General features: G+C 63.6%; 58 protein-coding genes, 1 tRNA gene and 1 other RNA gene (1 of these 60 cut by a window edge). 40 read left to right on the top strand and 20 right to left on the bottom strand.

Annotation, left to right across the window (positions count from 1 at the left end; translation table 11 throughout):
• Positions 1–956 carry the 3' end of an esterase-like activity of phytase family protein gene (locus tag K1X15_RS12125; RefSeq protein WP_220303866.1) on the top strand. The gene continues 1,225 nt to the left of window position 1, outside the view, so only the last 956 of its 2,181 coding nucleotides appear in the window; its start codon lies off the left edge, out of view; its stop codon occupies positions 954–956.
• Positions 957–1,265: 309 nt separating this feature from the next.
• Positions 1,266–4,892 carry an AsmA family protein gene (locus K1X15_RS12120; protein WP_220303865.1) on the top strand — a complete coding sequence of 1,209 codons (3,627 nt, stop codon included), beginning with the start codon at positions 1,266–1,268 and terminating at the stop codon, positions 4,890–4,892.
• 60 nt (positions 4,893–4,952) lie between these two features.
• On the opposite strand, the gene K1X15_RS12115 is transcribed toward K1X15_RS12120, so the two are convergent.
• From K1X15_RS12115 to ssrA, 3 genes are all read right to left on the bottom strand, one after another.
• A complete protein-coding gene (locus K1X15_RS12115; protein WP_220303864.1) occupies positions 4,953–5,165 on the bottom strand; it encodes a ribbon-helix-helix domain-containing protein in 213 nt (70 codons plus the stop codon).
• Positions 5,166–5,180: 15 nt separating this feature from the next.
• Complete coding sequence (locus tag K1X15_RS12110) at positions 5,181–5,669, bottom strand: SspB family protein (RefSeq protein WP_220303863.1); 489 nt, start codon at positions 5,667–5,669, stop codon at positions 5,181–5,183.
• A 114-nt stretch (positions 5,670–5,783) separates the two neighbouring features.
• Positions 5,784–6,138: a transfer-messenger RNA gene (gene ssrA / locus K1X15_RS12105) on the bottom strand.
• Positions 6,139–6,202: 64 nt separating this feature from the next.
• Between ssrA and K1X15_RS12100 the strand changes: the two genes are divergently transcribed.
• Complete coding sequence (locus K1X15_RS12100; RefSeq protein ID WP_240549476.1) at positions 6,203–6,751, top strand: thermonuclease family protein; 549 nt, start codon at positions 6,203–6,205, stop codon at positions 6,749–6,751.
• A gap of 3 nt (positions 6,752–6,754) precedes the next feature.
• Here the strand turns inward: K1X15_RS12100 and K1X15_RS12095 are convergent, their stop codons facing one another.
• Positions 6,755–8,017 carry an alpha/beta hydrolase family protein gene (locus K1X15_RS12095; RefSeq protein WP_220303862.1) on the bottom strand — a complete coding sequence of 421 codons (1,263 nt, stop codon included), beginning with the start codon at positions 8,015–8,017 and terminating at the stop codon, positions 6,755–6,757.
• A 142-nt stretch (positions 8,018–8,159) separates the two neighbouring features.
• Between K1X15_RS12095 and K1X15_RS12090 the strand changes: the two genes are divergently transcribed.
• On the top strand, positions 8,160–8,711 hold the full coding sequence (locus K1X15_RS12090; protein ID WP_220303861.1) for a YkgJ family cysteine cluster protein: 552 nt from the start codon (positions 8,160–8,162) through the stop codon (positions 8,709–8,711).
• A gap of 2 nt (positions 8,712–8,713) precedes the next feature.
• Here K1X15_RS12090 and K1X15_RS12085 read toward each other — a convergent pair whose 3' ends face one another.
• Entirely contained in the window at positions 8,714–8,914 is a 201-nt protein-coding gene (locus K1X15_RS12085) for a YdeI/OmpD-associated family protein (protein ID WP_220303859.1), read from the bottom strand.
• A gap of 35 nt (positions 8,915–8,949) precedes the next feature.
• On the bottom strand, positions 8,950–9,348 hold the full coding sequence (locus K1X15_RS12080; RefSeq protein WP_220303858.1) for a RidA family protein: 399 nt from the start codon (positions 9,346–9,348) through the stop codon (positions 8,950–8,952).
• Positions 9,349–9,503: 155 nt separating this feature from the next.
• On the opposite strand from K1X15_RS12080, the gene K1X15_RS12075 reads away from it, so the two are divergent.
• From K1X15_RS12075 to K1X15_RS12065, 3 genes are read left to right on the top strand one after another with little or no spacing between them, the layout of a single operon-like run.
• On the top strand, positions 9,504–10,088 hold the full coding sequence (locus K1X15_RS12075; protein WP_220303857.1) for a DUF1003 domain-containing protein: 585 nt from the start codon (positions 9,504–9,506) through the stop codon (positions 10,086–10,088).
• 9 nt (positions 10,089–10,097) lie between these two features.
• Entirely contained in the window at positions 10,098–10,892 is a 795-nt protein-coding gene (locus K1X15_RS12070) for a thymidylate synthase (RefSeq protein ID WP_220303856.1), read from the top strand.
• Positions 10,889–11,212 (top strand): nucleoside triphosphate pyrophosphohydrolase family protein, encoded by a 324-nt coding sequence (locus K1X15_RS12065; protein WP_220303855.1) that lies wholly within the window; start codon positions 10,889–10,891, stop codon positions 11,210–11,212. Before K1X15_RS12070 ends, K1X15_RS12065 begins: the two co-directional genes overlap by 4 nt.
• Positions 11,213–11,231: 19 nt before the next feature.
• Here the strand turns inward: K1X15_RS12065 and K1X15_RS12060 are convergent, their stop codons facing one another.
• The gene (locus tag K1X15_RS12060; RefSeq protein ID WP_220303854.1) at positions 11,232–11,663 is read right to left on the bottom strand and encodes an EamA family transporter; all 432 of its coding nucleotides are present in this window, start codon (positions 11,661–11,663) and stop codon (positions 11,232–11,234) included.
• 151 nt (positions 11,664–11,814) lie between these two features.
• Between K1X15_RS12060 and K1X15_RS12055 the strand changes: the two genes are divergently transcribed.
• The 8 genes from K1X15_RS12055 (at position 11,815) to hflC (ending at position 19,634) form a co-directional block, all read left to right on the top strand.
• Positions 11,815–12,822 (top strand): DUF4424 domain-containing protein, encoded by a 1,008-nt coding sequence (locus tag K1X15_RS12055; protein WP_220303852.1) that lies wholly within the window; start codon positions 11,815–11,817, stop codon positions 12,820–12,822.
• 214 nt (positions 12,823–13,036) lie between these two features.
• Positions 13,037–13,966, top strand: coding sequence for an IS110 family RNA-guided transposase (locus tag K1X15_RS12050; protein WP_220303849.1), 930 nt, complete (start codon positions 13,037–13,039; stop codon positions 13,964–13,966).
• A 148-nt stretch (positions 13,967–14,114) separates the two neighbouring features.
• Positions 14,115–14,612 carry a GNAT family N-acetyltransferase gene (locus K1X15_RS12045; RefSeq protein ID WP_220303850.1) on the top strand — a complete coding sequence of 166 codons (498 nt, stop codon included), beginning with the start codon at positions 14,115–14,117 and terminating at the stop codon, positions 14,610–14,612.
• 266 nt (positions 14,613–14,878) lie between these two features.
• A complete protein-coding gene (locus tag K1X15_RS12040; protein WP_220303849.1) occupies positions 14,879–15,808 on the top strand; it encodes an IS110 family RNA-guided transposase in 930 nt (309 codons plus the stop codon).
• Positions 15,809–15,998: 190 nt separating this feature from the next.
• Complete coding sequence (locus K1X15_RS12035) at positions 15,999–16,772, top strand: DUF4145 domain-containing protein (protein WP_220303848.1); 774 nt, start codon at positions 15,999–16,001, stop codon at positions 16,770–16,772.
• Positions 16,773–16,865: 93 nt separating this feature from the next.
• Entirely contained in the window at positions 16,866–17,387 is a 522-nt protein-coding gene (locus K1X15_RS12030) for a dihydrofolate reductase (RefSeq protein WP_220303847.1), read from the top strand.
• A gap of 63 nt (positions 17,388–17,450) precedes the next feature.
• Positions 17,451–18,545: an FtsH protease activity modulator HflK gene (gene hflK / locus K1X15_RS12025; protein ID WP_220303846.1), complete on the top strand. Its 1,095-nt coding sequence runs from the start codon at positions 17,451–17,453 to the stop codon at positions 18,543–18,545.
• 3 nt (positions 18,546–18,548) lie between these two features.
• Positions 18,549–19,634 carry a protease modulator HflC gene (hflC, locus tag K1X15_RS12020; RefSeq protein ID WP_220303845.1) on the top strand — a complete coding sequence of 362 codons (1,086 nt, stop codon included), beginning with the start codon at positions 18,549–18,551 and terminating at the stop codon, positions 19,632–19,634.
• Positions 19,635–19,716: 82 nt separating this feature from the next.
• On the opposite strand, the gene serB is transcribed toward hflC, so the two are convergent.
• Positions 19,717–20,589: a phosphoserine phosphatase SerB gene (serB, locus tag K1X15_RS12015; protein ID WP_220303844.1), complete on the bottom strand. Its 873-nt coding sequence runs from the start codon at positions 20,587–20,589 to the stop codon at positions 19,717–19,719.
• 24 nt (positions 20,590–20,613) lie between these two features.
• On the opposite strand from serB, the gene miaA reads away from it, so the two are divergent.
• Positions 20,614–21,510, top strand: a complete 897-nt coding sequence (gene miaA, locus K1X15_RS12010; protein WP_220303843.1) for a tRNA (adenosine(37)-N6)-dimethylallyltransferase MiaA — start codon at positions 20,614–20,616, stop codon at positions 21,508–21,510.
• On the opposite strand, the gene K1X15_RS12005 is transcribed toward miaA, so the two are convergent.
• On the bottom strand, positions 21,507–22,919 hold the full coding sequence (locus K1X15_RS12005; protein WP_220303842.1) for an MATE family efflux transporter: 1,413 nt from the start codon (positions 22,917–22,919) through the stop codon (positions 21,507–21,509). The two genes, miaA and K1X15_RS12005, sit on opposite strands and share 4 nt — an antisense overlap.
• Before the next feature lie 82 nt (positions 22,920–23,001).
• On the opposite strand from K1X15_RS12005, the gene K1X15_RS12000 reads away from it, so the two are divergent.
• The 4 genes from K1X15_RS12000 to K1X15_RS11985 all read left to right on the top strand — a co-directional run bounded on the left by K1X15_RS12000 (position 23,002) and on the right by K1X15_RS11985 (position 24,867).
• Positions 23,002–23,364 carry a DUF423 domain-containing protein gene (locus K1X15_RS12000; RefSeq protein ID WP_220303841.1) on the top strand — a complete coding sequence of 121 codons (363 nt, stop codon included), beginning with the start codon at positions 23,002–23,004 and terminating at the stop codon, positions 23,362–23,364.
• A gap of 75 nt (positions 23,365–23,439) precedes the next feature.
• The gene (locus tag K1X15_RS11995; protein WP_220303840.1) at positions 23,440–23,715 is read left to right on the top strand and encodes a hypothetical protein; all 276 of its coding nucleotides are present in this window, start codon (positions 23,440–23,442) and stop codon (positions 23,713–23,715) included.
• 368 nt (positions 23,716–24,083) lie between these two features.
• On the top strand, positions 24,084–24,299 hold the full coding sequence (locus K1X15_RS11990; RefSeq protein ID WP_035087182.1) for a cold-shock protein: 216 nt from the start codon (positions 24,084–24,086) through the stop codon (positions 24,297–24,299).
• Between the two features lie 106 nt (positions 24,300–24,405).
• The gene (locus K1X15_RS11985) at positions 24,406–24,867 is read left to right on the top strand and encodes an NUDIX hydrolase (protein ID WP_220303839.1); all 462 of its coding nucleotides are present in this window, start codon (positions 24,406–24,408) and stop codon (positions 24,865–24,867) included.
• Positions 24,868–24,882: 15 nt separating this feature from the next.
• Here K1X15_RS11985 and K1X15_RS11980 read toward each other — a convergent pair whose 3' ends face one another.
• Positions 24,883–26,382: an inorganic phosphate transporter gene (locus K1X15_RS11980; RefSeq protein ID WP_220303838.1), complete on the bottom strand. Its 1,500-nt coding sequence runs from the start codon at positions 26,380–26,382 to the stop codon at positions 24,883–24,885.
• A 383-nt stretch (positions 26,383–26,765) separates the two neighbouring features.
• On the opposite strand from K1X15_RS11980, the gene K1X15_RS11975 reads away from it, so the two are divergent.
• The 3 genes from K1X15_RS11975 (at position 26,766) to K1X15_RS11965 (ending at position 29,969) form a co-directional block, all read left to right on the top strand.
• Positions 26,766–28,535 carry an acetolactate synthase 3 large subunit gene (locus K1X15_RS11975; protein WP_220303837.1) on the top strand — a complete coding sequence of 590 codons (1,770 nt, stop codon included), beginning with the start codon at positions 26,766–26,768 and terminating at the stop codon, positions 28,533–28,535.
• Positions 28,536–28,557: 22 nt separating this feature from the next.
• A complete protein-coding gene (gene ilvN, locus K1X15_RS11970; protein ID WP_220303836.1) occupies positions 28,558–29,112 on the top strand; it encodes an acetolactate synthase small subunit in 555 nt (184 codons plus the stop codon).
• Positions 29,113–29,222: 110 nt separating this feature from the next.
• A complete protein-coding gene (locus K1X15_RS11965) occupies positions 29,223–29,969 on the top strand; it encodes a pyridoxine 5'-phosphate synthase (protein WP_220303834.1) in 747 nt (248 codons plus the stop codon).
• Positions 29,970–29,996: 27 nt separating this feature from the next.
• On the opposite strand, the gene K1X15_RS11960 is transcribed toward K1X15_RS11965, so the two are convergent.
• Positions 29,997–30,323, bottom strand: a complete 327-nt coding sequence (locus K1X15_RS11960; RefSeq protein ID WP_220303833.1) for a hypothetical protein — start codon at positions 30,321–30,323, stop codon at positions 29,997–29,999.
• A 361-nt stretch (positions 30,324–30,684) separates the two neighbouring features.
• Between K1X15_RS11960 and K1X15_RS11955 the strand changes: the two genes are divergently transcribed.
• Positions 30,685–31,302, top strand: coding sequence for an NADPH-dependent FMN reductase (locus tag K1X15_RS11955; protein WP_220303832.1), 618 nt, complete (start codon positions 30,685–30,687; stop codon positions 31,300–31,302).
• Between the two features lie 159 nt (positions 31,303–31,461).
• Positions 31,462–33,390 (top strand): potassium transporter Kup, encoded by a 1,929-nt coding sequence (locus tag K1X15_RS11950; protein ID WP_220303831.1) that lies wholly within the window; start codon positions 31,462–31,464, stop codon positions 33,388–33,390.
• A 36-nt stretch (positions 33,391–33,426) separates the two neighbouring features.
• On the opposite strand, the gene K1X15_RS11945 is transcribed toward K1X15_RS11950, so the two are convergent.
• A complete protein-coding gene (locus K1X15_RS11945; RefSeq protein WP_220303830.1) occupies positions 33,427–33,858 on the bottom strand; it encodes a hypothetical protein in 432 nt (143 codons plus the stop codon).
• 107 nt (positions 33,859–33,965) lie between these two features.
• The gene (locus K1X15_RS11940; protein WP_220303829.1) at positions 33,966–35,087 is read right to left on the bottom strand and encodes an NADH:flavin oxidoreductase/NADH oxidase; all 1,122 of its coding nucleotides are present in this window, start codon (positions 35,085–35,087) and stop codon (positions 33,966–33,968) included.
• A 154-nt stretch (positions 35,088–35,241) separates the two neighbouring features.
• Here K1X15_RS11940 and K1X15_RS11935 point away from each other — a divergent pair, with 154 nt between their 5' ends.
• Entirely contained in the window at positions 35,242–36,126 is an 885-nt protein-coding gene (locus K1X15_RS11935) for an alpha/beta hydrolase family protein (protein ID WP_220303828.1), read from the top strand.
• Here K1X15_RS11935 and K1X15_RS11930 read toward each other — a convergent pair.
• Positions 36,123–36,875, bottom strand: coding sequence for an IclR family transcriptional regulator domain-containing protein (locus tag K1X15_RS11930; RefSeq protein ID WP_240549474.1), 753 nt, complete (start codon positions 36,873–36,875; stop codon positions 36,123–36,125). The two genes, K1X15_RS11935 and K1X15_RS11930, sit on opposite strands and share 4 nt — an antisense overlap.
• A 125-nt stretch (positions 36,876–37,000) precedes the next feature.
• On the opposite strand from K1X15_RS11930, the gene K1X15_RS11925 reads away from it, so the two are divergent.
• From K1X15_RS11925 to pcaF, 3 genes are read left to right on the top strand one after another with little or no spacing between them, the layout of a single operon-like run.
• Entirely contained in the window at positions 37,001–37,723 is a 723-nt protein-coding gene (locus tag K1X15_RS11925) for a 3-oxoacid CoA-transferase subunit A (protein ID WP_220303827.1), read from the top strand.
• Positions 37,720–38,391, top strand: coding sequence for a 3-oxoacid CoA-transferase subunit B (locus K1X15_RS11920; protein ID WP_220303826.1), 672 nt, complete (start codon positions 37,720–37,722; stop codon positions 38,389–38,391). The genes K1X15_RS11925 and K1X15_RS11920 overlap by 4 nt, the downstream gene beginning before the upstream one ends.
• A 1-nt stretch (position 38,392) precedes the next feature.
• Complete coding sequence (pcaF, locus tag K1X15_RS11915; protein WP_220303824.1) at positions 38,393–39,595, top strand: 3-oxoadipyl-CoA thiolase; 1,203 nt, start codon at positions 38,393–38,395, stop codon at positions 39,593–39,595.
• A 16-nt stretch (positions 39,596–39,611) separates the two neighbouring features.
• Here pcaF and K1X15_RS11910 read toward each other — a convergent pair whose 3' ends face one another.
• Positions 39,612–39,800 (bottom strand): hypothetical protein, encoded by a 189-nt coding sequence (locus K1X15_RS11910; RefSeq protein WP_220303823.1) that lies wholly within the window; start codon positions 39,798–39,800, stop codon positions 39,612–39,614.
• A gap of 656 nt (positions 39,801–40,456) precedes the next feature.
• Here K1X15_RS11910 and K1X15_RS11905 point away from each other — a divergent pair.
• Positions 40,457–41,104 (top strand): TetR/AcrR family transcriptional regulator, encoded by a 648-nt coding sequence (locus tag K1X15_RS11905; protein ID WP_220303822.1) that lies wholly within the window; start codon positions 40,457–40,459, stop codon positions 41,102–41,104.
• 29 nt (positions 41,105–41,133) lie between these two features.
• Complete coding sequence (ilvC, locus tag K1X15_RS11900) at positions 41,134–42,156, top strand: ketol-acid reductoisomerase (RefSeq protein ID WP_220303821.1); 1,023 nt, start codon at positions 41,134–41,136, stop codon at positions 42,154–42,156.
• Between the two features lie 50 nt (positions 42,157–42,206).
• Here the strand turns inward: ilvC and K1X15_RS11895 are convergent, their stop codons facing one another.
• The gene (locus tag K1X15_RS11895; RefSeq protein ID WP_220303820.1) at positions 42,207–42,413 is read right to left on the bottom strand and encodes a DUF2061 domain-containing protein; all 207 of its coding nucleotides are present in this window, start codon (positions 42,411–42,413) and stop codon (positions 42,207–42,209) included.
• Positions 42,414–42,574: 161 nt separating this feature from the next.
• Between K1X15_RS11895 and K1X15_RS11890 the strand changes: the two genes are divergently transcribed.
• The 7 genes from K1X15_RS11890 (at position 42,575) to K1X15_RS11860 (ending at position 48,849) form a co-directional block, all read left to right on the top strand.
• Positions 42,575–43,423, top strand: coding sequence for a helix-turn-helix domain-containing protein (locus K1X15_RS11890; RefSeq protein WP_220303819.1), 849 nt, complete (start codon positions 42,575–42,577; stop codon positions 43,421–43,423).
• A gap of 75 nt (positions 43,424–43,498) precedes the next feature.
• Positions 43,499–43,963 (top strand): GFA family protein, encoded by a 465-nt coding sequence (locus tag K1X15_RS11885; RefSeq protein ID WP_220303817.1) that lies wholly within the window; start codon positions 43,499–43,501, stop codon positions 43,961–43,963.
• Between the two features lie 3 nt (positions 43,964–43,966).
• Positions 43,967–44,464 carry a heme-degrading domain-containing protein gene (locus K1X15_RS11880; protein ID WP_220303816.1) on the top strand — a complete coding sequence of 166 codons (498 nt, stop codon included), beginning with the start codon at positions 43,967–43,969 and terminating at the stop codon, positions 44,462–44,464.
• Positions 44,461–45,342, top strand: coding sequence for a PhzF family phenazine biosynthesis protein (locus K1X15_RS11875; protein ID WP_220303814.1), 882 nt, complete (start codon positions 44,461–44,463; stop codon positions 45,340–45,342). The genes K1X15_RS11880 and K1X15_RS11875 overlap by 4 nt, the downstream gene beginning before the upstream one ends.
• Before the next feature lie 62 nt (positions 45,343–45,404).
• Positions 45,405–45,833, top strand: a complete 429-nt coding sequence (locus tag K1X15_RS11870; RefSeq protein ID WP_220303813.1) for a CopD family protein — start codon at positions 45,405–45,407, stop codon at positions 45,831–45,833.
• Positions 45,834–46,198: 365 nt separating this feature from the next.
• Positions 46,199–47,752 carry a 2-isopropylmalate synthase gene (locus K1X15_RS11865; protein ID WP_220303811.1) on the top strand — a complete coding sequence of 518 codons (1,554 nt, stop codon included), beginning with the start codon at positions 46,199–46,201 and terminating at the stop codon, positions 47,750–47,752.
• Between the two features lie 143 nt (positions 47,753–47,895).
• Entirely contained in the window at positions 47,896–48,849 is a 954-nt protein-coding gene (locus K1X15_RS11860; protein WP_220303809.1) for an endonuclease/exonuclease/phosphatase family protein, read from the top strand.
• Here the strand turns inward: K1X15_RS11860 and K1X15_RS11855 are convergent.
• On the bottom strand, positions 48,834–49,943 hold the full coding sequence (locus K1X15_RS11855) for a pyridoxal phosphate-dependent aminotransferase (RefSeq protein WP_220303808.1): 1,110 nt from the start codon (positions 49,941–49,943) through the stop codon (positions 48,834–48,836). The genes K1X15_RS11860 and K1X15_RS11855 overlap by 16 nt on opposite strands.
• 641 nt (positions 49,944–50,584) lie before the next feature.
• On the opposite strand from K1X15_RS11855, the gene K1X15_RS11850 reads away from it, so the two are divergent.
• A tRNA-Lys gene (locus K1X15_RS11850) sits at positions 50,585–50,660 on the top strand.
• 91 nt (positions 50,661–50,751) lie between these two features.
• On the opposite strand, the gene K1X15_RS11845 is transcribed toward K1X15_RS11850, so the two are convergent.
• Positions 50,752–50,946 carry a hypothetical protein gene (locus K1X15_RS11845; protein WP_220303806.1) on the bottom strand — a complete coding sequence of 65 codons (195 nt, stop codon included), beginning with the start codon at positions 50,944–50,946 and terminating at the stop codon, positions 50,752–50,754.
• A 710-nt stretch (positions 50,947–51,656) separates the two neighbouring features.
• Here K1X15_RS11845 and K1X15_RS11840 point away from each other — a divergent pair.
• On the top strand, positions 51,657–52,361 hold the full coding sequence (locus K1X15_RS11840; RefSeq protein ID WP_220303805.1) for a hypothetical protein: 705 nt from the start codon (positions 51,657–51,659) through the stop codon (positions 52,359–52,361).
• Between the two features lie 63 nt (positions 52,362–52,424).
• Here K1X15_RS11840 and K1X15_RS11835 read toward each other — a convergent pair whose 3' ends face one another.
• Positions 52,425–53,123, bottom strand: coding sequence for a hypothetical protein (locus K1X15_RS11835; RefSeq protein WP_220303803.1), 699 nt, complete (start codon positions 53,121–53,123; stop codon positions 52,425–52,427).
• Positions 53,124–53,126: 3 nt separating this feature from the next.
• Positions 53,127–53,975 carry a hypothetical protein gene (locus K1X15_RS11830; protein ID WP_220303802.1) on the bottom strand — a complete coding sequence of 283 codons (849 nt, stop codon included), beginning with the start codon at positions 53,973–53,975 and terminating at the stop codon, positions 53,127–53,129.
• Positions 53,976–54,049: the final 74 nt, after the last annotated feature.

Here is a 54,049-nt window from a genome sequence, read left to right as displayed (position 1 = left end):
ATGGCCTTGCCCGCAGCCATGTCTCGATCTTCGAACTGGCCGAAGCCGACGCTCCCACCTATCCGCATATCATGTCCGATCTTGACGCCGATGGCCGGCCGCTGGGCTGGGTGGCGCTTTCGGGCCTGGTCGCCGATGCGGAAAAGCCGGGCATGCTCTATGGCGTGTCCGACAGTTTCCTGGGCGCGCAGCCCTCGATCTACACCATCGACGCCACAGGCCATCCCGCCCGCATCACCGCCAAGACCGTGGTGACGCGCAATGGCCATCCGGCGCAGAAGCTGGATCTGGAAGGCATCACGCTTGACGGAAAAGGTGGGTTCTGGCTGGCGTCCGAAGGCCGTACCGACCGGCTGATCCCGCATGCGCTCTACCATGTCGATGCCGATGGCGAGATCGTCAAGGAAGTGGCCTTCCCGGCCGAACTGCTGGCCGAGGAAATCCGCTTTGGTGCCGAAGGCGTGACCATGGTGGGCGAGGGCGACGACGCCACGCTCTGGATCGCCATCCAGCGCGAATGGAAGAACGACGCCAAGGGCACCGTGAAGCTCGTCTCCTACAATATCGCCAGTGGCGAATGGGGCGCGGTCAACTATCCGCTCGAAGCCCCGGCTGACGGTGCCTGGGTCGGTCTTTCCGAGATCACCGCCCATGGCGACCAGGTCTATATCGTCGAGCGCGACAACCAGATCGGCGAGAACGCCCAGCTCAAGGCGCTCTACAGCGTGCCGGTCAGCGAATTGGTGCCGGGCGCGCTGGGCGGCGAACTGCCGACCGTCACCAAGACCCTGGTGCGCGACCTCATCCCCGACCTGACCTCCACCGGTGGCTATGTGCTCGACAAGGTGGAAGGCTTTGCCGTGGACGCCAGCGGCGAGGGCTTCGTGGTCACCGACAATGACGGTGTCGACGACAGTTCGGGTGAAACCATGTTCTGGTCCATCGGTTCTCTTTAAGGTCACCTCCTTGACCTTGTAGACGGCCGGGCATCTGCCCGGCCGTTTTTCTTTGCTTTGCACGATTGCGCGGTCACCCCACCCTCATTCCCTCCCCATCAAGGGGAGGGAGGCGAAGGGCCGAGTTGCCCGTGTTCATCGTCTCCCTCCCCCTTGTGGGGAGGGACCAAGGGTGGGGGTAGGTGGCAAGCCAGAGGGTGCGATTGTTGCATGCCCCTTTGCTTTCCTCAAAAGGCGTCATGGCGGGCTTGCGCATGCCCCGCAACTGCCTACACTCACGGCAGTTTCAGCCGGGGCAGATCAGGCACAGTGCTCAATCGCATCTATATCGTGGTCGGCATCTTCGCCATTGTGGTGCTGGCCGGCGCCTTCATCGCGCCGCGCTTCATCCAGTGGGGCGATTATCGCGACCGCATGGAGGTGCTGGCCTCGGGCGTGCTCGGGGCCGAGGTCTCGATTCGCGGCGATATCTCCTTCTCGCTGCTGCCCAGCCCGCGCCTGGCCTTTTCCGATGTGATCGTGGGCGATCCGGAAGGCCCGGCGGCCACGGTCGGGGCGGTCGAGGCGGAATTTGCGCTGATGGATTTCCTGCGCGACATCTACAATGTCACCGCGCTCAGCCTCGAAGCGCCGGTGGTGCACCTCACGGTGGACGAGAACGGCCTGTTCGGCAGTGGCGTCGATCTGGGTGGCGCTGGGTCCGGAGTGGCGCTGGGTCATGCCCGCATCAGCAATGGCAGCATCCGGCTCGAGGATCTGCGCTCCGCCGAGACCTTCACCCTCGATCGCATTGATGGCGATCTCAGGCTTTCCAGCTTTGCCGGGCCGTTCCAGTTCCAGGGCAGTGCGGATTATGGCGATGTGCGCTATGACCTCAGGGTCAATTCGGGCACCGCCGATGCCGACGGCAAGGCGCGCATATCGAGCTTCGTGCATGAGGCGCTCGGCGGGTTCTCGCTTACCGTCGAGGGCGTGCTGACCGCCGGCGCGGCGCCGCGTTTCGAGGGCGACATGACCTATCGGCAGGCCCCGCCCGAGGCCGAGGCGGCCGACGACATTCGCGGGGACCTGGTGCTGGAAAGCGCGGTGACGGCCTCGTCCGATCGCGTGGTCCTGTCCGGCTATACGCTGCATCCCGATGAAAACCGGGCGGGCATGCGCCTGACCGGCGCGGCGAGCATCCAGCTTGGGCAGCGGCGCAGCTTTGATGCCGTGGTTTCGGGCGGGGTGTTCTCGCTGCCGCCGCGTGACGCCACCGAGGTGCCCGGCGAGTTGCCCTATGAATTCGTGCGGCTTCTGTCGGAAATACCGGCCCCGCCGCTGCCGCCCATGCCGGGGCGGCTGGGCATTGACCTGGCCGAAGTCGGCCTGCGCGGTTTCGCGCTGCGGGAGGTGCGGGTCGATGCGACGACGGATGGCGCGCGCTGGACGGTTGAGCAGGCGGTGGCCCAGCTCCCCGGCGAAACCGAAGTGCGGTTTGCCGGCGTGGTGACCAATGATGGCGGCACCGTTGGCTTCCGCGGCGATGCCAGCGTGGAGGCGGCCCGCCTCGAGGCGCTTTCGCAATTGTGGAAACGGCCCAGCGAGGACAATCCCCTGTTCAACATGCCCGGTTCGCTGCATGGACGGGTGATGCTGGCAGGCGATGCGCTGGGGCTGAGCAATGGCCGGCTGCTGCTGGACGGCGAGGAGGCCGGCTTCGAGATGCGCATCGGTTTCGGCGCCGAGCCGCGGCTCGATACCGTGCTGCAACTGGGGCAATTGGATAGCGGCGAAACCGAGGCCTTGTTGGCGCTGGTGCCCGATGTGACGGGCGACAGCAATTTCCTGATCAGCTTTCCCGATGGCAGCTTCTCGATCACGGCCGGGACGGTCGATGTGCTGGGCCTGCCGGCCCGGGACCTGGTGGCCGAGGCGCAGTGGTCGCCTGCGGCCATCCGGTTCTCGAGGCTGTCGGCGAGCGACTGGGGCGGCCTTTCTCTCAGTTCCACGATGCGCTTTTCCGGCACGCTCAGCGATCCGCGGGTGACCGGCTCGGGCCAATTGGCGGTGGCATCAGCTGACGCGCCGGGGCTTGCCGCCGTCTATGAAATGGCCGGCGTGCCCTTTGGCTGGCAGCAGGGGCTGGAGAGCGTCTGGCCGGCCGATCTGCAGTTCCTGCTCGCCGAGGCCGAACAGGGCAGCGGCCAGGTCCTGACGCTGGGTGGGTCCCTGGGCGCTTCCGCGCTTGACCTGCGCGCCGAGATGTCCGGGGGACTGGGTGAATTGTCGCGCGACGACCTGCGGCTCGTGGTGTCGCTGGAGGGCGAAGATGGCGAGGCGGCGCTGGCGCAGCTCGGGCTCGCCGATGTTCCTCTCTTTGCCGGCGAGGACAGTTTCGTGGCGAGCCTGTTTGTCGAAGGCAACAATGGCGACGGGTTCGACGGTAGGGTCGCGCTCAGCCAGGGCGGGCAGTCCATCAGCTATTTCGGCGGCTTGCGGCTATCGCAGAGCGGCGAGGTCAGCGGCGAGGGCACCATCGACGTGATGCTCGATGAAGCAAGCGGGATTGCGGCGCTGGCGGGGGCGCGCGGCGCCAGCCTGCCGGGCATTGAGGCGAGCGCCGGCGTCACCTTTGCGGGGCTGCGCACCCTGTCCCTGGGCACCATTGCCGGCGTGTCGGGAGATGTCGGCTTTGGCGGCTGGGTCTCGATGCAGCGCCTGGGGCAATTGCCCAGCTTTACCGGCCAGCTGTCGATCGACAGCGTTGAAGCGGGGGCGCTCGTCGCCTCGCTGCTGGGCAATGATGCGCTGATCGGCACCGGCGAGGGCGTCTGGCCCGAGGGGCCGCTGGCGGCCAATGCGGTCGAACGCCCGTCGCGGGGCGAGATCGACATTGCCACCCCGGCGCTGAGCGCCAATGGCAGTCAACTCCTTGGCCAGACTGAGTTCACCTATGCCTGGGCGCCGGAATCGGCGTCGATCAAGAACCTTGCCGGCGAAGTCGGCGGCGGTTCGCTGCGGCTGTCGCTCGACCAGTGCTGTGCCGGTTCGCTGGCCGAGCGGAGCCTGTCCGGGCAGGTCACGCTGGTGGGCGTCGATCTTGATGCCATTGCGCCGGCGGCGGTGGGGGCGGGCCTTTCCGGCCGCATCGATGGCGGGCTGCAATTCGAGGGCACGGGCGCGAGCCTGGCCGATGTCATGCGCAGCATGACGGGCGAGGGCAATTTCGCCGTTACCGATTTCCGCGTCGAAGGTTTGACCCCGGATGTCTTCCCGGCCATCGCCGGGATCGAGGACGTGCTCAATACCGAGGCCGATGCGCTCGAAACCCTGATCGGGCTGGCCTTGTCGCGGGGCCAGTTCGTGGCCGAAGAGGCGCGCGGCGCCTTTTCCATCGCGGGTGGCACGGTGCGCCTGGCCAATTTCATCGTCGAGGGGACCGGCGGGCGGCTGGCCGGCAGCCTCAATCTCATGCTGGAGCGACTGGGCCTCAATGGCCGCTTCGTCCTGACGCCGCGCGACTATGTCGATCCCACAGGCCTCGTGCAAACCGATACGGCGCGGATTATCGCCAGCGTCGCGGGCACGCTGCTGGCGCCCGAGGTCACGCTGGACCTCAGCGAAATGGTGGCGGCCATCCAGGTGCGGGCCAATGAACTCGAGGTCGAGCGGCTCGAAACCCTGCGGCTCGAAGATGAGGCCCGCCAGCGCGCGGCCGCCGAGGAACGCAACCGGCTGATCGAGGAGCAGCGGCGCAAGGCCGCCGAAGAGGCCGCAAGGCTGGCCGCCGAGGAAGAAGCGCGGCGCCTCGAAGAGCAGCAACTGCTCGAGGAACAGGCCCCACTGGACGGCACCGGCACCGATACGCCGCTCGACCTCGGCTTCCAGCCGGGCGTCAACCAGCCCATCGGCAATAGTGTCAACGAGCCGATCGATCTTCTGCCGGGGCAGTGACGCCGCTGCCGTTCAACTGCTGCTTGGCGAACGGTCTTGGAGCATGCTCTGCCTCAGCCTTCAGTGCTTGTGCCCGTCGCGATACCAGGCCAGCACGGCAAGCCGCACGGCTGAGGAGAGATTGGTGGTCTGGCGGGTTTCGTCGATCTCGCGAATGACGCCTGCCAGGCTCATGCCGCGCGTTTCCGCCATCGCCTCAAGACCGTTCCAGAAATCGGGTTCGAGCGCGATCGAGGTGCGGTGACCGGCAATGGAGAAGGAGCGCTTGTCCATGCCCTGGCGTCTGCGTCAGGGCTTCTTGCGGAAGGCGTCCAGGCTCACCACCTTCTCGCCGCTGCCTTCGGGGGCAGGTGTGTCGCCCGCGGCCTCTTCGGTTTCGACATCGGCCTCGACCTCCTCGGCGTCGCGATCGTCAGCGGCGGTGGCGGGGTCGAACTGCAGGCCGAACTGCACGCTGGGGTCGAAAAAGCCCTTGATGGCGGCAAAGGGGATGTGGAGCATTTCGGGCTGGCCGTTGAAGCTCAGGCCCACTTCGAAGGCACTCTCGGTGACCTTGAGGTCCCAATACTGGTTCTGCAGCACGATGGTCATTTCCTTGTCGTACTGCTTGAGCAGTTCTTCGCTGATGCGCACGCCGGGCGCGCGGGTGGCGAAGGAAATGAAGAAGTGGTGCTCGCCGGGCAGGCCGGTCCGGGACACTTCGGCCAGAACCTTGCGCACGACGCCGCGCAGGGCTTCCTGGGCGAGAATGTCGTATCGCATGTGGTCTTCGGCCATGATGCCCTTGTCTCCTAGTCACCTCGGGGAGAATCCCGAATGGCCCATATCAGCCCTACGTTCCAAGAGATTTCAAGGACAAAGGCATCTGGAACGGCAGGCAATGGGAGATTGAGTGCAGGCTTCTGTTGCCAGGTGCCTGCGAACCCCGCCTGTCGCCCGGCTAGGAGCGAAGGACTTTAATTCCCAGTGCTAGCACCGCTTACGCGGCGAGAGCGACCGGAGCCTTATGGTTGTCATTGGCAACTATAAGTTTTAGCCCGATAACGGCGGTACAATGCCGAGCGAAAGCACACTCTTTACGCCCTCGTCGATCCTGTTTCGTCCCCATTGGCTCCCCCGGAAGGGGAGATGGTGGAGACGCCGGGTACTGCCCCCGGGTCCGATGGGTTTATTACAATGACAGTTTATCGCCATAGCCCTTGCGGGCACTCTCTATATAGGGGAGCCCATGGGCAGATGCAAATCCGCACCGTTCAATTCAGCTCGGATTAACAGCTCAACTGCATGCTTTCACCCAATGGGAGGCATGCATGCGATCAACCAATCCGGCCTATTGGCGGCGCGGCCAACGGCGTCGGCAAATCCGGAAACTGCTCGGCCGGCTGTCCATCGTTCCCACGGCCATGCTGGCCATGATGCTGGGCGCGCTGGCGGTTCTTGGTTTGCAGGAACTTGATGTCGGTGCGTGGCTGAGGACGGCGCCCGCCGAGACGGCCGCGAGGGGTGAGGAGGCCATCACGCGCAATTTCGCTGCGTGCGGGTTCGTGCGCGTCACCTGCGTGGTCGATGGCGACACCTTCTGGCTGGACGGTACCAAGATCAGGATCGCCGACATCAACACGCCCGAAGTGAGTTCGCCGCAATGCGCGCAGGAGGCGGCGCTGGGGCGGCGGGCAACGGAGCGGCTCACGCAATTGCTCAATGCCGGGCCGTTCACGCTTGCCCGCATCGACCGCGACGAGGACCGCTATGGCCGCAAGCTCAGGATCGTCCGGCGCGATGGCCAGTCGGTCGGCATGGCCATGGTCGCCGAGGGGCTGGCTGAGGCGTGGCAGGGCTATCGCGGCAGCTGGTGCTGAAGCTCAGCGGCTGGCCGGCAAGTGCTCGACCACGAGGCCTCTTGTGGTGCGCGGGCCGAAACCGGGCCAGTCGCGGTCGCCGGCCGGCTCGGTCCACGGGCCCGAGGCGAGATCGAGATAACGCGCCATGCCTTCATCTCCCTTGAGTGTCAGCCCGAAAAAGGCCGTCAGCACATGCTGCGTGACATTGTTCATGCGCACATTGGACCAGACGAAATCGGCATAGTGCTCGTAGGGGCTGCCCGGCCCACCCTGTTCGAGCGCCTCGGTCGGTGGCGGCATGGGGGCGGCGGCGTTGTGCCCTGCGCCCTGGAAACTCAGCATATACCTGTCGGCATTGATCGCGCCTTCGAAGATGCGGCGGATGCCATTGGCATAGTCCGAGATCTCGTCCTGGGTACCGCCGATGACCAGCAGCGGCGCCTCGATGCCGGCAAGGCCCGCTTCGTCCCACATGCCCAGTTGCGCGCCCCAGGGGGCAATGGCGACGGCGGCCGTGAGACGCGGGTCGCCCGCCGCCTGGTAGGCCTCCGATCCGGCGGCGAGGGCGTCGAGCGCACCTGCCGGCGCCATGCCCGAGGTCAACGCAGCGTCCGAGAGGCCCGCACCGGCGCTGATCACCGCGCCATAGCCGCCCATGGAATAGCCGATGATGGCGCTGTGCTCGGCATCGACGAGGCCCGCCAGGAAACCGTCATCGGCCTCCGACAGCGCCGCCATCTGGTCGAGCACGAAGAGCTGGTCGGGCGACCGATTGGCCAGCGTGCTGGCAAAGCCGAGCTTGTTCTCATAGGTGCTTTCGAAATGATCGATGCTCGCCACCACATAGCCATGGCTGGCCAGATGCTCGCCAAAGGGGCTGAGCAGGTAGCGGTTGCCCGGATAGCCATGCGAGATGATGACCAGCGGATAGGGCCCTCCGGCCGGGTCGGGCGCGGCATTGCGGACCGCCTGGCCCCGCAGCGTCACAGTCGCCGTGCTGTTGGCCAACTGGACATCGGGATAGGTGCCACCGGGTGCGGTGTCGCCCAGCGCGGCCGGATACCAGACCTCCACCTTGAGCGGGCGGTCGTATCGGGAATCGGGGCCGGTCAGCACATCGGGGCGATCGGTGTAGAGCAAATCGAGGGTCCGCACCCCGATGGCATGCGGACCGGGCTGCGCCAGTTCCGGCGCGTCGGGCAGGCGATGGTCGATCCGGTTGTCTTCGGCCAAGGCCATGCTCCCTGTCATCACAAGCAGAAAAACGATCAGAAGCTGTCGCATGCCGGCCTCCTTTGGCGCTGCAGACTAGAGCGCCAAAACGAAAGATCAAGACGCTCGGATGTTTTCTTTTGGTTTCGTTTTGCCGTGCTGGACAAATCCTTGTCGGCGCGGTCATGCTTGCCGCTGCAAGGAGGCTCCGAGAATGGCGATGGTACCGATCAGCGGCAGGGACTGCGAAGGCTGCACGGCCTGCTGTTCCTTTCCGCCCATCCATGCGCCCGAGCTGCAAAAGCCGGCCAATACGCTTTGCGGGCATTGCGTCGCGGGGCAGGGATGTACGGTCTATGAGGCCCGGCCCACGGTCTGCCGTGGGTTCTTCTGTGGCTGGTTCTTTCTGCCCGAATTGGGGCCGGAATGGCATCCCCGGCAGAGCGGCGTCGTCATCCGCTCCGAATCCTTTGGCGACGACACCATCACCCTCCTGATCCTCGATCTGACGGCGTTTCTCGTGTCCGAGGACTTTGCCGGCATGATCGGTGCCTGGGTGGAGCAGGGCGTGGGTGTCGAGTTCGAGCGGCTCGGTCCGCCCGGTCACCTGCCCGCCAAGATGCGGATGAACGAACTGCTGGAAGAGGCGGTGGCAGCGCGCGACCTGCGCGCCATGCACAAGGTGTTCGCCTGGTCGCTCTCCCATATCGACAACAGCCATGCCTGGGAGCGCGACGAGACCGAACCCCGGAGTGCGCTGGGCTGAGGTCAGCCGTTCCATTTCATGCGCATATAGACCCCGCCGCCCGCGAGCTCATCGAGCATCTGGTCGAGGCGCTTGCGCTTGGTCTCCTCGCGCTGCGCCTTGTTGATCCACATCAGATAGTCGTTGCGCTGATAGGGCGGGCGGGCCTCGTACTGCGCGCGCAGCCCACGGGCCTCCAGGGCCTCGCTCACAAAGTCCGGCATGTCCTCTCGCGGCCGTAACGGCCGCAGGCGCGGGCTCATGGCAGCACGGCCATGGCTTCGATCTCGATCAGGAAATCGGGATTGGCCAGGCCTGCCACTTTCATGCCGGTCACGGTCGGCGGATTGGGCCGGTTGCCCCAGACCTTGGCCCAGGCGGGAAAGGCTGCGGCCAGGTCGGCGTCGGCCTGCAGCATGATCGTGGTCTTGACGAGGTTCTCAAGGCTGCCGCCAGCGGCCTCAAGCACCTTGAGCATGTTGTCGATGGCCTTTTCCGACTGCAGGGCGACATCGCCCTTGCCCACGATCTGGCCGTTCGCATCGACGGCGTTCTGCCCGCCGATGAGCAGGATGCGGGCATTGGCCGGCAGGATGATGCCCTGCGAAAAGACCGGGCTGACATACATGCCGGTCGGGTTGATGTGCTGGATGGTCATGGTCATTGGCTCCCTGGTGCAATTCATCGTCATTCTGGCGCGCCGCGCCGGCGGCTGCTGTCAGCATGCTGCGCGGTATTTGACTACCGCATGCATATCCGGCCGCATTTTGGGCTAATCTCGCGCCGCACTGGCCCCTTGCGAACGAGTCTGACATGCCAAACGACGTCAATTCCAGATTGCTCCACGCCGCCGATCGTTTTCTGGGCAAGGATGCCGCCGAACTCACGACCCAGGAGCGGGCCATCCTGCAGCAGGCGATCGACAAGCGCGCGGTCTCGCGCGACCCGGCCGCCGAATTCGACGAGCAACTGACCCTGGGCCAGCGTCTTGCCGATGGCGTTGCTGCCTTTGGCGGATCGTGGTGGTTCATCGCCGGGTTCGGCGTCTGCCTCCTGGCATGGACCGGTCTCAACCTGCTGCTGGCAGGCGCCGCCTTCGATCCCTATCCCTTCATCTTCCTCAATCTGATGCTCTCCATGCTGGCGGCCATCCAGGCGCCGGTGATCATGATGAGCCAGAACCGGCAGGCGGCCAAGGACCGCGAGGTCTCCGCCCATGACTATGAGGTCAATCTCAAGGCCGAGATCGAGATCATGGCGCTGCACGACAAGGTCGACCGGCTGCGCGACGAGGACATGCGCGGGCTGATCCTGAGCCAGCAGGAGCAGATCGCGCGGCTGACCGGGCTGGTGGAGAAGCATCTCGGGACCGGGGCGGCGGAGGGCGAATCGCGCTAGCTTGGCGCCATGCAGCCCTATCTCCAGCTTCTCTCCGACATTCTCGAACGCGGCACCGACAAGTCGGACCGCACCGGCACCGGCACGCGCTCGCTATTCGGCTACCAGATGCGCTTCGACCTTTCGAAGGGCTTTCCGCTGCTCACCACCAAGAAGCTGCACATCAAGTCCATCGTCTATGAACTGCTCTGGTTCATTCGCGGCGAGACCAATGTGCGCTGGCTGCAGGAGCGGGGCGTCAAGATCTGGGACGAGTGGGCCGACGAGAATGGCGATCTGGGGCCTGTCTATGGCTCGCAATGGCGCAGCTGGCCGGCACCCGATGGCCGTCATATCGACCAGCTCGCCAATGTGGTCGAGAGCATCCGCACCAAGCCGGACAGCCGCCGCCATATCGTCTCCGCCTGGAACCCGGCCGAAGTGGATGAGATGGCCCTGCCGCCCTGCCATTGCCTCTTCCAGTTCTATGTCGCCGACGGCAAGCTCAGCTGCCAGCTCTACCAGCGCTCGGCCGACACCTTTCTCGGCGTGCCCTTCAACATCGCCTCCTATGCACTGCTCACCCATATGATGGCGCAGGTCTGCGACCTCGAGGTCGGCGATTTCGTGCACTCGTTCGGCGATGTGCATCTCTATTCGAACCATTTCGAGCAGGCCAAGCTGCAATTGTCGCGCGAACCGCGCCCGCTGCCGAAACTGGTCATCAATCCCGAGCGCAAGCGGCTGGAAGACTTCGTCTTCGAGGACTTTGCCTTCGAGGGCTACGATCCGCACCCGCATATCAAGGGCGCCGTGGCGGTATGAACCTGACCCTGGCCGAGCTGACCGGGCTGGTCGCGGAAGTCTCCGATACCTATGCGTCCCGCAACGACATTGCCCGGGACGACGACTGGTACCTGCTCAAGGTCCAGGAGGAACTGGGCGAGCTGACTGCCGAATATCTCAAGACCACCGGTCGCGGGCGCCTCAAGGGGGCCGATGGCGCCAGCATCCGCCAGGCGCTGGAAGACGAGACGGCCGATGTGCTGGCCATGCTCTTGCTGTTTGCCCGCAATAATCGCATCGATCTCGACGCCGCGCTGGAGCGCAAATGGTTCCAATATCTGGGGCGTTCACCCCGATAGGCTGGCCGCCCTTGCGGGCCTAAGCCACCGCGACCAGCACCGCGCCCAGTCCGATCAGAACGACGCCGGCCCAGCCCAGGGTGCTCAGCCGTTCGCCGAGAAAAAGCGCGGCAAAAACCGCGACCATGACCACGCTGAGCTTGTCGATCGGCGCGACCTGCGATGCCGGCCCCAGCTTGAGGGCGCGGAAATAGCAGAGCCACGAGGCGCCCGTGGCCAGGCCCGAGAGCAGCAGGAATATCCAGGTCCGCGACGGGATGGTGTTCAGCGCCTGCCACTGGCCGAAGCTGATCACGATCGCCAGGCTCAGCAGCAGGATGATTGCGGTGCGGATAAGCGTCGCCATGTCGGAGCCGACATTCTCGATGCCGATCTTGGCGAACACCGCCGTGAGGGCCGCGAAAACCGCTGCCAGGAAGGCCCAGAATTGCCAGGATTGAATGATGCTCATTGTCAGGATCTCCCGCGGCGGCAACAGGCTGCTCACGCTTGCAGCTGGGGGAGCATGCCTCGCCAGCGGCCTTTTGGACAGGTGGCAAGGCGTTCGCTTCCGCGCCAGCAAGAAACTCGCTAAAACCGGTGCGGCTCTCTGGGAGGACGCAATGCGAGTTCTGGTATCCTGCTTTCTGGCGCTGGCAAGTGTGCCCGCCTTTGCCAATGACACGGCGGCCGTGCTCACCACGGGTGGCCTCGAATTCGTCGCCAATGGCGAAATCGCCATGGAGAGCGAGGAGCTGTTCATCTCCAAAGAGGAAATCCGGGTCGTCTATACGTTCCGCAATGACAGCGACCAGGACCACGACCTGCTCGTGGCCTTTCCCATGCCCGATATCGTGCCCAATCACTGGTCCCCCGTGGCCTTCCCGACCGGGCCGGCCGACAATCTCTTCGAGTTCGAAACCACCTTCAATGGCGAGCCGGTCGCGGTGACGCTGCACGAATATGCCTATGCGGCCGGTGTGGACCGGACCAAGCTGCTGCAGAAGCTGGGCATCCCCATCGTCCCGATCCGGCAGGAAGCCATCGATGCGGTGGACGCCCTCGATGACGAGACCACCGCGCAGCTCCTGCATCTGGGCATGGCCGTGCCGGACGAGTTCGACGCCGGCGAGGGCTGGGAAACCCACCATTGGCCGTTCTGGACCTACAGGGCCACCTATACCTGGGAGGCGACCTTCCCGGCCCGCGAGCGGGTGGTGGTCGAGCACCGCTACAAGCCCAGCGTCGGCGGCACGACCGGCGTGTCCTTCCTCAGCGAGCCCTATGAGGATGGCTATGATCCGGCGGCCGAATATCGCCGCAAATATTGCACCGACGACAGCTTCATCGCCGCCGTGCGCAAGACACTGCCCAATCCCGACGAGCCCTGGGGCGCGCCGTTCACCGAAAGCTGGATTTCCTACATCCTGACCACCGGCGGCAATTGGGCCGGCGGCGGCATCGAAAAATTCCGCCTCGTCATCGACAAGGGCAGCACCGACAATCTCGTCTCGTTCTGCGGCGAGGGCGTGAAGAAGATCGGGCCTACCACCTTCGAAATGGTCAAGCAGGATTTCTGGCCGCAGGAGGAGCTGGATATCCTCATCCTCGAGCGGCAGGACTGGCAATAGGGGCATCCCCAAGCCGCCGCCCTCGGGCTTGTATCGACGATATCTGATTAAGTTGTCCCGGGAGGCGGTCGCAGCCGCACTCCCGGGTTGACAGCGACCGTCCTCGGACAGGCCTTATCGGCCGAGGTTAAGCAGGGTCCTGTCGGCTCTTCCCTAAACCCGAACAGTTGTGAGGGCAGTTGCCCGCATCACAAGCCAGGGAGAGGCGAGAGAGATGATATCAGAAGCCATCGTCGCGGGCATCGACGTTTCCAAGGATCGGCTGGACGTGCATGTCCTGCCCGGCGCCCAGGTGCTGAGTGTGGACCATGCCCCCAAAGGGCTGGCACGGCTGGTCGGGCTGCTGCGCCGTCTGGGCGTGCAGCGGATCGGGTTGGAAGCCTCGGGCGGTTATGAGCGCGCGGCACTGGACGTGCTCGCACAAGCCGGGTTTGCGGTCTGTCTGGTTCCACCCGCCCGCGTGCGGGCTCTGGCCCACGCCCTGGGTCGCCATGCCAAGACCGATCCAATCGATGCCAGGATGATCGCCTGTTATGTGCAACTGGCGCCCGGCCAGCACGACTATCAACGCGACCCGGCGCGCCAGCGGCTGGACGAGCTGGCCGGCCTGCGCCGGCAATTGATTGCCGAACGCAACAAGCTCGTTTCCCGGCTCGATATCGCTACCGACACGATGGTGCGACGCATGCTGGCCCGCATGCACACCATGGTCGGGGGCCACATTGCCCGGCTCGATGCCGAGATCGCCAGCCATATCCGCGCAACCCACCTCAAGGCGCGCTATGAGATCCTGCTCGCTGTGGCGGGTGTCGGCCCGGTTCTGGCCGCTACCTTGCTCTGCGATCTGCCCGAGCTGGGCCATGCCACGCCCAAACAGCTCGCCAGCCTGGTCGGGGTGGCCCCGCATGCAAGGCAATCGGGGCGAACGGCACGTCCCGGCCGATGCAGCGGCGGACGCGCCAGTGTCAGAAACGTCCTCTATATGGCAACCCTGAGCGCCCTGAAGGCCCGCAGTCCTGCACTCCGAACCTTCTATGACCGCCTCAGGGCCAACGGCAAACCCTTCAAGGTCGCCATCAACGCCGCAATGAGAAAGTTCATCACAATCCTCAGTGCCATCGTCAAACAATCGACAGTTGCTTGACCCGTCACCCCACCCTCAATCCCTCCCCATCAAGGGGAGGGAGGCGCAGGGGCGGTGGCACCAGTGTTCATCGTCTCCCTCCCCCTTGTGGGGAGGGATCAAGGGTGGGGGTAACCCTGCCCATCGCCTCTCTCAGAACTTCGGACCTATGGCCGCAATTCACCCATCCCTCACCATCCGCCCCGCCATCGCCGCCGACGCGGCACTCATCGTCGATTTCATCCGCCAGCTCGCCGTCTATGAAAAGCTCGAGCATGAGGCCAAGGCGAGCGAGGCCGACATCGCCCGCGACCTTTTCGGCCCCGATCCAAAGGTTTTTTGCGAGATCGCCGAATGGGCGGGCAAGCCGGTCGGCTTTGCGCTCTGGTTCTACACCTATTCCACCTTCCAGGGCCGGCACGGCATCTGGCTCGAAGACCTTTATGTCGATCCGGCCCTGCGCGGCAAAGGCATCGGCAAGGCGCTGCTGGTCCACCTCGCCCGCCGCTGCGTCGCCGAGGAACTGGGCCGGTTCGAATGGTGGGTGCTCGACTGGAACGAGCCGAGCATCAAGTTCTACAAGAGCCAGGGCGGCGTCATGCAGGACGAATGGACCAAGGTGCGGGTGGATGGCGATGCGCTGAGGAAGTTGGGTGGCGAAGGCTAGCGCGAAGGAGAGGGCGCGCCGTCACCCATCCCGGCAACCAGACCTGCCGTCTCCCCACCCAATGCGCGTCACCCTCGGGCTTGTATCGACGATATCTGATTAAGTTGTCCCGGGAGGCGGTCGCAGCCGCACTCCCGGGTTGACAGCGACCGTCCTCGGACAGGCCTTATCGGCCGAGGTTAAGCAGGGTCCTGTCGGCTCTTCCCTAAACCCGAACAGTTGTGAGGGCAGTTGCCCGCATCACAAGCCAGGGAGAGGCGAGAGAGATGATATCAGAAGCCATCGTCGCGGGCATCGACGTTTCCAAGGATCGGCTGGACGTGCATGTCCTGCCCGGCGCCCAGGTGCTGAGTGTGGACCATGCCCCCAAAGGGCTGGCACGGCTGGTCGGGCTGCTGCGCCGTCTGGGCGTGCAGCGGATCGGGTTGGAAGCCTCGGGCGGTTATGAGCGCGCGGCACTGGACGTGCTCGCACAAGCCGGGTTTGCGGTCTGTCTGGTTCCACCCGCCCGCGTGCGGGCTCTGGCCCACGCCCTGGGTCGCCATGCCAAGACCGATCCAATCGATGCCAGGATGATCGCCTGTTATGTGCAACTGGCGCCCGGCCAGCACGACTATCAACGCGACCCGGCGCGCCAGCGGCTGGACGAGCTGGCCGGCCTGCGCCGGCAATTGATTGCCGAACGCAACAAGCTCGTTTCCCGGCTCGATATCGCTACCGACACGATGGTGCGACGCATGCTGGCCCGCATGCACACCATGGTCGGGGGCCACATTGCCCGGCTCGATGCCGAGATCGCCAGCCATATCCGCGCAACCCACCTCAAGGCGCGCTATGAGATCCTGCTCGCTGTGGCGGGTGTCGGCCCGGTTCTGGCCGCTACCTTGCTCTGCGATCTGCCCGAGCTGGGCCATGCCACGCCCAAACAGCTCGCCAGCCTGGTCGGGGTGGCCCCGCATGCAAGGCAATCGGGGCGAACGGCACGTCCCGGCCGATGCAGCGGCGGACGCGCCAGTGTCAGAAACGTCCTCTATATGGCAACCCTGAGCGCCCTGAAGGCCCGCAGTCCTGCACTCCGAACCTTCTATGACCGCCTCAGGGCCAACGGCAAACCCTTCAAGGTCGCCATCAACGCCGCAATGAGAAAGTTCATCACAATCCTCAGTGCCATCGTCAAACAATCGACAGTTGCTTGACCCGAGGGCGTTGCACTTGGAGATGGGCGAAACCGGAGTGCCGCGATGGAGGAAAGGCGGAGCGCGAAGTTATTTCGCACATTGATTTCGCACGGAAGCAAAGCCAATTCCATATCACAGCGGTCAGCTCTATTGTTGGGCGCTGCATCGACATTGTGTTTGTTGCTCAGTGCTAAATCCTGGAGAGGAAATGACCGTCAATAGGAATCTTTGGCGCCGCAACTTCTCGGACCGCTCCGTGCCTAGATATCCGTGCCCGCGGTGTGGAAGAGGCTCGTTAGTCTGGGACGAAGATCGATACGTCAAATTGGAGCCGAAGCACTCTGAGAGGAAACACGACAACGAAGATTGGGAGCCTGATTGGGTCCAGTACAGGTTTGTTGGCTTCTCGAAATGCAACAATTCCACGTGCGGTGAAATAGTCGCAATTGCGGGGCTCGGCTACGTGGACAGAGAGTATGTCTATGGTGATGGCGTAGGGTTGGATGAATACGAGTGGCAGACCATGGTCAGCCCGACCAGCATTTCGCCCGCTCCTAACCTGTTTCCACTGTCTCCGAAAATTCCAGAGCAAATACGCGGAGAAATAAAGTTGGCGTTTAAAGTCTACTGGGGAGACGTGAGAGCGGCTACGATTCGACTACGCACAAGCCTTGAGATGGTTCTTGACGACAGGGGTGTGCCTCGGACGACGGACAAAACCGACAAAAAGGGAAAGGGCATGCTCCCACTTGAACAGAGGATCGCGAAGTTTGCCGAGTCCGCTGGCGATGATGAGAGTGCGGAAGCTATGCATGCGCTACGCGTGGTGGGTAATATCGGCACGCACGGTGAGACAGTCCGAGATGAGGATTTCTTCGATATTCTTGATGTTTACGAACACGCCCTTCTCGAGATTTATGAACAGCCATCCGCGCAGCGCAAGGCGATGCGTGCTAGATTGATAGCGTTGAAAGACAAGTGAAAGCAGCAAGCGTAGTTGAACGAGGGCGTGCCTGATGTCCCTCAAAACTAACGAAAAATCACCTTCCGCCCCCAAACCCGCTAATCCTTCCCCATGACCACCATCGCCCTCATCGCGGCTGTTGCCCGCAACAATGTCATTGGCGCCGACCAGTCCATTCCCTGGCGCATTCCGTCCGATTTTGCCTGGTTCAAGGCGACCACCATGGGCAAGCCCATGGTCATGGGCCGCAAGCAGTTCGAGACCTTTCCCAAACCCCTGGCCGGCCGTCCGCATATCGTGGTGACGCGCCAGCATGATTATGCGCCCGAGGGCGTTCTGGTGCGCAACAGCCTGCCCGAGGCGCTGGCGGCGGCGCGGCGGCTGGCGGAAGCCAGCGAGCAGGATGAAATCATGGTCATTGGCGGTGGCGACATTTACGCGCAGGCCATGCCGCTCGCCGACCGGCTCTACATCACCCATGTCGATCTGGCGCCGGCGGGCGATGTGCGGTTTCCGCCCATCGATCCGGGCATCTGGCGGGTTGCGGCCGAGCCAGAAGTGGCGCGCTCCGAGCGCGACGAGGCGGCCTATACCATCAAGATCTACGAGCGCGTTCACGGGTCCGCGCATTGATCGGGCGCTTGGCTTGCTTATATATGGCAACACAGATTTCTCGAAGACACCGAAAGGAATGCGATGCCTTGGGAGAATAATGGTGGCGGAGGTGGCCGCAATAATGGCGGTCCCTGGGGCCAGGCGCCGGGTGGAGGCGGCGGCGGTCCACGCCGTCCGGGCGGTAACACTCCCAATCTTGAAGACATTCTCAATCGTGGCCGTGCCCAGTTCGGCGGCGGCCTGCCCGGCGGGCGCTGGCTGATCGTCGGCGCGGTGCTGGCGCTGGCCGCGTTCTGGGCGGCCAATTCCGTCTATGGCGTGGACGAAGGTGAAGTCGGCGTCGAATTCCGTCTTGGCGCGCCCAAGCAGGAACTGGCCGGTGCGGGTCTGCATTTCCTGATCTGGCCGGTCGAGACCGTCGAAAAGGTCAATATCTCCGCCCTGCAGACCACCATCGGCACGGCCAGTGGTTCGGGTTCTCGCGCCAATGCCGATGACGGCCTGATGCTGTCGGGCGACCAGAACATCGTCGATGTGCGCTTTGCGGTCCTGTGGTCGGTCGCCAATCCGGTCGATTACCTGATCAATGTGCGCGATCCCGAAGGGATGGTGCGCAATGCCGCCGAGAGCGCCATGCGCGAAGTGGTCGGCCGCCGTCCGGCGCAGGACATTTTCCGTGACGATCGCGCCGGCATTGCCATCGAAGTGCAGCAGATCACCCAGACGATCCTGGATTCCTACGGCATGGGCGTGCGGATCAGCCAGATCACCCTGGAAAATGCTGCGCCGCCGGCCGAAGTCGCCGATGCGTTCAACGAAGTGCAGCGCGCCGAGCAGGACGAAGACCGCCTGCAGGAAGAGGCCCGTTCCTACGCCAATACGCTTCTGGGTGATGCCCGCGGCCGCGCTGCGGCGCTGCGCGAAGAGGCGGCTGCCTATTCGAACCGCGTGGTGCAGGAAGCAACCGGTGAGGCCGAGCGTTTCAACGCGGTCTATGCCGAATATGTCAATGCACCAGAGGTGACGCGCAAGCGCATGTTCCTGGAAACCATGGAGCAGGTGCTGGGCGCCTCGGAAAAGGTGCTGGTTGAAAATGGTGCCGGTGGCTCGGGCGTCGTGCCCTATCTGCCGCTGCCGGAACTGCGTTCGCGCGACAATACGAGCACGGAGCAGTAAGCCATGACCAACCGTCTCTTCATCATCGGTGCCGTCATCGTGGCGGCGCTCTATGTGCTCTTCTCCTCGATCTATGTGGTTAATGAGCGCGAGCAGGCCATCGTCCTGCGCTTTGGCCAGATCACCAATGTGCGGTCCGAGCCGGGGCTCTATTTCAAGATCCCCACCGATATCGTGGACAGCGTGCAGATCATCGAAGATCGCCTGATGCGCTACGATATCTCGGACATGACCGTGCAGGTTTCGGGCGGCGCCTTCTACGAGGTGGACGCGTTCCTGACGTACAAGATCGTCGATCCGCGGCTGTTCCGTCAGCGGGCCCTGGGCCAGCTTTCGGTGGTCGAGGACCGCATCGCGACCCGCTTCGACGCGGCCCTGCGCCAGGTCTATGGTCTGCGTGAGTTCAATGCGGCTCTCTCCGAGCAGCGCTCGCAGATGATGACCGAAGCGCGCGACCTGATCCGTCCGGATATGGCCGAGCTGGGTATCGAGGTTGTCGATGTGCGTATCCTGCGCACCGACCTGGCGCGCGAAGTGTCCGAGCGGACCTTCGAGCGCATGCGGGCCGAACGTCTGGCCGAGGCGGCGCTGCTGCGTGCCCGTGGCCAGGAACAGGCCCAGAGCCTGCGCGCCATCGCCGATCGTCAGGCCGTGGAAATCGTGGCGGCGGCAACCCGCGACGCGGAAATCATCCGCGGTACCGGCGACGCCGAGCGGAACCGTCTCTATGCGGCCGCCTATGGGCAGGATCCGGAATTCTTCGAGTTCTATCGCTCGATGGAATCCTACCGCACGGCCCTGGGCAATAGCGGCACCACCATGATCCTGTCGCCCGACAGCGCCTTCTTCCGTTATTTCGGTTCGGATGGCGAGATTCCGGCGGCCAGCACCACCTTCGCGGCGCCCATCGCGCCGCAGGCGGCGCCCATCACCTCGACGGAGCCGACTGAGCCGGCGCTGGACGGGCTGGGCATCGAGGAAACCGTGGCGCCGACCATGACGCTGGAGGATGGCTCCGAACTGCAGCCGACGGTGGGTACCGAAGCGCCGGCGCCTGCCGAGGAAACGGCCCCGGCCCCGGCCCAATAGGGTCCCCGGCTGCGAAAATGATCAGGGCCGGCGCAGTCACCTGCGCCGGCCCTTCTTATTGCACGGTGCCGTGGTTGCGCGGTCAGCGCACGAAGTCGTCCTCGGCATAGCCCTGCAGGTAGAGCAGGGCGGTCAGGTCGCCATGGTCGATGCGGATGCCGGCCGCCGCGGCGACTGCCGGCTTGGCGTGAAGGGCCACCCCGAAGCCGGCCACCCCGAGCATGTCGAGGTCGTTGGCGCCATCGCCCACCGCCAGGGTCTGGCTGGCATTCAGGTTTCGTTCATTAACGAGGTCCAGGAGCCGCTTTTTCTTGGTGTCCTTGTCGACAATGGGCTTGGTGACGGTCCCTGTCAGCCGCTCGCCATCGAATTCCAGGACATTGGCAATCGCCTCGTCAAAGCCGATCCGCTTGGCGAAGTAATCGGCAAAAAATGTAAATCCGCCAGACACTAAGGAGGTATAGGCGCCATAGGCCTTCATGGTTTGCACCAGCGCCCGCCCGCCCGGCGCCAGGGTGATCGCCTCGCGGCGCACTTCTTCAATCACCTTGCGCTCTAGCCCTTTGAGCAGGGCCACGCGGGTGTCGAGCGCCTGCGCGAAATCCAGCTCCCCGCGCATGGCTTTGTCAGTGATTTCAGCCACTTGCGGCTTGAGATCGAGTGCAGCGGCGAGTTCGTCGATGCATTCCTGCTCGATCATGGTGGAGTCCATGTCGGCCACCAGCAATTGCTTGCGGCGGCCCTCGGCAGGGACCACATTGGCGTCCACGGCCCGGCTGCCGATGATGTCGCGGGCCAGCTCCAGCGCGTCGGGCGCGGTCGGCTCATGAATATCGCAGGCAATAGAGTGGTTTAGCCAGTTGAGTTCTCCGCCGGTTTGGGCCACCACAGCCTGGGCCAGGGCCGCATCCAGCTCGGGATCGGCGGGATTGGCGATGAGGGATAGAACCGGCATGAGGACAGCAACTTTCGGGAGAGTATGGTGACAGGCCAAAGGCGCGCTGTGCTGATAGCGGGTCCGACTGCCAGCGGCAAGTCGGCGCTGGCGCTGGAGCGCGCGCAGGCCTTTGGCGGGGTGATCATCAATGCCGACGCCATGCAGGTCTATGACACGCTGCGTGTGGTCACGGCCCGGCCCGGCCCCGCCGATGAGGCGCTGGCAGAGCATCGGCTCTATGGCACGGTGCCCGCTTCCGAACGCTTCTCCACCGGGCAGTGGGTGCGGGCGGTGCAAGCGCTCCTGGATACGCTCGATCCGGCGCGCGAGACGATTTTCGTCGGCGGTACGGGGCTTTACTTCGATGCCCTGACCAATGGCTTTGCCGATGTGCCAAAGATTTCATCGGCGCTGACGCTTGAAGTTCAACAAGAGATTCAGGCGCTTGAAGAGCCCGAGCGGATGGCCCTGCTACAGGCCGAGGACCCCGAAACGGCGCGGCGGCTCAAGGTTGCCGATCCGCAGCGCGTCACCCGTGCCCTCGCTGTCAAGCGGGCCACCGGACGTGCCCTGTCGAGCTTTCAGGGCGACCAGCAACCCGGACTTCTGGCAGGGTGGCACCTCGAACGCATGGTATTGTCGCCCGATCGCGACGTCTTGCGCGATCGGATCGCGCGGCGCTTTGCCGCCATGTTCGAGAGCGGCGCGGTCGAGGAGGTCGAGGCCCTGAGGGCGTTGCACCTCGACCCCAGCCTGCCGGCGATGAAGGCGATCGGGGTGCGGGAGATCTCCGACTGGCTCGACGGTCTCCATGGCCGTGAGGAGGCCATCGCGCTGGCGACCACGGCGACCCACCAATATGCCAAGCGGCAGCGGACCTGGTTCCGCAACCGCATGGGCGACTGGCCGCGCCTGGGGCTGGCGGGTGAACCGCTTTAGGCGATCCGCTCGAGCAGTCCCAATCTTTCGCGCATCGCAAATCGCCCCACCAGCAGGACCGCCACGAAGGCGAGGCCGGCCGCCAGGCCCAGCCAGATGCCGACGCCGCGCAGATCGAGAACGAAGCCCATCAGCCAGGCGACCGGCAAGCCGACGCACCAGTAACCCAGGATGGCCATGAACATGGGCACCTTGGTGTCACTCAGGCCGCGCAGGGCATGGGCCGCGACCACCTGGGCGCCATCCACCAGTTGGAAGAGACCGGCTATGGCGAGATAGGCGGCCGCGAGGACAAGCGCGTTCTGGTTCTCGGCAAGCCTGGGGTCGAGGAAAATCGCGACAATGGCCGGGCCCAGCAGAATGAACGAGAGGGCCGACACCGCCATGAAGCCGGTTCCTAGCATGAAACTGGTCCAGCCGGCCTTGCCGATTCCCTCCGGATCCCGGCGTCCATAGGCGATGCCCACACGCACGGTCGCGGCAATGCCCAGGCCCAGGGGCACCATAAAGGCCAGTGATGCGCATTGCAGGGCAACGGCGTGTGCGGCCAATTCGTCGGTGCCCAGCCGGCCCATGAGGATGGCGGCGGCGGCGAACAGGCCGACCTCGGCCAACACGGTGAGGCCGATGGGTGAGCCGATGCGGAAGATTTCGCGGAAGCGCGGCCAGTCCGGCTTCCAGAAGCGAATGAGGATGTTGAAGCGCTTGAAGCGGCGGTGACGCAGCACATAGGTCAACATCACCCCGAGCATGAACAGATTGGTGAGCGTCGTCGCAATCGCTGCGCCGCGCAGTTCGAGCCTTGGCAGGCCGAAATTGCCGAACATCAGCAGGTAGTTACCCAGCGCATTGACGATCACGCCACCCACCGTGATGACGAGGATCACCCTTGAGGCATCAAAGGTCGAGAGCAGTGAGCGCAGCACGATGACGCCCATGGCTGGGGCCAGCATGAGTACTGCGATCTGGATATATTCCTCGGCGCGAGCGGCCAGGGCGGCGTCCTGGCCGAGCCAGCCATAGACGGTGCGGATTTGCAGAACGATCGGGGCGAGAATGACAGCCAGCAGGATCGCCGCCCAGAAGCCCTGGCGCACCACGCGACGAATGGCCTTGATGTCGCGTCGGCCGCGCGCTTGCGCGGTGAGCGGGGCGACCGCGCCCACGACGCCGACACCGAACAGGAAGAGGGGCATCAGGAAGCTGTTGGCCAGCGTGCCTGCGGCCAGCGCCTCGGGGCCGAGCCAGCCCATCATGATGACGTCGGTCGCCTGCAAGGCGTTCTGGGCGATCTGGGCGATCACCAGAGGCCAGGCCAGGGCGAAGGTGGCACGGAATTCGCCGCTCCAGCCACGCAGGGATGGTGGGATCGGCGGCGCCGGAACGGTCGGCGCGACGTTGTCGCTCATTGTCATTTCTCTCACTCGCGCCCCATGCTGTAGTCCAATCCGCTGCGGCGCGAAAGCCGAGCGCTTGCCCGAAAGGCCGCCCATGACCCTGCTGTCGCGAATGCTGTTGCTCCTTGCGGGTGTGCTCGGCGCTGCCGGAGTTGCTGCCGCCGCTGCGGCCTCCCACGGCGAAAGCCGCAATCTCTCGGCGATCGCCACCATCTTCCTGGCGCACGCGCCCGTGCTGCTGGTGCTGGCCCTGCATGGCCGGAGCCGGCTGCTGGGTGCTGCGGCTGTCGCGCTGGCGGCGGGGACGCTGGTGTTCGGCAGCGATCTGGCCCTGAGGCAGTGGATGGGCCATGCCCTCTTTCCCGCCGCCGCGCCGCTGGGCGGGGTGACCATGATGCTTGGCTGGCTGCTGATCGTTGTTGCCGGCGTCGCGGCGAAGGGCGGCGCTTCGACTTAATAAAGATTAAAACTGGCGCGGAACCATTCACAGCACCGTGCATTCTTTCGTGCGAGCAATTCGTTGGAGGTATTCATGCACAAGATCCTGATCATCGCCGCTACCGCACTGTCCCTGGCCGCCTGCACCACCACCCAGCAGGGTGCTACCGTGGGTGCCATTGGCGGTGGCATCATCGGCGCTTCGGCCACCGGTGGTAACGTGGTTGGTACTGCGGTTGGTGCCGGTATCGGTGCCGTGGCCGGTGCCGCTGCAGGCGAGCTTCTTGGCTATTACGGCACGAGCCGCGACCGCTGCGTCTATGAGCGCGCCGACGGCACCCGCTATATCGACACCTGTCCGCGCGGCTGATCCAGATCATCGCGTGACCTAAAAAGGCCCGCATCGAGCGTGCATAACGCTTGAGATTCGGGCACTCATGCCGCAGCGCCCCCTGCGGCCCGCGCCCCCAGGCGCCAGACACCCGGTTGGCCCCCCGACCGGGTGTTCTCTCGTGCAGAGCCGGTATTCTGTCATCGGCAGACACCGGCCTTGAAAAACGCACAGTAAACAGAGATAATTAGCTCATACGTGCCACTTGTCTTGCGCTATCTGAACGACCGGCCTTGCCGGAAACTTGGCTACCTCCTGATCTCGTGAACCGTAAGTCCGGGAATTGCACGTCCCGGATAAACCCTTCCGCCGCATCTGCGGCACAACAGACCAAGAGGACCATCGTTATGGCCGCAATCACCGGTACCGTGAAATTCTTCAACACCACCAAGGGCTATGGCTTCATCTCGCCCGACAATGGCGAAAAGGACGCATTCGTCCACATTTCCGCCGTGCAGCGTTCGGGCCTGCAGGGCCTGTATGAAGGCGACAAGGTCAGCTTCGAACTGCAGACCGGCCGCGACGGCAAGGTCTCGGCCACCGAGCTGACCCTGCTGAGCTAATCCCCAGAATTGAAAGGGCCCTTCGGGGCCCTTTCTCTTGCCGCGGTAGACTCCATCGGTGCGGCTGTGCGACAGAGCCGACAGACCGATTGCCAGCGGAACAGACATGCGCGACTTCCTCAAGCACTGGAGCCCTCGGGTTCAAACCTCCGGCGACCTGCGCCAGGCGGGCGCGATGCCCTATGCCGTCATCGACGGACGCGTTGCGTTCCTCCTGATCACCTCACGGCGCAGCGGCAAGTGGATTTTTCCCAAGGGCGCCATCGAGCCCGATACGACCCCCTGGGACAGTGCCGCGATGGAGGCACTCGAAGAGGCTGGTGTCTCGGGGGAAATCGCGCGGGAAGCAGTCGGCAGCTATCGTGCCAGCACCGGTGGCGATGGCGCCACGCTGGTCGATGTCGACCTCTTCCCCCTCAAGGTCACGACACAGCACGAGAACTGGCGCGAAAAGGACCAGCGTTTGCGCCATTGGGCGACGCTGCCAGAGGCGCGGCGCCTGCTGGCCGATCCGATCCTGGGACGGCTGGCGGCAAGCCTGCATGCCCAGGTAACCGGCAGCAAGTAGGCCTCGGGCCGGCTGCTAACCGATCAGCAGGCGCAGGCCCCAGAAGAGCAGGGCCGACAATGCGGCCGAGGCTGGCACGGTGATCACCCAGGCCGCCGCGATCGAATAGACATGCTGACGGCGCACCAGCAGGCGCGTCTCGACCTGGCGGGCATTGGCCAGGGCCTCCTCGGGCGTGGCATTGAGCTGACTGGCGTCAACGAAGCGGGCATTGACCGGAACGGCGGTGCCTTCCATGTCGCGGCGCGAGATATATTCGCGCAGGAAACCGACGCCGAACACCGCGCCCACTGCGATATGGGTGGACGATACGGGCATGCCCAGCGCCGAGGCGATGAGCACGGTCACGGCCGCCGACAGGGCGGCGCAGAAGGCGCGGATCTCGTTGAGCTTGGTGATCTGCTCGCCCACCGTGCGGATCAAGCGGGGGCCGAAGAGGGCCAGACCGAGCGAGATGCCAATGGCACCAATGGCCAGGACCCAGAAGGGCAGGGCGATCCCGGCCACTTCGCCATGGCCGGTCTGGATGGTGGTGACGATGGCCGCGAAGGGGCCGATGGCGTTGGCAACGTCATTGGCGCCGTGCGCGAACGACAGCAGCGCCGCCGAGACGATCAAGGGCAGGCGGAACAGATGGGCCACGTGCTTCTTGCGGTTTTCCATGTGGCGCGACTGGTGGCGGACCCAGGGCATGGCAGCGATCCAGCCCAGGCAGCCGAACAGGATGCCGAGCAGGAATGTCAGCCCCCAGCCCGGCTTCCAGATGCGGCTCAGGCCCTTGGTCGCCAGGTACATGGCGAAGACGCCGGTCATCACCGCCACGAAGACCGGCACCCAGATGCGCGCCGAAGTGATCTTGTCGAGGCGGGTGGTGATGGTGGCGCGGATCACCACCAGAAAGAGCGCGGCCAGGATGCCGCCGAGCACGGGGGAAATGACCCAGCTCATGGCGACGGCGCCAATGGTGGACCAGTTGACGATGGCAAATCCGGCGGAGGCCATGCCAGCGCCGACCACCCCGCCCACCACCGCGTGGGTGGTCGAGACCGGAGCCCCGACATAGGTGGCGAGGTTCACCCAGAGAGCCGAGGCCAGCAGCGCCGCCATCATCACCACCACGAAGGTGCGTGTCTCCAGGTCGGGTGAGATCAGGAGGTCCCGGGCCACGGTGTTGACGACATCACCACCAGCGAGCAAGGCCCCCGCGGCCTCGAAAATGGCCGCGATGACCAGGGCCCCGACCATGGTCAGGGCACGCGAGCCGACAGCCGGGCCCATATTGTTGGCCACGTCGTTGGCACCGACATTGAGGGCCATGTAGCCGGCGATCAGCGCGGCGATCACCACGACATAGGTGCCCGGGCCCTGTCCCACCGCAAAGCTGGCCCAAACGCCGGCGACCAGCAGGAAGACCAGCGCAATGCCGGGGGCTGCCAGCGTGCGGCTGAGGTCGTGGGTGGCGGTCTCGAGGCCCGAAACCCGCTGCAGATCCTTGTCGAGCGCGCTTTTGCTCATGTCACCGAACTGTCACAATTGCCATTGGTTCCGCCCTTATCATCTCGCCGGCCCGCTGCCACCCCCAATTGCCACCACGTTCGGGGGTGTGCACCGGTTTTGTCGCAATGCCGTGACAGTATGACTGCCTGCCGACTTGACTTTGGCTCGACAGTGCTTCTATCAATGCGCCGTCTAGAATTTTTGGAGCGGTCCCGTGCGGGCACTCATTCTCGTAGTAGGCAGGCGCATCGGCAACGTGGGGTAGAACCCCGCGCGAATGCTGGTGCGCCGAAAACAGGTCCCAAACGGGGCCTTTTTTATTGCCTTTTTTCCGCCGCGCGGGAGAGGCGGCATTGAAGGACAGGCCCTCCGGGGCCATGAGGATTAGGAAGGGCTGAGAAATGGCCGAGAAAATGACCGGCGCTGAAATGGTGATCCAGGCGCTGACCGACCAGGGTGTCGAACACATCTTCGGCTATCCGGGCGGCGCTGCCCTGCCAATCTACGACGCCATGTTCCAGCAGGATTTCGTCAAGCATATCCTGGTGCGGCACGAACAGGGCGCGACCCACATGGCCGAGGGCTATGCGCGCTCGACCGGCAAACCCGGCGTGGTCCTTGTCACCTCGGGTCCGGGTGCGACCAATGCGGTGACCGGCCTTACCGATGCTCTGCTCGATTCCATTCCGCTCATCTGCATCACCGCCCAGGTGCCCACCACGCTGATTGGCACCGACGCCTTCCAGGAGTGCGACACGGTCGGCATCACCCGCTCATGCACCAAGCACAATTATCTCGTGAAGTCGGTGCAGGACCTGCCGCGCATCCTGCACGAGGCCTTCCTGATCGCCACTACCGGTCGCCCCGGTCCGGTTGTGATCGACATCCCCAAGGACGTGCAGTTCGCCGTGGGCGAATACTACAAGCCCCAGTCCGACACGCTGCGCCACCAGTCCTACCGCCCGCAGGTCGATGGTGACATGGCCGCGATCGAGGCGGCCGTGGACCTGATGCTCAAGGCTGAACGTCCGATCTTCTATACCGGCGGCGGGGTCATCAATGCCGGTCCCGAAGCGTCCGCGCATCTGCGCGAACTGGCCGACCTCACAGGTTTTCCCGTCACCTCCACGCTGATGGGGCTGGGTGCGTTCCCCGCCTCCAATCCGCAATGGATGGGCATGCTGGGCATGCACGGCACATACGAAGCCAATATGGCGATGCATGATTGCGACGTCATGATCAATATCGGCGCCCGCTTCGACGACCGCATCACCGGCCGCATCGATGCCTTCTCGCCCAACAGCAAGAAGATCCATGTCGATATCGATCCCTCGTCCATCAACAAGGTGGTGCAGGTGCATGTCCCCATCGTGGGGGATTGCGGGCGCGTTCTGGAAGAGATGATCCGCATCTGGCGCAGCCGCACCAACGAGCCGCGCACCGAGGCCATTGCCGGCTGGTGGAAGCAGATCGGCAAATGGCGCGATGTCGGTTCGCTCAATTTCAAGAATTCCGACACGGTCATCAAGCCGCAATGGGCCATCCAGCGGCTCTACGAGGCGACCAGGAAGCAGTCGAAGGAGGTGTACATCACCACCGAAGTGGGCCAGCACCAGATGTGGGCGGCCCAGCATTTCCATTTCGACAAGCCGAACCACTGGATGACGTCGGGCGGCCTGGGCACGATGGGCTATGGCCTGCCGGCAGCCGTGGGCGTGCAGGTTGCCCATCCCGACGCGCTGGTGATCGACATTGCCGGCGAGGCTTCGGTGCAGATGACGATGCAGGAAATCTCGACGGCGGTGCAATATCGCCTGCCGATCAAGATTTTCATCCTCAACAATGAGCGCATGGGCATGGTGCGCCAGTGGCAGGACCTGCTGCATGGCTCGCGCTATGCGCATTCCTATTCGGAATCGCTGCCCGACTTCGTCAAGCTGGCCGAGGCCTATGGCGGCAAGGGCATTCGTTGCGAGAACCCGGCGGAGCTCGATGCGGCGATTGCCGAAATGCTCGACTATGATGGTCCGGTGCTCTTCGACGTGATCGTCGAGAAGGACGAGAACTGCCTGCCCATGATCCCCTCGGGCAAGCCCCACAACGAGATCATCCTGCCCGATACGGCCAATATCGGCGACATCATCGACGAGAAGGGACGCCAGCTGGTTTAGGCCGGCAGCGGAGGACACGACAATGAACGCACATTTGCAGCCCACCGGTTCGGCCTATTTCCTGACCCAGGAAACCCAGCAGACTGAACGCCATACTCTCTCGGTGCTCGTTGACAACGAGCCGGGCATTCTCGCCCGGGTTGTCGGCCTGTTTTCGGCGCGCGGGTACAATATCGAGAGCCTGACTGTCAGCGAGACCGAACACGACAAGCGACTTAGTCGCATCACGGTCGTCGTCATCGCCACGCCCAAGGTGCTGGTGCAGATCAAGACGCAGCTCGAGCGGCTGGTGCCGGTGCATCGCGTGCATGATCTCACCGCCGAAGGGGCTTATCTCGAGCGTGAGCTGGCGCTGATCAAGGTGCAGGGCACCGGCGATCACCGGGGCGAAACGCTGCGGCTGGCCGACGCCTTTCGCGCCCAGATCGTCGATGCCAGCGTCGAGAGCTTCGTTTTCGAAGTGACCGGCAAGCCGAGCAAGATCGACAGCTTCATTGCGCTGATGCAGCCGCTGGGGCTGGTCGAAGTGGTGCGCACGGGCCTGGCCGCGATCTCGCGTGGTGCCCAGGGCATGTAGCTGCACGGAGCGCCCTCGAGCCTGCGCTGATCGATCCTATCAAAAGGTTCGATTGGGCGCGGCGCCGGGTCTGGTGTATGGCAGGTTCCGAACCGTTTCGAGTCCCTGCCATGACCCTGCTTTCCGTCAATCTCAATGCCGTGGCGCAATTGCGCAATCGTCGCAATTTGCCCTGGCCCAGTGTCACGGGCATTGCCCGCGTCGTCCTGGATGCGGGGGCGAGCGGCATAACCGTGCATCCGCGCCCGGACGAGCGTCATATCCGGCGCACGGATGTGTTCGACCTGTCGGCACTGCTGCGGGCCGAATATCCCGAGGCCGAATTCAATATCGAAGGCTATCCCAGCGAAGACTTCCTGGCGCTGATCGAAGACGTCGATCCGCAGCAGGTCACGCTGGTGCCCGATGATCCGGCCCAGGCGACCTCCGACCATGGCTGGGACTTTGCCGGCAAGGGCAATTTCCTCACTTCCGTGGTGCAGCGGTTGAAGCGTTCGGATCGCCGCATTTCGCTGTTCTGCGATCCGGATGCAGGCGCTGCGGGCATTGCAGCGGCCAAGGCCACTGGGGCCGATCGCGTCGAATTGTTCACCGGCCCTTACGGCGCCTGCCATGACGATCCGGAGCAGGCCAGGCAGGAACTGGCCGTGCTGGCGGAAACCTGCAAGGCGGCGCTGGCTGCGGGGCTCGGGGTCAATGCTGGTCACGACCTGACCCTGGATAATCTGCCGGCCTTTCAGGCAGCTGTTCCCGGCGTGGCAGAAGTGTCCATCGGCCACGGGATCACGGCCGATGCCCTGGTGATGGGGTTTGCCGAGGCGGTTGCGGCCTATCGCAAGGCGCTGGCAGACCGGTAGGGACGCCTCAGCGTCTCTGCCATTTCGTCAGTCCGTATAGTTGAAGTCGCTCAACTCGCAGACATTGTTGCCGTATTTCACGACTTCGTCGCCATCTTCAAAAACGGCCCGGAAGTCATAGATGCAGTAACCCGTGCCGTCATCGATATTGATGACCACGCTGTTTCCTGCCGGCAGGATGTTCTTGCCCAATATGTCTTCCTGCCAGGTCGTTGCATCCTTGTTGGATGCATAGAATTCGATGATGTCGTAGGAAGAATGATTGTTGATGCGCACGCGGCGATCCAGCGCCGACGCTTCGCTGACGCCCATGGCCACGATGGCCAAGGCGATTGACATGCGTAGAAGTGTCATTTGGTCCCTCCAAGACCCCCCATTACTTGGCGTAAGGCTAAGGCGAATTTCCGTCAAGCGGGAGATTTGGAGCGGGGAAGTATAGGGTGTGGCGTTACTGGGTGCCCTCGGCCGGCGACCGCCCAAGTCCCCGCATTGTTCCCGCCTGACGAACGGTCTGTCATGTCTGCCGGGCGAATGGCGCTTGTGGCGGGTCCGTTTCGCCGCATGAGGCGGAAAAATACGAGTTTTCCTATACTTACATGAATGTTCCCGGGGCACCTGCCTGTCCCCGGCTGACAGCAAAGTGCCTTCTTGAGACTTTTTGCGACAGGCACATATATCGCCTCAGTTACGATTTGTTACCAAGGAGGGCACTCAAATGTCCAAGCTCAAGATCGGCGTCATCATCTCCTCCACCCGTCCCACCCGCTTCGGCGAAACCCCGGCAAAGTGGATCCTGGACAAGGCGAATGAACGCCCGGAGATCGACGCCGAGATCGTCGATCTGCGCGATTTCGACCTGCCGTTCTTCGACGAGATGGCGTCCAATGCCTGGATGCCGTCGCAGAATCCCAATGCGGTGAAGTGGCAGAACAAGATTTCCCAGTTCGACGGCTTCATTTTCGTGGTGGCCGAATACAATCGTGCCATCACCGGCGCACTCAAGAACGCCATCGACCAGGCCTATGTGAACTGGAACAAGAAGGTGTTTGGCGCCGTCGGCTATGGCACTGTCGGTGCTGCCCGCGCCATCGAGAATCTGCGCACGATCGGCGTCGAACTGCAGATGGTCTCGACCCGCTCGGCCGTACATATCGGCGGTGCCGATTTCTTTGCGGTGCATCCGCTGGGCCAGCAGAACAAGCCCATGTCCGACATTGAGGCCTCGATCGGTGCCTCTGCCAAGGACATGCTCGACCAGCTGGTCTGGTGGGGCCAGGCCACCAAGGCCGCCCGCGAAGACGACGCCGCTGCGATCGCCGAGGCTGCCGAATAGAATACGAAGACCTCCAAGTCCTCGTTTGCCAGTCAGGGGCCATCCGGAAACGGGTGGTCCCTGACTGCTTTTGAACTATTCGGTCCACTAGGTGTTGTCTGTGACCGGTGTCGGGTGTATAGCGGCGCCCGCCCTGAAACAGCGAGAGCCCCCCAGCTCATGACGCATACGGAAACTGCCGGTTCCGCAACCGGTGACGTAGCGACCGAACAGGCCAGCCACGCAAGTTCCAGCCTGCCAATACTCGTGCTCGGCGCTTTGGGCGTTGTTTTCGGGGATATCGGCACGAGCCCGCTCTATGCGTTTCGCGAGGCCCTGCATGCCACCACCCATGGCGGGCAGACCGTGGCCAGCTATGACGAGGTTCTGGGGCTGTTGTCCCTGATCGTCTGGGCGCTGACGCTGATCGTCACAGTCAAATATGTCAGCTTCGTCCTGCGCGCCGACAATAATGGCGAGGGCGGCACGCTGTCGCTGATGTCGCTGGCGCGCAAGGCGGTGAAATCGCGGCGCGGCGTCGTCCTGGCCCTTGGCCTCGTCGGCGCGGCCCTGTTTTTCGGCGATGCGATCATCACGCCGGCCATTTCGGTGCTTTCGGCCGTGGAAGGCCTGCAGGTGGTGGAGCCGCGCCTGGCGCGGTGGGTCGTGCCGATTACCCTCCTGATCATCGTGGCGCTGTTCATGGTGCAGCGGTTCGGCACCGGTCGGGTGGCCGCGGTCTTCGGGCCGATCACCGCGATCTGGTTCCTGACGCTGGGATATTCGGGCGGCGTGCATATCTTCGAGGCGCCGCAGGTGCTGTGGGCCATCAATCCGTTCTATGCCCTGGCCTTTGTTTTCAACCATTCCGGCATCGCACTGGTGGTGCTCGGCGCGGTCTTCCTGGCGGTTACCGGGGCCGAGGCGCTTTATGTCGATCTGGGGCATTTCGGGCGCAAGCCGATCGTGACCGGGTGGCTGCTGATCGTCTTTCCGTGCCTGCTCCTCAATTATTTCGGGCAGGGCGCCTTCGTGCTGGCCAACCCGCACGCGGCCGAGAACCCGTTCTTCCTGATGCAGCCCGAATGGGCGCGCATTCCCGTGGTGGTGCTGGCAACGGCGGCGACGGTGATCGCCAGCCAGGCCGTGATCTCGGGGGCCTATTCCCTGGCGCGCCAGGCGACCAACCTCAACCTCCTGCCGCGCCTCAATGTGCTGCACACCTCTGAGACGCAGAGCGGCCAGATCTACATGCCGCAGATCAATACCATGCTGTTCATCGCAGTCATGCTGCTGGTCATCGGTTTCCAGAGTTCGAGTGGCCTGTCGGCGGCCTATGGTATTGCCGTCACCGGCGAAATGCTGGTCACCGCGGTGCTGCTGTTCATCGTCATGCGCGGTATCTGGGGCTGGAAGCTGTTGTCGGCCCTGGCGGTCGTCATTCCACTGGGCCTGATCGATCTTGGTTTCTTCATCGCCAACCTGGCCAAGTTCACCCAGGGTGGCTGGGTGCCGGCGGTGGTCGCCTCGATGCTGGTGGTGATCATGGCCACCTGGATGCTCGGCCGGCGCCGGCTCGCGGAAAAGACCCGTCGGGACGAGGTGCCGCTCGAATTCCTGGTCGAGAACCTTGCCAAGAAGAAGCCGACCACAGTGCCCGGCACGGCCATTTTCCTCACCAGCGATGTGGAAGGCGCGCCCACGGCACTGCTGCACAGCCTCAAGCACTACAAGGTCCTGCACGAGCAGAACGTCATCCTGACCGTCCGCACCTCGACCTCGCCGCGCGTGCCGGACGATGAGAAGGTGACGATCGACGCCTATAACGAATTGTTCTTCCGTGTCGTGGTGACGTTCGGCTTCATGGAAAGCCCCAACATTCCCAAGGCGCTGGCCCTTGCGCGCAAGCTGGGCTGGAAGTTCGACATCATGTCGACCTCGTTCTTCCTCTCCCGGCGCTCGTTGAAGCTGGGCAAGAAGAGCGGGCCGCTTCGCTTCTGGCAGGACCGGCTGTTCATCCGCCTGGCGCGCAATGCCAGCGACGCGACCGAATATTTCCACATTCCCACCGGACGCGTGGTGGAAATCGGCACCCAGGTGATCATCTAGGCCGCTGCGAGGGGGAAGGGTGGGGCCGGTGCGGCGCTACTTTTCCATGTCGGGGCAGAGATAGGGGACGCTGGCGGGGGCAAAGCGCTGTTCCTCGGCGCCGCCGACGAGCTTGAGGTTGAGCACAAGTTCATCGGCGCTGAGCGAGGCGATGTCGGCGCTGATGGTCATGCCGTCCTCTTCCCAGGAAATTTCCGTGTCCGAAACCTGGTGCCAAGTCGAGAGCCGGTAGGTTTCCCAGCAACTGTCCGACACCAAGGTGCCATCGGCGAGGAAGATGTGCATGACACTGGGCAGGGCGGAGGCATCGCCCTGCTTGACCCAGACGCGGTTGAGGAGGGGATTGTCGTCCCCGCCCTCGCGTTCCTCGGCGGCCGCATCGTCATCCTGGGCGAGCGCGGGAACCGTGACACAGGCGCCCACGCCCCACACGGTCATCAGTGCGAAAATGGCGGCCTTGGTATCCATGTCGTTCTCCCGTGCTTCGGTCTCACTTGGTCATCGGCGAAGCAGGCCGCAAGGGTAGGGACCAGAACCGGGCGAAATTTGGTTCGCCCGGTGACCGTCCAGAGGTTTTATGCGCGGACGCCGAGCACCTTGTCGCGCCCTTCGACGCGCCGCTCCTGCACCGGCCAGAGCGAATAGTCCTCGTCGAGCACGCGGGCGGCATGCACCGCCCAATTGGGGTCGTCGAGCGCGCCGCGGGCCAGCGCGATGAAATCGGCTTCGCCGCTCTGCAGGATCGTCTCGGCAGCGGCCACGTCCCCGAGCAGGCCGACGGCCATGGTGGGGATGCCTGCGCCTTCCTTCACCGCCCTGGCAAAGGGGACCTGGTAGGCAGCCGTGGAGGCGATGCGTCCCTGGGCCAGCCCGCCGCTGGAACAATCGATCGCATCGACCCCGCGCGCCTTGAGTTCCCGCGCCAGCACCACGCTGTCCTCCGGCGTCCAGCCGCCCGGCGCGTTGTCGCTGACCGAGAGGCGGGCCAGCAGGGGCTTGTCAGCCGGCCAGACGGCGCGCACGGCTTCGGCAATCTCGAGAACCAGCCGCATGCGGTTTTCACGGCTGCCGCCATAGGCGTCGGTGCGGTGGTTGGCGAGCGGCGACAGAAACTGGTTGAGCAGGTAGCCATGGGCCGCGTGAATTTCGACCGTGTCGAAGCCGGCCTTTTCGGCGCGCAGGGCCGCGGCGACGAAACCGTCGATCACGCGCCGGATGCCGTCGGCGTCGAGCGCGGCCGGCACCTGGTAGTTCGGATCGTCGGGGTCGTGCGATTCTGCGCTGGGGGCCACGGGCTGCCAGTGCTCGTAGCCCACGGCGCGGCGCTGGGCCTCGGTGGCCAGCTGTTCGGGGCCGTGCCAGGAGACCGGTGTCGAGGCCTTGCGTCCGGCATGGGCCAGCTGGATGCCCGCGGCCGCGCCCTGGCTGTGGAGGAAGTCGACAATGCGAGCGAGCGGGGCGATCTGTTCATCCTTCCACAAACCCAGGTCGCCATAGGAAATGCGCCCCTCAGCCACCACGCCCGTCGCCTCGACCATCACCAGCCCGAACCCGCCCAGCGCGAAGCGCCCCAGATGCACGAAGTGCCAGTCATTGGCGAAGCCATCGATGGCGGAATACTGGCACATGGGCGCTACAACGGTGCGATTGCGCAGGGTGAGGCCGCGCAGGGTGACGGGCGAGAGAAGCTTGGACATGAAAATTTCCTTGGCCGGGGAAGGGCTGGATAGAAGGCGTCCTACATGCCCCTTTTGCCATTCATCGGCAAGTGCCGATGATTAAAAGCTGTGTTGCGGCAGACGCATTTCCATGACTAGGCTTGCGCAATGCCTGTCCGAGCCGGAGCCACAAATGCCTGTCACTGCTGACCGTTTTCGTGAACTGCTGGGGTTCGAGGACAGGGGCGTCACCCTGCTGTCGCGGCAGATCCAGCCCAGCGGGGACTATACGATCGAACATTTGCGACTGCGGATCGGGGATGAGGACGTGCGCGGCATCCTGACCCGGCCCACGGCGGCAGTGGGGCGCTTGCCCGCCATTCTCTATGGCCATTCCCATGGGGGCGGCTACGCCATCGGCGCGCGCGAGCTGCTCGACGGGCGGGAATATCTGGTCAGCCCCCTGGGCCCGGTCTTTGCGCGGGCCGGCTATGTGACCCTCAGCATCGACATGCCCGTGTTTGGCGAGCGGGCCAGCGTCAGCGAAGGTTCGGCCGCCAAGGCGCTGCTCTGGTATGGCAAGTCGCTTTTCGGGCAGATGCTGTCCGATCATGCGGGCGCGCTGACCTATCTGGCCGGGCGCGACGATGTCGATGCCACGCGCATCGGCGCCTTCGGTCTCTCCATGGGCTGCGTGCTCAGCTATTGGCTCGCGGCGATCGACAAGCGCATCGCGGCCGTGGCGCATCTGTGCTGTTTCGCCGATTTCCGCACCATGATTGCCCTGGGCGCCCATGACGGCCACGGCATCTATCTCACCGTGCCGGGCCTGCTCCGGGAGGCCGATGGCGGCAGCATCGCCGCCTTGATCGCGCCGCGCCCGCAGCTGATCTGCGTGGGCGAGGCCGATCATTTCAGCCCGCCCGAAGCGGTCGCCCGGGCTCTGGAGGATTTGCGCCCGGCCTATGAAGGGGAACCCGGCATGCTCGAATTCCTCAGCGAGCCGGGCATCGGGCACCAGGAAACGCCCCGCATGCGCGCGGCCGTGCTGGACTTTTTTGCCCGCCGGCTCGGCTAGGCCAACAAGGCCTTGAGTTCGGTCTGCACCGACAGCATCGGCGCAAGGTAGTCGAGCAGGTCGCTGACGCTGTTCTGCGTCGCCGGCAGTCCCACATTCATGGCCGCTACGGTCTTGCCACGGGCATTGACGAGCGGCACGGCAATCGAGCGCAGGCCGATCTCCACCTCCTGGTCAATCAGGCAATATCCCTGGTTACGGACAGCTGCGACTTCGGACATGATCGCGTCGACATCGGTACGCGTGAACCGCGTCCGGGCAATCAATGGAAGCCTCCCCAACCTGTCCGTCGCGTCTTCAGGCGGCAGGGCGGCAAGCAATACCCGTCCCATCGAGGTGCAATAGGCAGGCAGGCGCGAGCCCGGCATCAGGCCAATCGACATGACCTTTCGCTGCGCGGCGCGCGCTACATAAACGATCTCGGCGCCATCCAGAATCGATACGGAGCTGCTTTCCCCCAGGCGGTCGGACAGGGCGTCCAACAGCGGCTGGACGAGCTGGGGCAGGGGCATGGTTGCAAGGCAGGCGGTTCCAAGGCGGAGGATCCGCGGCGTCAGCGTGAAATATTTGCCGTCATAATCGGCATAGCCCAGATGCGCGAGCGTGAGCAGGCAGCGCCGCGTCGTCGCCCGGTCGAGCCCGGATGCCACCGATACCTCGGCGATCGACTGTCGCGGCTTGTCGGCCGTGAAGGCCTCGATGACGGAAAGCCCCTTGGCCAATCCGCCCATGATGTCGCGCTCCAGCATGACCGGCCTCAATTTGTGCGATATGTCAACAAATGCAGTATATCGCACAAAGTCAATTGCCCACAAGTGCGCCCGAGGCGTATTTCAAGGCCATGCAATCGGGCTCATGAGAGGACCAGAAGCTGATGGACAAGACGGTCCCCGATCTGGCGACAGCGGTATCGGGCATTGAAGACGGCATGGTGCTGATGGTGGGCGGCTTTGGCGGCTCCGGCGCACCGATCGAGCTCATTCACGCGCTGATCGATCGGTTCAAGGCGACGGGAAGCCCGAAGAACCTCACAGTGGTCAACAACAATGCCGGCAATGGCCGCATCGGCATCGCTGCGATGATCGACGCGGGCATGGTTACCAAGATGATCTGTTCCTTCCCGCGTTCGGCCGATCCGCGCGCCTTCACCGAAAAGTATCTGGCCGGCGAGATCGGGCTGGAGCTGGTGCCGCAGGGCACACTGGCCGAGCGCATCCGCGCCGGGGGGGCGGGCATCCCCGCCTTCTACACCCCGGCCAGCTATGGCACCGATGTCGCCAAGGGCAAGCCGGTGGCCGAGTTCGACGGCAAGCACTATGTGCAGGAACGCTGGCTCAAGGCCGACGTCGCCATCATCAAGGCCGAACTGGCCGACACTTTGGGGAACCTCACCTATCGCAAGGCGGCGCGCAATTTCTCGCCTTTGATGGCGGCTGCAGCCGCCAGGACCATCGTACAGGCGACTCGGATCGTCCAGCCCGGCGACATCGATCCCGAGCATGTGGTGACACCCGGCATCTTCGTCGATGGCGTGGTGGAAGTCAGCGACCCCAAGCAGGAAGAAGCCCTGATGCGCGAAGGAGTGGCCTATTCATGAGCCAGAAGCTTTCCAACGCCCAGATCGCCTGGCGTGCCGCGCAGGACATCGAGGACGGCGCCTATGTCAATCTGGGCATCGGTTTCCCCGAAATGGTCGCCAAGTTCCAGCCGCCGGGCAAGCAGGCGATCTTCCACACCGAGAATGGCGTGCTCAATTTTGGCGAGGCGCCGGCCGCGGGCGAAGAGGACTGGGATCTCATCAATGCCGGCAAGAAGGCCATCACCCTTCGTCCCGGCGCGGCCTTCTTCCACCATGCCGACAGCTTTGCCATGGTGCGCGGCGGGCATCTCGACGTGGCGATCCTGGGCACTTATGAAGTGGCCGAGAATGGTGACCTCGCCAATTGGTCGACCGGCCCCAAGGGCGTGCCGGCTGTCGGCGGGGCGATGGACCTGGTCCATGGCGCCAAGCGCGTCGCGGTGATCACCGACCACGTCACCAAGGACGGCAAGCCGAAACTGGTGAAAAAGTGCACCCTGCCGCTGACTGGCGTCGGCTGCGTCACCCGCGTCTATACCAGCCTTGCAGTGCTCGACATCGAGAACCAGCGCTTCGTGCTGCGCGAAAAACTGCCCAATATGAGCGTTGACGAATTGCAGGCCGTGACCGGCGCCGAACTGGTGCTGCCCGAGCAGATCGGCGACCTCGTCGCCCCGGAGTTGTGAGATGAGTGAAGCCTTTATCTGCGCCTACAAGCGCACCCCCATCGGCCGCTTTGGCGGCGCGCTCTCCGCTGTTCGCCCCGATGATCTCGGCGCCATTCCATTGAGGGCGCTGATGGCCGAGCATGCATCGCTCGACTGGGAAGCGGTCGACGATGTCATCTTCGGCAATGCCAACCAGGCCGGCGAGGACAATCGCAATGTGGCGCGCATGAGCCTCTTGCTGGCCGGACTGCCGGTGAGCGTCACCGGCACCACCATCAACCGGCTCTGCGGCTCGGGCATGGATGCGGTGATCGCGGCGGCGCGGGCGATCAAGTCTGGCGAAGCGGACCTCATCATCGCCGGTGGCACCGAGAGCATGAGCCGCGCACCCTTCGTGCTGCCCAAGGCGGAAACGGCTTTTTCACGCAATTCCGAAATCTACGACACCACCATTGGCTGGCGCTTCGTCAACCCGCAGATGAAGGCGCTTTACGGCGTCGATTCCATGCCCGAGACCGGCGAGAACGTGGCCCAGGAATTCGGCGTGAGCCGCGAAGCACAGGACGCGTTTGCCGTGCGCAGCCAGGACAAGGCCGTCGCAGCCCAGAAGAACGGCCGGCTCGGCCAGGAGATCGTGCCGGTGACGATCCCGCAGAAGAAGGGCGAACCCATCGTCGTCGACACCGACGAGCATCCCCGCGCCGGCACCACTTTGGAGACGCTGGGCAAGTTGCGGGCGCTCTTCCCCAATGGCACGGTCACCGCCGGCAACGCCTCAGGCGTCAATGACGGTGCTGCCGCACTGATCATCGCTTCGGAGGCCGCTGCGAAAAAGCATGGCCTCACCCCGATCGCCCGCATTCTGGGCGGCGCCACGGCCGGCGTGCCGCCTCGTATCATGGGCATGGGCCCGGCGCCCGCCAGCAAGAAGCTCTTCGCGCGCCTCGGTCTCACCCAGGCCGATTTCGATGTCATCGAGCTCAATGAGGCCTTTGCCAGCCAGGGCATTGCCGTGTTGCGTGATCTGGGCATTGCCGAGGATGATGGTCGCGTGAACCCCAATGGTGGTGCCATTGCCTTGGGGCATCCGCTGGGCATGAGCGGCGCCCGCATCACCGGCACCGCTGCGCTCGAGCTCAGCCTGTCGGGGAACAACCGGGCCCTCGCCACCATGTGCATCGGCGTGGGGCAGGGGATTGCCATCGGCCTGCAGGCGGTTTGACGCCGCCCGCCTTTGGCTAGGCCAGCCCGGCCCAGTCCAGCGCCTGGCGCATCATCCCGGGATTTGTCCACAGCAGGTAGATGCCTAGGGCGATGGCCGCGATGAGTGCCAGGCCGAACAGCTTCTTCATCACCGAAAAGACCAGCCAGAGCAGGATCGCGGCGCCAGTGCCGAGGATGAGGAGGCTTGTTGTATCTGTGGGCATCTGAGGCCTCTATAGCGCGGGATGCCGGTGTCTAGGAGACTGACGTGCCCAGATTGTGGCAAGGCGCGGCCCCCGGATGATTGCGGGGCGACGCCTCGAGCTGACCGGTCGAGGGGGGGGAACCGGCAGGCGGGGTATCCAATAAGGAACTTTATCCCCGCCCCCTCCATCCTCCCCCATAATCGCCCCATCACTCCCGCGCGGACGGACTGCAGCGAACTTTTGCGGGGGGAGCCGGGCGTAGCTGGGTCGCTCCAGTTGCGCGTCCAGGAAGCGGTCACCCTGCGACGAGCGTTCAATGGGGACCGAGACCTTTACGAAAAACCGGTACTTTGATCCGTCCCGAAGGGCAAATCTCTCCGGTGGAGAGATTTGAGGTGAAAAGGCCATAAGCGCTACGCGCGAATGGCTAGGGCGGCGACGTCTCTATCTACTAAATCTTACTGAGACGCACGCGCCTCGGGATACGTCCAAATGCAGAACCGGAAGCCCTGGGCCGACCGGCGCCCTGACGCGTCTGATATCTGGAGGCGTGCATTGTTGCCCAAAGCACCAGATGGCGAAAATTCCACTTGCAACGAACCGTACCGTACGGTACGCCATCGAACGGAAATACGGCGAGGCGTTCGGCTGCCGTTGGAGTGGGAGAGGTTCCCGTGGCCCTGGCCATCAAGGTCAATGAAGAGACGTTTACGCCGCGGCAGCAGGCCGTGCTGACGGCGGCTCTCGATCTGCTCGTCGAAAACGGCGACGGGCTGACCATGACGGCCGTGGCGCGCCGCGCCTCCTGCTCGAAGGAAACGCTCTACAAGTGGTTTGGCGATCGCGACGGGCTGCTGACGGCAACCGTGCAATGGCAGGCGGCCAAGGTGCGCATGCCGTTTGTCGATCGCAGCCATATCAACGTCAAGGCGCTGCGCGCCAGTCTGGAGCAGTTCGCCCGCGACCTGCTCACCACCATCATCGGTGAAGTCTCGATCACCCTCAACCGCACTGCCATCACCCATGCGGCGCAGGAAAAGGACGATCTGGGCAATATCGTGCTGGAAAACGGCCCCATGGCGATCCGGCGCCGGCTCAAGCCCATTCTCGAGGCGGCCCGTGACGCGCGCCTCCTGCGCTTCCCCAGCAGCGAGGAAGCCTATCGCACCTTTTTCGGCCTGGTTGTGCGCGACGTGCAGATCCGTCTGCTTCTCGGCGACAAGGGCCTGACCCAATCCAATGTCGAGGCCAACATCGAAGCCGATGTGAAGACCGCGGCGGATCAGTTCCTGGCCCTCTACGGGACCAAGGCAAACAGCTAAATCAAAATCGCTTTTCAGGGAGACCCCCAATGCGCGTCTATTACGATCGTGATGCCGATCTCAACATCATCAAATCCAAGAAGGTGGCCATCATCGGCTACGGTTCGCAGGGCCATGCCCATGTGCTGAACCTGCGCGATTCCGGCGTCACCAATGTCGCCGTCGGCCTGCGGCCGGGTTCGGCTTCGGCCAAGAAGGCCGAGGGCGAAGGCCTCAAGGTGATGAGCGTTGGCGAGGCTGCTGCCTGGGCCGATGTCATCATGCTGCTCACGCCCGACGAGCTGCAGGCCGATATCTACAAGGAGCACATCGAGCCCAATATCCGCGATGGCGCTGCTCTTGCCTTCGCACATGGCCTCAATGTGCACTTCAACCTGATCGAGCCCAAGTCCACCGTCGACGTGATCATGATCGCGCCGAAGGGCCCGGGCCACACCGTGCGCGGCGAATACCAGAAGGGTGGCGGCGTGCCGTGCCTGATCGCCGTTCATCACGACGCTTCGGGCAATGCCCATGACATCGCCCTGGCCTATGCTTCGGGCGTTGGCGGCGGCCGTTCGGGCGTCATCGAAACCAATTTCCGCGAGGAATGCGAAACCGACCTGTTCGGCGAGCAGGTCGTGCTCTGCGGCGGCCTGGTGGAGCTGATCCGCGCCGGCTTCGAGACGCTGGTGGAAGCCGGCTACGCTCCGGAAATGGCCTATTTCGAGTGCCTGCACGAAGTGAAGCTGATCGTCGACCTGATCTACCAGGGCGGCATTGCCAACATGAACTACTCGATTTCGAACACGGCCGAGTGGGGTGAATATGTCACCGGCCCGCGCATCATCACCTCGGAAACCAAGGCCGAGATGAAGCGCGTGCTGCACGACATCCAGTCGGGCAAGTTCACTTCAGAATGGATGCAGGAAATCAAGTCCGGCGGCGGCGCCCGCTTCAAGGCGACCCGTCGCCTGGCCGACGAGCACCCGATCGAGGAAGTCGGCGGCAAGCTGCGCGACATGATGCCCTGGATCAAGGCCGGCGCGCTGGTCGACAAGGCCAAGAACTAAGGCGCTCTGTTCGACTGAATTGAAAGGCGGGTCTGCAGACCCGCCTTTTTCTATTGCGGACCGCGGCCCCAGGAAATGCGCGCCCAGAGCCGTTCATGCAGGATGAAGCAGACGAAGCCGGAAAGCGCGCCAGAGATGGCGAGGCCGCCAGCCGCCGCCAGGCTCCCGGTTGCCAGCCAGGCCAGCGCCGTCATGGTGACCAGGCCCAGCAATTGCCAGGTGATGGCTTTGACGATGGAACGGGCAGGGCTTTCCAAGCTTATCCTCCTGTGCTGCGGGGGTGATAGAGTGCTGTTGGCAGTGCTGATGTCAGTCCGCGGGCGGGGAGACAAGGTGGGAGTGGTGACGTCCTGCGACAGTTTGGTGCGTTCTGCCGCTTTTGTTGTTTTCTATCACCAAGCGTGGCAAAAGCCTGCAAATGGACAAGCGTGAACGGGCCGAAATCTTCAAGCAAAGACTGACCGATGCCGTGGATCGGGCAGGGTGGTCGCAAACGCGACTGGCGCAATCGGCCGGACTCGATCGGTCCACGGTGTCGCAATTGCTGGTCGCCGAAGAGCCTCGCCTGCCCAGCGGACAGGCGCTGGCCGAAATCGCCGCGGCGCTGCAGGTTTCCTCGGATTGGCTGCTTGGTCTCTCCAACCACCGGGGTGCCGCGAGCGAAATCCTCGAACAGGCCGTGCAGATGACCGAGGCGGCGCGCCATCCGGTCGACGAGCAGGTGCAGCGATGGACGGCAGAGGTTCTCGGCGCCAAGATTCGACACGTGCCGGCTGGACTGCCCGATATCTTCAAGACCGACGATGTCCATCAGTTCGAATATGAGACGGCGGTCCGCCGCACGCCGCGCCAGGCGATCAGCGATTCCGAGGCGCAGCTGGCGCTGTTGCGCCGTCTCGATACCGACATGGAAATGGCGCTGCCGGTGCAGGTGATGGAGAGCTTTGTCGCCGGGGAATGGCTATGGAAAGGCCTGCCCGCTGATGTGCGCCGTCGGCAGCTGGAGGCCATGGCGGCGGCGCTGGAGGAATTCTATCCATCGGCGCGGCTCTATGCTTTCGACCAGCGCGAGCTCTATTCCGTGCCCTTCTCGGTCTATGGACAGCATCGCGTGGCAATCTATGTAGGGCAGCGCTATCTCGCCTTTACCGCTCCGCACTATGTCCGCCTGATGGCCCGGCATTTTGACGATCTGGTGCGGGCGGCCACCGTTCACGGTCATGAAGCGGCCCAGTGGGTTGCGTCCCTGGCGCGGGAGGTGCGCTAGGTGGAAGACCGTCGGCTACACTTCAAATCAACACGCAACTGCCCTAGAACCGTCCGGCACAACAGGGAGGGCAAGATGGCGTTGCCGGAATTTCCAGTCGAGGGTGGGTGCTCCTGCGGAGCGGTGCGGTATCGTCTGAAGGCGTCGCCGCTCAGCGTCTACAATTGCCATTGCAAGGACTGCCAGCGCTATTCGGGCGCGGCATGGTCCATGTCGATGATCGTCAGGGAAGACGATTTCGAGGTGCTGACCGGTGTCACCGAGGTCTATGACCGCAAGGCCGACAGCGGCAATGTCATAGCCATGAACTTTTGTGCCAAGTGTCACACCTGGCTGTGGAATGTGCCGCCCGCAGGTGGCATCAAGGTGGTCCGCGCAGGGTCGCTGGACAATATGGACTGGACGCGTCCGGTGGGAAATATCTGGACCGACAGCAAGGCCGGCTGGGTCGACATCGATCCCGCGCTCGCCAATTTCGACAAGGGCATCGCCGACCGGACGCCGCTTTTCGAGGCCTGGACCCGCTCCCATCAGGATTGAGACATGGACAACCAAGACGAGATCGCGCTGGTCAAGCGCCAGGAAACCGAACTTGTACTGCCCGAATTCAGCGAGGCGATCGCGTTCGAGATCGGCTCCATGATCCGGAACCGGGCACTGGAGGAGGGCCTGTCGCTGGTCGTGGACATCAGGACCTGGGACCGGCAATTGTTCTTCTCGGCGACGCCGGGCACAACTGCCGACAATGCCGAATGGGTGCGGCGCAAGGTCAACTCCGTCCGCCGCTTCCAGCGCGCCAGCTATCGGCTGGTGCTGGAGCGCGGCGAAGAGCCGTTTCCGGTGCAGTCGGGTGCCGATCCGGCCGACTATGTCATTGCCGGTGGGGGCTTCCCCATAAGCGTGCCGGGGGCCGGCATTGTTGGCGCTTTGACCATTTCCGGCCTGCCCGGACGCAGGGATCACGGCGTGGCCGTCGATGCGCTGTGTGATCATCTCGGCAAGCCGCGCGCCGATTATGCCCTGCCTGAGGTCGCCAATTGAAACTCCCCTATCTGATCCTCGACGTGTTTACCCGCAACGCCCTCAAGGGCAATGCGCTCGCCGTGGTGCCCAAGGCAGACGGGTTGATGGACAACGAAATGCAGGCCATCGCGCGGGAGTTCAATCTCAGCGAGACCGTGTTCATCTGCAAGCCGCAGAACGAACGCAACAGCGCGGCGCTGCGCATCTTCACGCCCTATCAGGAGTTACCCTTTGCCGGACACCCGACTGTGGGTGCTGCGGTGACCCTGGGTCTTAACAGCCGGGCCTCGGCCATTCGGATGGAAGAGAAGGTGGGGCTGGTGACGGCCCTGTTCGAGCGGATCGACCGCCGGACGGGGGAAGCGCGCTTTACCTTGCCGCGTCTCCCGCTGCGCATCGCCGACCTACCGGACCGGCTGGGTATTGCCCAGGCGTTGGGGATCGAGGTCGAGGACATTGGCTGCGATGTTTACAAGCCGGCCGTGTTTTCCGCCGGTGTGACCTTTCACCTGATCCCGGTCCGGGATGCCGCAGTGCTCAAGCGGATCACAATCAACCGGAGCGCGTGGAACGAGGTGTTCCATCACGAACACCACTCGGCCTATGTCTTCACCTTGACGCCTGAGGAAAAGGACAACGATATCGCGGCTCGCATGTTCGGCATGGATATAGGGGAGGACCCGGGCACCGGTTCGGCGGCCGCTGCCCTTATCGGTTTGCTGGCCGAACAGGCGATTGGCACAGGTCAGTCCGACTTCGTGCTGCGCCAGGGGCATGAGATGGGGCGGCCGTGTCGCATCACCATGCAGTTGCGCAAGGAAAACGACATGCTGCAGCACGGAGCCATTGGCGGGCAGGCCGTCGTGGTGGGCGAGGGCGTGCTGGACCTCGATTGACCACTTCCTCTATGCCGCGCCGGTGCTAATATCCGGCGCGGGACAAGGCAGGGGGAGCGGCGATGGAGATCGTCATCAATCTACTCATCTGGGTGCATATCATAGCGTTCGTGGCCGGCGGCTCGAACTCTGTGGTTGGGCCGGTCATTGGCGGACGAATTGGGTCCGCCACGCCGGAGCAGAGAGCCGGCTATTTCGGGGTGATGAACACGCTGGCGCAGGTTGGCAAGGTGGCGATGGTCACGCTGCTCGTGACCGGCCCGCTGATCCTGTTCCTCAAATATGGGGGGCTGGGCGGCGCCTCGATCTGGTTCTGGATCAAGATGGTGCTGGTGGCGCTGATGCTGGCGGCCATCATCTATGGCGGCATCCAGTTCAAGAAGTCGCAGAGCGGCGATGCCGAGGCTGGCCACCGGGCCGAAACGGCTCATCGCATCACCGGGCTGGCTTTCCTGGGTGTCTTGCTGTCGGCGGTGCTGGCCTTCAACTGAAGGGCGGCGCGCCGAGCCGCCAGCGAAGCACAAAAAAGTAACATTATCCCCCCGGCCGGTCTTGCACCGCCGGGCGGTTTCGCGCATTGTTCATGCCAACGACAAGCGTACCCGAGCGTACCCGATGCAGCGCCGCCGCGCCAAAGCCATTGCGATTGCACAGACCGAGGCCTTGAAGGCCCGTCTGGTGCTGGCTGCTGGCCTTTTGCTGCTTCCCGCGCTCCTTCTCCTTCTTATCAGCCCCTGATCACCGGCAGCTCGGACTAGCGAGCGGGTCGTCAGGGGATTGCGCCATCAACCGAACATCAGAAATGTCCGGTCCAGCGAGATTTTGCCTCGGGGCCGATAGGAAACAAGAGAAGCAAATGTCCGTCGACAGCAACAAAGAACGCGTCTTCATCTTCGACACCACGCTGCGCGATGGCGAGCAATCGCCCGGTGCAACGATGACGCTGGAGGAAAAGCTCCAGGTGGCCGAGGCGCTGGACGAGATGGGCGTCGACATCATCGAGGCAGGCTTCCCTATCGCCTCCAATGGTGACTTCGAAGCCGTGGTGGCCGTGGCCAAGCAGGTCAAGAAGGCAACGGTGGCCGGCCTGGCGCGCGCCATCTCGGCCGATATCGACCGCGCCGGCGAAGCTGTGCGCCATGCCCGCAAGGGGCGCATTCACACCTTTGTCTCGACCTCGCCGATTCATCTGGCCCATCAGATGAAGAAGACCGAGGACGAGGTCATCGAGATCATCGCCCGCACCGTGGCGCAGGCGCGCAACCTGGTCGACGATGTCGAATGGTCGGCCATGGATGCCACGCGCACCCCGATCGAATTCCTCAAACGCTGTGTCGACACGGCCATCAAGGCTGGCGCGACGACGATCAACCTGCCAGATACGGTGGGCTACGCAGTGCCCGAAGAGCATTTCCGCATGTTCAAGACCATCATCGAGAGCGTGCCGGGCGCCGACAAGGCGATCTTCTCGGTGCACTGCCATGACGATCTGGGCATGGCCGTCGCCAATTCGCTGGCGGGGGTGGCCGGTGGCGCGCGGCAGATCGAATGCACGATCAATGGCCTGGGCGAGCGGGCCGGCAATGCGGCTCTGGAAGAAGTGGTGATGGCGCTGCGCACGCGTGGCGACGCCATGCCCTATTACACCGAGATCGACAGCACCCAGCTCTCGCGGGCCAGCCGCATCGTTTCGGCAGCGTCCAATTTTCCGGTGCAGTACAATAAGGCCATCGTGGGCAAGAACGCCTTTGCCCATGAGAGCGGCATCCATCAGGACGGCATGCTCAAGAACGCCGAGACCTACGAGATCATGACCCCGGCCAGCGTCGGCATCAAGGAGACGACCTTGGTCATGGGCAAGCATTCGGGTCGCGCTGCCTTCAAGGACAAGCTCAAGGAACTGGGCTACGAGCTGGGCGACAATGCCTTCCAGGAAGCTTTCCAGCGCTTCAAGGACCTGGCGGACCGCAAGAAGCATGTCTACGACGCCGATATCATCGCCCTGGTCGATGACGAGGTTGGTTCGGTTGGTGATCGCATCCGGCTGGTCGATATGGAGGTTGTCTCCAAGACCGGCGGCGTGCATCGCTGCGACCTGACTGTCACCATTGACGGTGAGGAATCAAAAGTGTCCTTCGAGGGGACCGGTTCGGTGGACGCGATTTTCAACGCCATCAAGGCCGCCTCCGGCCAGGACCCGCACCTGGTGCTGTACGCGGTCGACGGCGTGACCGGCGGCACCGACGCGCAGGCCTCGGCTCATGTGCGTCTCGAGATGAATGGCCGCATCGCGTCGGGCAATGCCGCCGAGCCGGATACGCTGGTGGCCTCGGCCCGCGCCTATCTCAACGCCCTCAACCGCGTCATGATCGAGCGCGGGGCCTCGGCGCAAGGCGCCCTGGCCGGCTAGGCTTCCATTTTTGGCCATCCGGGCAGTCGTCCGGGTGGCTTGCCCGAGGGGCAGGCCTGATCCGCATGAGCAAGGCTTGTGCGGCCGGCGGGAAACTGGTCTAGCCTTTGACCGATCGGTTTTGGGATCGGGGACAGCGCAGCATGGTCAATCTTTCCGAACTCCGCGGCGGGCTGCTCGTCCTGGCGGGCGTGGTTGTTGTCCTGCTGCTGCTGGCAACGATTACGCCGGGCCTGCCGGGCGAATTGCTGCTGCAGAGCCTGCGCTTTCATATCATTGCCGGGGGGCTGGCGCTGCTTGTCGTCATGCTGGTGGCGGGGCTGCGCTGGCGGGCACTGATTTTCCTGTTCCTGCTAGGTGCGGCCGCAACACATGGCGCGGTCCAGCTGATGGAAATGCATGCCCGGCGCGATGAGCCACTGCCGGGCGGGCCGGCGACGACGCTGGACGTGCTGAGCTACAATGTGCTCACCGGCAATCTCCGCGCCGAGGAGGCCGCGCGCTATATTGTCGAAACGTCGCCGGATGTTGCGGTGATCATGGAGACGCCGGGCATCGAGGACTATCTCGACGAAATCGCGACCGTCCTGCCCTATCGCGTCGGCTGCACGGGGCCAGGGGCGGCCTGTGACCTTTCGATCCATTCAAAATACCCGATCCTGGACGGGCAAATCCATCGCATGTGGCCGTTCCGCTTTGAGCGTTTGCTCACGGCCCGCATCGAGAAGGACGGGGTGCCGGTCACCGTGGTCGGCGTTCACTATTCAAAACCCTATTTCGACTATGCCTCATGGGCCGAGACGGAACAGTTCCTTCGCATATTGGGGCGGCTGGAGGGTGACCTGATCATCTCCGGCGACTTCAATGCGGCCCCCTGGTCCGACACGCTCGAGGCCCTTGCGCGCGAGGCGGGGCTGGCGCCGGCGCCGACCCATCCGGCCACATGGCCTGTCATTGCCGGTCCTTTGGGCGTTCCCATCGACAACATGTTCACCCGTGGCAATGCGCGTATTCTCCAGATCGCTGCGGGCGAGGACAGCTTCGGCTCCAATCATCGCTATTTGCGCGCCGAAGTGGGGCTCTATCCCGCGCGCTGAGCGCGCTCGATCGCTAACGGCATGGCCTCGGCCAGGATGTCGAGCGCCTGGTCCGGACCGGCGCTGATGCGGATATGCTGATCGAGCCCGGGCGCCGACGGCTTGCGGACGAACACCCCCTGCTCGGCCAGGGCCTCCAGTACCGCAACGGCAAAGGGCCCGTCCCGTCCACAGTCGACGGCAACGAAATTGGTGGCCGAGGGCAGGGCGCGGAGACCGTTGTCCGCCGCAATGGATGCGATGCGCGTGCGGGCCCCCGCGATGGCGTCGACGGCCCAGCGCAAATAGTCCTGGTCGGCCAGGGCGGCGAGCGCGGCCACCTGGGCCTGTTTGTTGACGCCAAAATGGTTGCGGATGCGATTGAAGGCGCCGATCAGCCGACGATGCCCGATGGCGTAGCCACAGCGCAGGCCGGCCATGCCATAGGCCTTGGAGAAGGTGCGCAGACGCAACAGGTTGGGGCGGTTGGTGTCGAGCGGCAGTGGCACCTCCGGCGCAGTCTCCATATAGGCCTCATCGAGAACGATGAGGCAGGATTCGGGTACTGCGTCGATGAAGCGGGCGATGTCCGCCGCCGGCCAGAACGAGCCCATGGGATTGTCCGGATTGGCCAGGTAGACCATTCTCGCATCGACTTCCCGTGCCTTGGCGGCAAGGGCTTCGGGGTCTTCGTGCACGCCGGCATAGGGCACAAAGCGCAGGTCACCACCGAAGCCGACCACGTGGTAGTTGAAGGTCGGGTAAGCGCCCAGAGAGGTCACGACGATGTCGCCAGGGGCGATGAAGAGGCGCACCAACAGACCCATCAGTCCGTCGATGCCTTCGGAAATGGTGACCTCTTCGCTGCCGATGCCCAGATGCGCGGCGAGGGCCCTGCGCAGTTCGTAGTTCTCGGGATCCGGATAGGTCCAGACTTCGGGCGCAGCCTCACGCAGGGCGGCGATAACCCTTGGGCTGGGGCCGAATCCCGATTCGTTGGCTCCGATCCGGGCGCGGGTGCGTATTCCGGTGCGACGTTCGATAGCCTCCGGCCCAACGAAGGGCACTGTTTCAGGCAAGGTCTCGACGACGGCGGTGAAAGGTGGGTGGGACACTTCTAGACCTTGAGCTACGATTCCGGTGCGATCTTACCGCGATGAGCGGCGCGTGGAAGATGTGTTGCTCGCGCACGAATTTGTTGCCCCGAAGTTTTGCACAGTGACCGTACCGCTTGCCAGGAGCCAAAACCCCGGGTTCAGGCGCTCTCCGGGCGGAAGGGATTTCCGCACAGTTTGCCTCAAATGCAGGCAAAGCGAGCAAGGAGTGGAGAACTATGGCGGCCCACCTTGGTGCTGCGCCACCCAGGCGATTCTGCGACCATTTTCATCTTAAGGAGACTGCGCGTGCCTCCCACCTACGTGCTAGCGCGTGATCATTTGCAGCGTGCCGCCACCATCCTGCAGGGGACGGACCAGCGATCACGGCAATTACGCCACATCATTGAACGTACCATCGGATTGCTCGACGAGTCCCGGCCAGAAAGGCCCCAACCATCCAGCAACGTGCTGGAACTGGACGATTATCGTCATCGACGCCAGTAGGCATTGGACGCCCGGCTCACTGGCCGGGCGCCACGATCGGGGACGGACGAGCGCCCCGAACATTATCCACACAATCTGGATTTCGGTGCTGGACAGGGCGGAATCGCCCTGCTAGAGAGGCGCCACTTTGGTGCCGGCGTGCTTCAAAAGCCCCCGGGTGCATAGCTCAGATGGTAGAGCAGCTGACTCTTAATCAGCGGGTCCAAGGTTCGAGTCCTTGTGCACCCACCAAAGCCTTCTTGTAACTACCTGAAATTACAAGAGAATACGCAAAGGGCGCCATTGGCGCCCTAAGTTGTTTCATAAGCTCGTTGGGGTAGGGCTACGCGACAGCCGCAGCGTCGAGCTCGACGATCTTGTCCAGCACCACTTCGGCCAGGTCAGGATGGGTCTCGCTGAACAGCAAGTAGAGCTCGCCCCAGGTCACGGGCGTATTGGCCGCGCATGGTCTGGGCGGTGCGACTGGTTTGCCTATTGGCATGACGTCGCGGATAGGGACGATCTTGGATTCGGTCATGGTTGCACTCCGGATCGGCTTGTGAAGGCCGCACCAGGGTCGGCCTGGCACCGGGAGCTTCACAACGCGTCCAGAGAACACGCCCGGCCGCTTTTCCCTCGAAAGGGTCTTGCATGGCGGTCGGACTCCCGGCATAAGGATGCCGGTCACGCCGACGTGAAGTCGGCATGGTGTTTTTCGTCTCCGGTCCTTGCAGGGACTTACGACGCTCTGGATGCAATAGGCCTTGCAGGGCCGATCGCGGGAGTTGTGAAGCTCCGCTTTCCACCCTACCGATCCGTTACTTAACGAAAAGTGAAAATCCTCCCTTGCAGGGGTGGATGGTTCACTATTTCTGCTTGACCGTGCAACCGATTTAGGGTTGCGGCGTTCGCGCGCGTGAGGCATCCAAGGACTATGTCAAAGAACCAAGATGAACCACGCCTCCTGACACGCGAGCAGGCGGCTTCCTACTGTGGCTATAGCAGATCCGGCTTTAGCCGCCTCGTAGCCAATGGCGCACTGCCAGGGCCAATCCCTGGACTTGCCAGGTGGGACAAAAAAGCGATCGATGCGAAACTGGACCGCATCAGCGGCTTGAACACACCTGCCAATGACGAGCCACTGACATGGGAGAAGTGGGAACAGATGAACCCGGATCATGACTAGCGCGGCCGGCTGGCGCCGGTCGAAGGTTTGAGGCGGGATTACGAGCCGGGAGTGGTTCTCTGATGACAAACTCGCCCGGTTGGGCCGTCAGCATCGAAGGTGAAAAAGTAGACCTTGAGGACTTGGCTGAATGGCTAAAACCACCTTCTAGCCCCTGGATCGAAACGTACGAAAACGAGGGGAAGCTGGTTTACCTGCTGCGATCGAAGCAATGGTCCGCATTCAATGAGGGCGCTGATGTTATTCGAGACGCGGAGAGGCTAGTCGGCTTGCTGCACGGGCAAGCTTTGCTGATACAGCCCGATGCGCGCCCGTTTAAAACCGGAACCGTCTTCAGATTTGGTGACGCAGGGAACAAGCAGCCCGTTGTGGTCCCAATAAGCGCAAAAATGACGCTCTCCCTAGGGCGAGTGCGCGTTAGGATCATAACTGGCAAGAAAGAGTCTACCGAGCCATCCCGAATGCAGAAGTGGATTTCTGACGCCGAGTCCGACAGCCTTAAGAGCGATCTCTTCGCCCACTTGGCGCGTGCAGACAACTGGTTCGACCTGTACAAATCCATGGAGCTGGCCCAGAGACTTCTGGGAGGTAACAAGCCCGCCGCAAAGGTTATCGGGAGTGATTGGTCGGAGTGGACGAAAGTCTGGCAAATGGCAAATTGCGCGAGACATGCTCCTGACCCCGTGAAGTACCCGCTTCCCGATCCACCGCGTGAGTTTGGGCCTTCGCGACAATTCGTCTTGAAGGTTCTGACTCGGATCCTTTAGATCTCGGCCAACTACTCCTCTGCGCTCTCGATTGCTTCCTGCTCGGCTGGCGCAGGATGGGTGTCAATCACCCGCGCCGGCCACATCCTCCTCGACGATCACGCCGCTGCCGCTTGCCAGCCACTCATCGACACTCACCATCGGCGCACCGATCACATCCTCATCCCACACGCGCAACCGTCGCGTTTCGACGCCGTAGGGCCAGATCGTCGTAAGGTCGACATGACTGTTGCACTGGCGGCGCCAGCGCGCCCGGAATGCATCCATGACCGGGACGTAGTCAGCCAGCGTTGTGATGTCGTCGAGCGCCGCCTCTTCTTCGGGAGTCGGATGCGAGCCAAACAGTCGAATGCACTGGCCATGCTCCGCCAGGGTCCACGGCGCAGGCGTCGTGCCGGCATAATTGACGAACTCCCAAACGCAAGGGCCTTTCGTCTCCGAAATTCCGGCTAGGAGCATGCGAGACGGCTGCAGCGGCGGGCCGGCATCCTTGCGTTGCCTTGCCAACTCTTCCCGCACCCGCTCAATCGTGGCATCGACCGAACCGCCGGCAGCGCGCGACCAATTGGTCACCGCGTCGGCAACGCGCTTGCTGTAGCTAGTCGGGCCGGTGCCAGCGACAGCAATCGGAGCCCAGATCGACCCCGTCACCTTGTTGACCTTTTCGAGCAGTTGGAAAGCGCCGCTGACACTGTTGGTCAGCCCACCATCCGAAAGGATTTCGACCCGGTCGGCAAATGCCTTGACGACAATGGTGGTCATCGCTCAATCCCAATAGAAATAGGCGTCGTGCAGTTCGACCATCTTGTTGTTGAGCGTCTTGAACCGCCAGCGCGGAGAAGTGCCTGAGGGCTGGCCTGAAACATCGGTTTCGGCAGCCTCTACTACACGCATTCCGGCCGTTGGCGAGGCCGAGGTGTAGAGTTCGGTCAGAGCCATCGTGGTATACGTCGCGCCACCGTCCCGGCTGCACTCGAACGTGTAGTCAGTGCCAGCCACGGCGGTATCAACCTCCTTCACGCGGAACAGCGCCTTCATTCTGGTTGGCTCTGTGGCTGCGGTGAAGGCGACAGACGACACGCTTAGGTTGTTGGTGGTTGGCAGCCCGTAGAACTCGCCTTCGACAGCGAACATGGCATTGGCCGTCCCCGTACGCGAGAACCGAAGCACCCAGTGATCATGCGGAGCAGTCGTGTTGCTGGTGATCTCCTGCATGTTGGTGGTGTCCACCTCAGTGAAGGAGACCGAACCGGCGACAGTCACGTCCGATGCGGTCGAGTTCGGCGCGGCCCCATCTTTCCAGCACAACTCGATGGTGACGGTCTCACCAGTGCCGGAGTTCAGATAGCCGGCATCGTTCCGACCATAGACCCGCGCCTTGCTGACCGACTGCCCGCCCGAATAGGTCTTGCCGAAGTATTTCCCCGAAGTGGCGGAGTTTGTAACCGCTGAGCCCGCGACCCCAGCATTCGTGGTGCCGTCGAACAGAAGCGATAGCGAGCCGCCGTTCTCCCCAAAGTTGCCGATTGCTGTGCCGGTCGCTTGTGAAATCATTGCGGCCGCCGTGACGGTTGGCTTGAGCAGTCCGGGAGTGCTGGTGTCTAGGTTGGTCAATATGACCTCCAAAATGAAAAGCCCGCACAAGGGCGGGCGGTGTGGGTGGGTCGATCGAGCCGGCTGGTAGATGC

It is taken from the genome of Devosia salina, assembly GCF_019504385.1.
Taxonomy (GTDB): domain Bacteria; phylum Pseudomonadota; class Alphaproteobacteria; order Rhizobiales; family Devosiaceae; genus Devosia; species Devosia salina.
Note: the sequence above shows the minus strand (reverse complement) of the source record. Positions and strands in the feature narration are given on the sequence as shown.

What these genes read in the sequence shown, in the direction of transcription:
- K1X15_RS11960 (WP_220303833.1), bottom strand. Translation starts at nt 30,323, where the DNA reads ATGACACTTCTACGCATGTCAATCGCCTTGGCCATCGTGGCCATGGGC.
- K1X15_RS11845 (WP_220303806.1), bottom strand. Translation starts at nt 50,946, where the DNA reads ATGACCGAATCCAAGATCGTCCCTATCCGCGACGTCATGCCAATAGGC.
- K1X15_RS12075 (WP_220303857.1), top strand. Translation starts at nt 9,504, where the DNA reads ATGCCAAACGACGTCAATTCCAGATTGCTCCACGCCGCCGATCGTTTT.
- K1X15_RS12005 (WP_220303842.1), bottom strand. Translation starts at nt 22,919, where the DNA reads ATGAGCGACAACGTCGCGCCGACCGTTCCGGCGCCGCCGATCCCACCA.
- hflC (WP_220303845.1), top strand. Translation starts at nt 18,549, where the DNA reads ATGACCAACCGTCTCTTCATCATCGGTGCCGTCATCGTGGCGGCGCTC.
- K1X15_RS11950 (WP_220303831.1), top strand. Translation starts at nt 31,462, where the DNA reads ATGACGCATACGGAAACTGCCGGTTCCGCAACCGGTGACGTAGCGACC.
- K1X15_RS12045 (WP_220303850.1), top strand. Translation starts at nt 14,115, where the DNA reads ATGGCCGCAATTCACCCATCCCTCACCATCCGCCCCGCCATCGCCGCC.
- K1X15_RS11880 (WP_220303816.1), top strand. Translation starts at nt 43,967, where the DNA reads ATGGACAACCAAGACGAGATCGCGCTGGTCAAGCGCCAGGAAACCGAA.
- K1X15_RS11840 (WP_220303805.1), top strand. Translation starts at nt 51,657, where the DNA reads ATGACAAACTCGCCCGGTTGGGCCGTCAGCATCGAAGGTGAAAAAGTA.
- K1X15_RS12060 (WP_220303854.1), bottom strand. Translation starts at nt 11,663, where the DNA reads ATGAGCATCATTCAATCCTGGCAATTCTGGGCCTTCCTGGCAGCGGTT.
- K1X15_RS11835 (WP_220303803.1), bottom strand. Translation starts at nt 53,123, where the DNA reads ATGACCACCATTGTCGTCAAGGCATTTGCCGACCGGGTCGAAATCCTT.
- K1X15_RS12065 (WP_220303855.1), top strand. Translation starts at nt 10,889, where the DNA reads ATGAACCTGACCCTGGCCGAGCTGACCGGGCTGGTCGCGGAAGTCTCC.
- K1X15_RS12090 (WP_220303861.1), top strand. Translation starts at nt 8,160, where the DNA reads ATGGCGATGGTACCGATCAGCGGCAGGGACTGCGAAGGCTGCACGGCC.
- K1X15_RS12040 (WP_220303849.1), top strand. Translation starts at nt 14,879, where the DNA reads ATGATATCAGAAGCCATCGTCGCGGGCATCGACGTTTCCAAGGATCGG.
- ilvC (WP_220303821.1), top strand. Translation starts at nt 41,134, where the DNA reads ATGCGCGTCTATTACGATCGTGATGCCGATCTCAACATCATCAAATCC.
- K1X15_RS11885 (WP_220303817.1), top strand. Translation starts at nt 43,499, where the DNA reads ATGGCGTTGCCGGAATTTCCAGTCGAGGGTGGGTGCTCCTGCGGAGCG.
- K1X15_RS11870 (WP_220303813.1), top strand. Translation starts at nt 45,405, where the DNA reads ATGGAGATCGTCATCAATCTACTCATCTGGGTGCATATCATAGCGTTC.
- K1X15_RS11930 (WP_240549474.1), bottom strand. Translation starts at nt 36,875, where the DNA reads ATGCTGGAGCGCGACATCATGGGCGGATTGGCCAAGGGGCTTTCCGTC.
- K1X15_RS11940 (WP_220303829.1), bottom strand. Translation starts at nt 35,087, where the DNA reads ATGTCCAAGCTTCTCTCGCCCGTCACCCTGCGCGGCCTCACCCTGCGC.
- K1X15_RS12115 (WP_220303864.1), bottom strand. Translation starts at nt 5,165, where the DNA reads ATGGACAAGCGCTCCTTCTCCATTGCCGGTCACCGCACCTCGATCGCG.
- K1X15_RS11975 (WP_220303837.1), top strand. Translation starts at nt 26,766, where the DNA reads ATGGCCGAGAAAATGACCGGCGCTGAAATGGTGATCCAGGCGCTGACC.
- K1X15_RS11990 (WP_035087182.1), top strand. Translation starts at nt 24,084, where the DNA reads ATGGCCGCAATCACCGGTACCGTGAAATTCTTCAACACCACCAAGGGC.
- K1X15_RS11890 (WP_220303819.1), top strand. Translation starts at nt 42,575, where the DNA reads ATGGACAAGCGTGAACGGGCCGAAATCTTCAAGCAAAGACTGACCGAT.
- K1X15_RS11865 (WP_220303811.1), top strand. Translation starts at nt 46,199, where the DNA reads ATGTCCGTCGACAGCAACAAAGAACGCGTCTTCATCTTCGACACCACG.
- K1X15_RS12030 (WP_220303847.1), top strand. Translation starts at nt 16,866, where the DNA reads ATGACCACCATCGCCCTCATCGCGGCTGTTGCCCGCAACAATGTCATT.
- K1X15_RS11955 (WP_220303832.1), top strand. Translation starts at nt 30,685, where the DNA reads ATGTCCAAGCTCAAGATCGGCGTCATCATCTCCTCCACCCGTCCCACC.
- K1X15_RS11910 (WP_220303823.1), bottom strand. Translation starts at nt 39,800, where the DNA reads ATGCCCACAGATACAACAAGCCTCCTCATCCTCGGCACTGGCGCCGCG.
- K1X15_RS12070 (WP_220303856.1), top strand. Translation starts at nt 10,098, where the DNA reads ATGCAGCCCTATCTCCAGCTTCTCTCCGACATTCTCGAACGCGGCACC.
- K1X15_RS11980 (WP_220303838.1), bottom strand. Translation starts at nt 26,382, where the DNA reads ATGAGCAAAAGCGCGCTCGACAAGGATCTGCAGCGGGTTTCGGGCCTC.
- K1X15_RS12050 (WP_220303849.1), top strand. Translation starts at nt 13,037, where the DNA reads ATGATATCAGAAGCCATCGTCGCGGGCATCGACGTTTCCAAGGATCGG.
- K1X15_RS11985 (WP_220303839.1), top strand. Translation starts at nt 24,406, where the DNA reads ATGCGCGACTTCCTCAAGCACTGGAGCCCTCGGGTTCAAACCTCCGGC.
- K1X15_RS12110 (WP_220303863.1), bottom strand. Translation starts at nt 5,669, where the DNA reads ATGGCCGAAGACCACATGCGATACGACATTCTCGCCCAGGAAGCCCTG.
- K1X15_RS12000 (WP_220303841.1), top strand. Translation starts at nt 23,002, where the DNA reads ATGACCCTGCTGTCGCGAATGCTGTTGCTCCTTGCGGGTGTGCTCGGC.
- K1X15_RS11945 (WP_220303830.1), bottom strand. Translation starts at nt 33,858, where the DNA reads ATGGATACCAAGGCCGCCATTTTCGCACTGATGACCGTGTGGGGCGTG.
- K1X15_RS11925 (WP_220303827.1), top strand. Translation starts at nt 37,001, where the DNA reads ATGGACAAGACGGTCCCCGATCTGGCGACAGCGGTATCGGGCATTGAA.
- K1X15_RS12095 (WP_220303862.1), bottom strand. Translation starts at nt 8,017, where the DNA reads ATGCGACAGCTTCTGATCGTTTTTCTGCTTGTGATGACAGGGAGCATG.
- K1X15_RS11965 (WP_220303834.1), top strand. Translation starts at nt 29,223, where the DNA reads ATGACCCTGCTTTCCGTCAATCTCAATGCCGTGGCGCAATTGCGCAAT.
- K1X15_RS11995 (WP_220303840.1), top strand. Translation starts at nt 23,440, where the DNA reads ATGCACAAGATCCTGATCATCGCCGCTACCGCACTGTCCCTGGCCGCC.
- pcaF (WP_220303824.1), top strand. Translation starts at nt 38,393, where the DNA reads ATGAGTGAAGCCTTTATCTGCGCCTACAAGCGCACCCCCATCGGCCGC.
- K1X15_RS12100 (WP_240549476.1), top strand. Translation starts at nt 6,203, where the DNA reads ATGCGATCAACCAATCCGGCCTATTGGCGGCGCGGCCAACGGCGTCGG.
- K1X15_RS11860 (WP_220303809.1), top strand. Translation starts at nt 47,896, where the DNA reads ATGGTCAATCTTTCCGAACTCCGCGGCGGGCTGCTCGTCCTGGCGGGC.
- K1X15_RS11920 (WP_220303826.1), top strand. Translation starts at nt 37,720, where the DNA reads ATGAGCCAGAAGCTTTCCAACGCCCAGATCGCCTGGCGTGCCGCGCAG.
- ilvN (WP_220303836.1), top strand. Translation starts at nt 28,558, where the DNA reads ATGAACGCACATTTGCAGCCCACCGGTTCGGCCTATTTCCTGACCCAG.
- K1X15_RS12055 (WP_220303852.1), top strand. Translation starts at nt 11,815, where the DNA reads ATGCGAGTTCTGGTATCCTGCTTTCTGGCGCTGGCAAGTGTGCCCGCC.
- K1X15_RS12035 (WP_220303848.1), top strand. Translation starts at nt 15,999, where the DNA reads ATGACCGTCAATAGGAATCTTTGGCGCCGCAACTTCTCGGACCGCTCC.
- K1X15_RS12080 (WP_220303858.1), bottom strand. Translation starts at nt 9,348, where the DNA reads ATGACCATCCAGCACATCAACCCGACCGGCATGTATGTCAGCCCGGTC.
- K1X15_RS12085 (WP_220303859.1), bottom strand. Translation starts at nt 8,914, where the DNA reads ATGCCGGACTTTGTGAGCGAGGCCCTGGAGGCCCGTGGGCTGCGCGCG.
- serB (WP_220303844.1), bottom strand. Translation starts at nt 20,589, where the DNA reads ATGCCGGTTCTATCCCTCATCGCCAATCCCGCCGATCCCGAGCTGGAT.
- miaA (WP_220303843.1), top strand. Translation starts at nt 20,614, where the DNA reads ATGGTGACAGGCCAAAGGCGCGCTGTGCTGATAGCGGGTCCGACTGCC.
- K1X15_RS11935 (WP_220303828.1), top strand. Translation starts at nt 35,242, where the DNA reads ATGCCTGTCACTGCTGACCGTTTTCGTGAACTGCTGGGGTTCGAGGAC.
- hflK (WP_220303846.1), top strand. Translation starts at nt 17,451, where the DNA reads ATGCCTTGGGAGAATAATGGTGGCGGAGGTGGCCGCAATAATGGCGGT.